This is a genomic window from Massilia sp. AB1 (assembly GCF_018119385.1).
In the GTDB taxonomy this organism is placed as follows: domain Bacteria; phylum Pseudomonadota; class Gammaproteobacteria; order Burkholderiales; family Burkholderiaceae_D; genus Telluria.
The window spans coordinates 112,225-168,259 of the sequence record NZ_JAGKSG010000006.1; the positions used below are offsets into that span (position 1 = coordinate 112,225).

Here is a 56,035-nt window from a genome sequence, read left to right on the forward strand (position 1 = left end):
CGCCGTCCAGGTTGCCGAGATAGACATCGGTGTCGCTCAAGCCGAAGTCGCCGGAGGCGTAGCACATCGGCGCACTGCCGTCGCAGCAGCCGCCCGACTGGAAAAACATCAGCGGGCCATGGCGGCGGCGCAGTTCGCCGATGAAGGCCAGCGCCGCGGGCGTGGCGCAGACGCGGTCGATCGAGGTGCTCATGCTTGCTCCTATGTCCAGGTCGCGCCGGCGCCATGCCGGCGCGGGTTCACGCCTCAGAAGAAGCCCAGTGCGTTGGGGCTGTAGCTGACCAGCAGGTTCTTGGTCTGCTGGTAGTGGTCGAGCATCATCTTGTGGTTCTCGCGCCCGATGCCCGACTGCTTGTAGCCCCCGAAGGCCGCGTGCGCCGGGTACAGGTGGTAGCAGTTGGTCCACACCCGGCCGGCCTGGATCGCGCGGCCGACGCGGAAGGCGCGCGCCGTATCGCGCGTCCACAGCCCGGCGCCGAGCCCGTACAGGGTGTCGTTGGCGATGCGCAGCGCGTCCTCCTCGTCCTTGAAGGTGGTGACCGAGACCACCGGCCCGAAGATCTCTTCCTGGAAGATGCGCATCGCGTTATCGCCCTTGAACACGGTCGGGCGCACGTAGTAGCCGCCTGCCAGTTCGCCCTGCTGCACATGGCGCTCGCCGCCCGCCAGCACCTGGGCGCCTTCCTGGCGGCCGATGTCGAGGTAGGACAGGATCTTCTCCAGCTGTTCCTGCGAGGCCTGGGCGCCGATCATGGTCGCGCTGTCGAGCGGATTGCCCTGCTTGATCGCGGCCACGCGTTCCAGCGCGCGTTCGATGAAGGCCTCGTAGATCGATTCCTGCACCAGCACGCGCGAGGGGCAGGTGCAGACCTCGCCCTGGTTCAGCGCGAACATGGCAAAGCCTTCCAGGCACTTGTCGAAGAAGGCATCGTCGGCGTCCATGATGTCTTCGAAGAAGATGTTGGGCGACTTGCCGCCCAGCTCGAGGGTGACGGGAATCAGGTTCTGCGCTGCGTATTGCATGATCAGGCGGCCGGTGCCGGTCTCGCCGGTGAAGGCGATCTTGGCGATACGCTTGCTGGAGGCCAGCGGCTTGCCGGCTTCCAGGCCGAAACCGTTGACGACATTGATGACACCCGCCGGCAGCAGGTCGCCGATCAGCTCCATCAGCACCATGATCGAGGCCGGGGTCTGCTCGGCGGGTTTGAGCACCACGCAGTTGCCGGCCGCCAGGGCGGGCGCCAGCTTCCAGACCGCCATCAGGATGGGGAAGTTCCAGGGGATGATCTGGCCGACCACGCCCAGCGGCTCGTGGAAGTGGTAGGCGTAGGTCTCGTGGTCGATCGGGGCGATCGAGCCCTCCTGGGCGCGGATGGCGCCCGCGAAGTAGCGGAAGTGGTCGATCGCCAGCGGGATGTCGGCCGCCGTCGTCTCGCGGATCGGCTTGCCGTTGTCGATGGTCTCGGCGGTGGCCAGCAGGCTGAGGTTTTCCTCCATGCGGTCGGCGATCTTGTTCAGGATGCGCGCGCGCTCGGCCGGCGAGGTCTTGCCCCAGGCGTCCCTGGCGGCATGGGCGGCGTCCAGCGCGGCTTCCACGTCTTCAGCCGTGGAGCGCGCGACTTCGCAGAAGGGCTGGCCGGTGATCGGGGTGATATTGGCGAAGTACTCGCCCTTGCTCGGCGCGACGAAGCGGCCGCCGATGAAATTGTCGTAGCGCTGCTTGAAGGGATTGGCGACGCCCAGCTTGTTGATGTCCGCGAGATTCATGTCATCCTCTATGTCTGTGTTGAGTTGTCCGTCGGTGGAACGGGCTTGTGTTGACCACGACTTCCTTTTCGCAAGGGCCGTGCCAGCCCCGTTTTCGCCGCGCTCCCGCAGGGAGAAGCCCGGCCGGGCGAGCAGGCGCCGAAGAAGGCGCGCCCCTTTCTGGTACATCTGTTGCAATCTGTGACAGCGGCGGGAAGGCTCAGCGGATCAGCACTCCCCAGGGCAGCTGTCCGACGGCGATATCGTCCAGGCGGCGTCCCGTGGCGGTATCGATGACCGAGACGCTGTCCGAGCGCCCGTTGGCAACGTAGAGGCGCGCCCCGTCCGGCGTCAGCGCCATGTTCCATGGCCGCTTGCCGACCGGGATGGTCGCGGTGACGGCGTTGCGCACGGCATCGACCACCATCACGGTGCCGTCCGCGCCGTTCGAGACATAGACCTGCCTGCCGCCGGGGTGCACGGCGACGCCGGCCGTGTTCTTCCCGGCCGGGATCACGGCCAGGCTGCGCCGGGCGGCCATGTCGACCACGTGTACCGCGTTGGCCAGCTCGCAGGCGATATAGGCGCGGCTGCCGTCGGGACTGAAGCCGATGCCGCGCGGGCGCAGGCCGACCGCGACCGAACCCGCCTGGCGGCGCTGCGCGACATCGATCACGTCCACCTGCTCCGCGTCCTCGGCGCTGACGAGCAGCCAGCGCCCGTCGGGGCTGAAGACGGCGTGTTCCGGGTTCTTGCCCGCCACTGGGATCTCGGCCAGGATGCGCCGGCTGGCCGCGTCGATCAGGGCCACGCTGTTGCCCTCCTCGACCGCCACCGCCAGCAAGCGCCCGTCGCTGGACGCGCTGACGCCTTCCGGCGACTTCCCCAGGGCGATGGTAGCGAGCGTGGTGCCGGCAGCGGCGTCCAGCGCCAGCAGCGCGCTGCTGCCGGCGTCGGTGACGTACAGGATGCGGCCTTGCGGATCGGCGGCGATGCCGCGCGGGCGCTTGCCGGCGGCGATTTCGCGCACCACCGTGCCGGTGGCCGTGTCGATCACGCTGAGGGTGGCGGACTTTTCGTTGGGGATGTAGGCAAGCGGCGCGGCAAGGGCGGCAGCGCCGGACAGGATGCCGGCCAGGGCCAGGCAAACTCGAAGAGAAGACATGATCGGCCTTTCGTAGAAGCGTCCGGGAGACGCGGTACGGAGGCAAATGCAAGCGCCGTGCCATTGCGGCGCAAGCCGGTCACGGGCGCACGGCCTTCACCCCATGCTTCTCGAACAGGGCCGCCAGTTCGCCGCTTGCGGTCATCTCGTTGACGGCAGCCTGCAGGCGGCGCGCCAGGTCCTCGTTGTCCTTGCGGACCGCCATCCCGACCGCCCATCCGTTGCGCGGCATGCGCTGGAAAGCCAGCTCCTCGACCGGAAAGGCCGGATCGTCGCGCAGGGCCGTTTCGACCTCGGAGCGCTTGGCCAGCACCGCGTCGAGCGCACCCGCCTTCAGCGCGGCCAGGGCCTCGCCCGCCGTCGGATAGATGCGGACCTGCTCGCGCAGGCGCGCCTCGCCCAGCATCAGCATGCCGGCGATCGAGACCTTCTCGACGCCGATGCGCTTGCCGGCCAGCGAATCGACGCCCTGCAGCTGCGGGATCGCCGCCGCACTGCGCGCCAGGCGCAGGCTCTCCACATAATAGGGTGCGAAGATCCTGACCTGCGGGTTGTCGGCCATCAGCCGGCTGTCGACCGGCACGTGCAGCATGACGTCCGCCGGGCCGTAGCCGAGATAATGGCCCTTCCACACCATGTTGCGCAGGTCGTCCGCGACCTCCTCGTCCGCCGGGAAAGGCATCAGGCTCAGGCGCAGGCCCAGCTTCGCAGCCAGGGCCTGGGCCAGGTCCACGTCAATCCCCGCTCCCTTGTCGGAAAAGGGAGCGAACTCGTTGTAGACCGCCACCTTCAGCGCGCCGCTTTCGCGGATCTTGTCCCAGCCGGCGCGTGCCGGGGCGGCGGCGGCGAATGCCGCGGCGGCGCATGCCAGCAGCGCGCGGCGCCGGCTCATCAAACGCTTGCTCATGCTTGGCCTCTACGGTTGGTGGATCAGTTGGACTCGCGGCGCGATTCGAGGTAGGTCTTGATGGCCCACATCGCTTCCTGGTTGAACACCCCTTCGAAGGGCGGCATGTACACGGCGCCGTTGCGCACCTTCCCGTTGCGCACGGAGGTGAGGTAATAGTTGTCCATCTCCTTGTAGCAGGCGGCCTTCTTGGCGGCGTTCTTCATGCCGGTGCAGTCGCGGTCCAGCTGGCGCAGGTCCGGCGCGATGCCGCCCGATACCGCTTCCAGGCCGTGGCAGCGGGCGCAGTTCTGGTTATAGGCCGATGCGCCGACCTTGAGCGCGTGAGGATTGGCGCGGTAGGGATTCTCGTCGCGCCACTGCTTGCCCAGGTCGGGCAAGCCCTTGGTGTCGACGGCTTGCGGCGTGACCGGGCCGTGCGCCTGCACGAAGGCGGGGGTGCTGGCGGCGGCGAGTGCGAGTGTGGCGGCGAAAACGCGGATGGGGTGCTTCATGCTTGTCTCCTGCTGGTTATCGAGTTGGGTAATCGAACAGGAGCAATTGGTGTGCCATGGGCCGGCCCGGCGATGAGGATGCCAAGCTGTTGCAGCTTGGAACAGTTGTGCCAGCCGGCGGTGCGACGTTCAGGGACAGGCGGCGCGCAAGCTAGTTGGCCACGCCGCGCGAACCGCCAGGCTGGACCATCAACAGCGCGTCGTGTTCACGCCGGCGGCAGGCCGATGCGAAAGCGGATGCCGCCGCGCGGTCTTGCCGGAAGCGCTCGAACTGGCCAGGTGTCAGTGCGTAGTATTCCTCGTACTCGGCAAAATCGTTACGGACCGGCACGGAAAGGAAATAGCGTCCCGATGCCTCTTCCACGCCCAGCGAAAAGCGTTCTGCCCTGTTCACGATCAAGTCCTTGAATTTCATCGTTTCTTCCTTTGGCGGACGGCAGACCGCACGCCTTATGCATGCTCAATAATGTGGGCCGGGACGCCCTCTCCGGCTGAAGATTATTGCATAATTGCAACTTCAATGGCGCAGCTTTGCCCGACTACCTCATGAGGAGCCTCCATGCGTTTTCCCTTGTCCGCACGCCCAGTACTGCTCTCCGCCGCCCTGCTCGCCCTCACCGCCTGCGAGACGGGGCCGGCGCACCGCCTCGGCGATGCGAACGTGCCGCTGATGAAGCCGGGCTACGGCCTGGTGGCGACGATGGTGGTGCAGGCCAACCGCCTGCACAGCAACGACCAGCCGACCGCCATGTCGACGGCCGGGAGCACGATCGTCTACTTCGACACGGTGCGGGGTTCGGCCGGGTCGCCGTTCTGGGTGCTTCGGGGCGGCGGGGCGTTCGCAGGCTATGTGAACGTGGAGCAGCCGGCCAGGACCGACCGCGGCTACCCGGCCTTCCTCAAGCCGGTCAAGCCGGGCAAGTACTACCTGAGATCCTTAACGGTGGGTACGCCGGGTAACGAGCAGGTCGTGGGGCCGAAGGACGACACCGTGATCGAGGTGGTGGAAGGCGAAGTGACCTATGCGGGCCGCGTGCAGATGCAGACCTGGTGGACGGAAAAAGGCAACGGCTATGCGCCGGTGAGGAGGACCCTCGAGGTGCTCGACGAGTACGCGCAAGACATGGCGGCCTTCCAGGTGCGCGAGCCGCGGCTCGCCACGATGACGGTCAGGAATGGGGTGGCGCGCCAGCCTGCACATGCCGGATCCGGCGCGCTCCGCACAGACTAGAACACCAGATTGACGCTGCGCGGGCAGTGATCGCTGGTCTCGATACGCTGTCCCGGCGTCTGCACTACCGCCGTTTTGCGCGAGCCGAGCCCCTCGGGCTGGAGCGCCGCGAGCGGGCCGCTGAGCACGATATGGTCCAGGCCCGAGAAGCCGCGGCAATTCGCGTCGACGCCCGTCAAGGGCACCTGCTTGAGGGACCGGGTGCCATCGTCCAGCTCCTGCCACAGGTAGCGCGTCGCCACCTTGCCGTCCGCATCCTGCTTCGGCACGCCGGCCGGATTGCTTCCGTCCGCGCGCACCTGCTCGGGGCGGATCGCGGCGGCGGCCTCTTCGTCGATGCGGCGGTTGAAGTCGCCCAGCAGGACGAACTCGGGGCTGCGCTGCGCGACCTTGTCGAGCCAGCGCTCCAGCGGCGCCACCTGGCGGTTCAGGACCTGGCAGGCGCCGGCGCGATCGTCGAGCAGGCGCGCCTGATAGATAGGTGTCGGCACGATGTTGGCGCAGCTGGACTTCAGGTGCACATTCAGGAAGCTGATACGGCGCCCCGGCAGTTGCAGCTCGAGCGCCAGGCCCGGGCGCACCTTGCGCGCTTCCGGATCAGCGGGATTGTCGCTCACCGCCAGGCCTGTCTCCACGCTGCAGCGCCCGGGCTCCTGGCCCAGGCTGCGGTCCCAGGCGAAGGCCACGGTCTGGAAGCCCTCGTGCGGCGCGTCGCACACGCTGAAGCGCCCGGCGTGGCGGCCGAGCAGCTGCTTGATGACCTCGGCCGAGCGCACTTCCTGGAAGGCGATCACGCGCACCTGCTGCGTCGCGATCAGGTTGTTGATCGTCGCCTGCAGGCCGGCCAGCTTGGCGGCGTAGTCGCTGCTGGCCAGCGGCGCCGAGGCGCCACGGCCCTGGTAGGCGGAGCATGGGGGCATCATGGCCAGCTGCGCGGGCCCTCCCGCCAGGCGCTCGGTGTCGGCGGCGCATTGTTTCGCTGCGCGCACGGCTTCTTCGCTGGCGGACGCCTGTCCCCGCTCGCGCCGGGGACGTGTATCGCACCAGGAGACGGCCTGGCAGACGGCGGCGTGGCGGTCGAAGTCCTGCTGCGAACCAGCCCAGGCCATGTTAAAGGAGGCAACCCCGATCTGCGTCGGCGGCTGCGGGACGGGTTGGGCGGCACAGCCGGCCAGCGTGGCGAGGATCGCTGCCGGAAGCGCGAACGACAGCGGTCTAAAGGAAAACTTCGAGGTTGACATCGGGGCTCTCATTGGTTGGACGCATGCTGGCCATACGATTGGCCGAAATGACAAGCATTATGACGCCATTCCCCTGATCCAGACCAGTACTACACGTGTCGCCGGCGAAGGATCTGGCCCACTCCGCGACTTATAGGAAAGGCCAGGAAAGGATGCGCTTCGCGTGCAGCACCACACGCCCGAGCAGATAAGCGGCAGCCAGGCTAAGCGCCAGCATGCCGCGCACATCGCCCGTGAACGCCAGCCACACCCCGCCGACGGTGGCGCCGGCCACCAGGACCATCAGCCACAACTCGATACTAAGGAAGAAAACGATAGCTTCGCGCCAGACGCGCAGCATCAACGCGAGCGCTTCCTTGACTGTCTTGATTCCGTAAAACATGGTGATGTTCGCAAAATAGCAAATGTGAAGCCAGAAATGACAATCGCCGGCTTGAGCCGGCGATTGTCTTGATTCTGGAGGCGAGGACGGGAGTCGAACCCGTCTAGACGGCTTTGCAGGGCGTATTATACTCAACAATTTCAAACACTTAGGCGAGAACCACAATTTTCGCCTCTTGAGTTCGTTCACCTTGGTCTTCATCAAGCAAGGAACTGAGGCTCTAGCAATAGGCATCTGGCGCAAGATCCGCAAACAGGAAAGACCCACCGCGCGAGCTTGCGTTACGAATTCGAAACCGAATCTGTGCTTGGCATGTTAGCGTCCGGCATAGTACCGCGCCAGCTCCGCAATTTCCGCATCGTTCAGGTTGCGGACGGCATTGCGCATCTGGCCATTGATGTCGTTGGCCCGGCGTCCGTCGCGGAAGGCGAGCATCTGGTCGCTCAGATAGGCCTCGGACAGCCCTTCGAGCACCGGCGTCGCCGGCCTCACCGCATGCGGGCTGTGACAGGACGAGCAGGCGCCGACGCTGCGCATCGGATCGCCGTTGCGCACCAGCCGCGGCGTTCCGCTGGCCGAGGGCGCGATGTCGGCGATGCGTTCGCGCTCGAGCGAGGCGTAATAGGCGGACAGGTCGCGCATGTCCTGGTCGTCCAGCTCGGCCACCAGGGGTTGCATGATGGCGCTCGGCCGGTGGCCGGAAAGGAAATCGCGCAGCTGCTTGTACGTGGCGGAGGCCGGCTGCCCGGCCAGGTGGGGCGTGCCGGCCGGACTGGTGCCGCGCGCGCCGTGGCACATGGTGCAGGCCATCGCCAAGGTCGCGCCCCTACCAACCGACGCCTCGCCCACCTCCATCATGTGCGCGTTGACGATGACGCTGCTCGGGTACTTTTGTTGTTCCGCCGGCAGTCCGGCCGCCCGGAAAGGCGCCGGCGCTCCGACGGCGCTGCAGATCGCCTCCCACATGCTCTGCATGACATTGCGCTCGTGGGCCTTCGGCAGCCAGACGAGTCCGATGAAGGCGGCCACCAAGGCGATCACGAGGATCGCGCCCACGCTCCCGGCAAACCAGCGGTTGCGCAGGGAAAAGATTCTTTCGTCGCTCATGGCTGGCTCCCTACCGGCACGGCCGGCACCGAGGTCTGCTTGAGCGCCATCAGCTGGCTGATCGGGTAGCCGTAGTTCACGATCGACAGGCCGATCATCAGCGCCAGCCACAGCGCGTAGCCGTTCAGCGCGGCCGGTAGCCGCCCTTCGTTGTGCGCCACCTGGCTGAAGCGAAATTCGGGCAGCTCGATGCGCCCGCTGCGGTGGCCGCCCAGCAGCACCAGCAGGAACAGCAGACCGGACACGACAAGGATCAGGCCGCCGAAGAAGGTGATGATCACCGTAATGGCCTGGGGCGCGATCTCGGGATTGCTGTAGTCGAAGTAGGCCATGCGGCGCGGCATGCCGAGCACGCCGACCACGTGCCAGGGGAAGGTCAGCACGATCATTCCGACGAACCACAGCCACAGCTGGGTGCGCATGAGGCGGCCGCTGGCGAGTTGTTTGCCGGTCAGGTGGGGCCACAAGTCGTAGGCCAGCGCAAAGTACATGATGACGATGGCGCCGCCGAAGATCAGGTGGAAGTGCCCCGTGATCCACTGCGTGTTGTGCACGGCGAAGTCGAGCTGGTAGCTCATGTTGATCAGGCCGCCCGCCCCGCCGAAGCCCAGCAGGATGAAGGAGAAGGCCACCGCCAGCATCATCGGGTTCTTCCAGGGCAGCGCCTTCACCCAGCCGAAGGCACCGCGCCCGCCGCGCAGGCGTCCCGCGATCTCGACCGAGGCGGTGATGGTAAAGATGGTCAGGAAGGTCGGGATCGAGACCATGCCCGTGAAGACCGCATGCAGGAACTTCATGCCCGAGCCCACCTGCGGGTCCTGGAACAGGTGGTGTACGCCGATCGGCATCGAAAACACCAGGAACAGCACGAAAGAGATGCGCGCCATCTTGTCGCTGTAAAGGCGCCCGCCGATGGCGCGCGGCACCAGCGTATAGAAGGCGATGTAGGCAGGCATTAGCCAGAAATACACGATCGCATGCAGGGTCCAGGAAAAGAACACGCGGGCCAGGCCGGCATCGATGGTGTTCTTGAAGCCAAGCGCGACCGGCAGGATCATGAACAGGATCTCGATCGCCGCCCCCAGCGAAGTCCAGGCCCACAGGTAGGCGCCGGCCAGGTTGGCGAACATCGGCAGCGGCACGGCGGCGCCGGGATTCGCCTTTTTCCAGACATACAGGTTGAACGACATCAGCGCCACCCAGATCCACGAGCCGACCACGACCAGCACCACGCCGATGTAGTAGAACGCATTGCCGATCAGGGGCGGGTAGAAGGTGTACAGCACCGTGGCCAGGCCCATCGAGACCGGCACCATGGCGGTCACCGTGCCCAGCACGACCAGGAAGAATCCGATCCAGGCCCAGCGTTTGCCGACCAGGGTCTGCTTGAGCGCCAGTTCGACGATGGCGTAACCGAAACCCATCGCCACCAGGGTCGGGAACACGTAGCCCATCGCCGAGCCATGGGCCGTGACCGCGCGGTAGTACAGCTCGGGATTCCCGATCCAGTCGCGCAGCGGGCTGCGGATGTACATCTGCCATTCGCCCAGCAGCAGCGCCACGAAGAAGGCGATGAAGGCGATCCAGAAGTGCGCCAGCACGAGGCGCCTGGTGTCATTGTCCAACACAGCTCAGCCTCCTTCCGTTCGCGGCCAGGCGCATGAATTCGGCCTTCTCGACGATCTTCACCTTCGCCCACATGGCGGCGTGGCCCACCCCGCAGTATTCGTGGCAGGGCATGACGTGCTCGCCGGTCTGTTCGAACTTCGTGCGGAAATTGGAGATATAGCCGGGCAGGAGCATGACGTTGACGTTGCTCTTGCTGATCGAGAAGCCGTGCACCACGTCGGCCGCCGTGCCGCGGATGTGGACCGGCGTGTCCTTCGGCACCAGCAGGCAGGAGGGGGTGAACGAATACTGGTTGGCCAGCACGCGCACCATGACCGTGCCGTCGGGCTCGACGCTGGAGCCCAGGTTGCTCTCGATGAATTCGCCCGAGATGTGCAGGGTGCCGGGATCGATGGTCTCGGTGCGCACCGGCGGCATGGCGGCCCAGTGCAGGCTCATGTAGGCCATCATCCCGACCAGGAACAGGACGATGGCGCCGACCAGGATGGCCCAGCGCGACTCGGCGCCATGGGCGACCGCTGCGCCGGGCGAGGCGTCGTGGGCCATCTCAGTCCCCTCCCCGCGCCAGGTAGACCAGCACATAGAAGGCCACCCACATCGCCATCACGATGGCGACCGCCAGGCCGGCCACGGCAAAGGCGCCGCGCGGCCCCTGTGCGACCACGGCGTCGACGCGCTGCTGGTCGAAGCTGGCATCGCTTTCCCTCGGTTCCAGGATCATGGACTCTCCTCGATGGACTCATTCAACCGTTGCCGAGCGCAGCTCGTTGACTTCACGTTCGCTCACCGGCGCGCCGCGGTTGCCCCAGGCGGTGCGGATATAGGTCACGACGGCGGCGATCTCCCCGTCCGACAGTGAATGGAAGAACGGCGGCATTCCGTAGGGCATCGGATTACGGCGGGTGCCCGGCGGATAGCCGCCGTTGAGCACCATGCGGATCGGGTTGACGGCCGAGGTCATCGTGATCGACTGGTTGGCGGCCAGCGGCGGATAGTGGGGCAGCTTTCCGCGACCCTGGGCCCCGTGGCAGCTGGCGCACTGGGCGTCGTAGACGCGCTTGCCCTGCGTGAACTGCTGGGTGAGGTTGGCGCGCGCCGGGGCGTTCGCCGGGTCGCTCTGCATCGGCTGGTCGGCCGGCAGGCTCTTGAGGTAGACCGCCATGGCGCGCACGTCTTCCGTCGTCATGAACTGCAGGCTGTTGAAGGTCACCTCGGCCATCGGGCCGTAGACGGTGCCGCGGTTCGACACGCCTTTCTGCAGCAGGTCGATGATGTCCTGGATCTCCCAGGTGCCCAGCCCTGCCTCCTTGTTCGAGGTGAGCGAGGGCGCATACCAGTTCTGCATCGGGATCAGGCCTCCCTGGAAGGCGCGTTCCTGCGAGGAGCCGCCCAGCGCATTGATCGGGGTATGGCACATCGAGCAGTGGCCCAGCCCCTGCACCAGGTAGGCGCCGCGGTTCCACTCGGCCGACTTGGTCTTGTCGGGGACGTATTCGCCCTCCTGGAAGTACAGCGTGCGCCAGCCGATCAGCAGCGCCCGGTTATTGTAGGGAAAGCGCAGGTCATGCTGGCGAGAGGCCAGGCGCACCGGCGGCACAGAGCGCAGGTAGGCAAAGATGGCGTCGCTGTCGGCGCGGGTGACCTTGGTGTAGCTCGCGAAGGGCATGGCCGGATACAGCAGCTCGCCGTTGCGCGAGCGGCCGGTGCGCATCATCTTGAAGAAATCGTCGGCGGTCCACTTGCCGATCCCGGTCTGCGGGTCGGGCGTGATGTTGGGGGCATAGAGCGTGCCGAAGGGCGTGGGCATCGGCCGGTTGCCCGAGAAGATCTTGCCGCCAGGGACAGTGTGACAGGCGATGCAGTCCCCCGCTTGGGCAAGATACTTGCCGCGTTCGACCAGCGCCTGCTGTGCACTGCCTGCCGGCCGCGCGGCCGGCCGCGCCGTTTGCTGCGCCGGTGCGGGCGCCTGCATGGCCGCCAGCAGGAGCGCGGGCGCCAGCCACCGGGCCGTCCGTGCAGAGAATCGGATCGGGTTCATTTCGGCGCTCCTCCCTGGCTCGCGTGCTGGCTCCCGCAGCGCAGCGGCAGCGCGGCCGGGGCCGTCTTCGCAGGACGGGCATTGGTGACCGGGCGCGAGGCAAGGTAGGCCGCAACGGCAGCCACCTCCGGCTCGCTGAGCGTGGACGAGATCACCTGCATGCAATCTGGGGCAAGCGCGGTGCGCACCCCGTAGCGCCAGGCGCCGAGCTGGGCGCTGACATAGTCGGCGCGCAGTCCGAGCAGGCCAGGAATGCCCGGTTCGCGGCCGGCCAGGTCGGCGCCGTGGCAGGCGATGCAGGCCGGCAGGCGCTTGCCCGGCACACCCTGGGTCACGATGCGCTCGCCGTCACGCAGAAGTTGCGGCGAGGCGTTGACGGGAGGCTGGGCCAGCGGCGGCGGGTTCTGCGCGGCGAAGTGTTCCGCCATCTTGTACAGGTAGCTGTCGGGCAAATAGGCCAGCAGGTAGTTCATTGGCACGTACTTGCGGCGGCCGTCGCGGAAGGCCACCAGCTGATTGTACAGGTAGCCGGTCGGCTTGCCGGCGAGGCGGGGAAAATAGACGTTGTCGACGCCCCGCCCGGCGGCGCCATGGCAGCCGATGCAGGCCGCAACCCGCGCCTCCATCGTGTCTGGAATACGCTCGCCGGCCGGGCCGGCCTGGGGCTGGGCCATGGCAGGTAAGGCAATCACCAAACTGATGACGAGAATCGGGCGCCAATCCATGTGGAGACTCCAGACAGTTTCTACATATGGGCAAGGTTGTTCGAAAAGTACCATCGGTACGGCAGACCTGACGCACGGTTCGTTGACGTGCTAGCCGTGCTGGCTGGGCCAGCATCGTTCCGCCCATGCTGCTTCACCTGGGTTTCAGGAGATGCTTTTCGATCGCTGGCCCGAGCAGACGCTCCACGTCGACCAGGTAAATGTCGGCCCCAGCCCGGGAGATGCGGCCGGTCAGATAGGGAAACCGGCAGGCCAGCGCATCGGACGGGGGCGCGATTTCCGCGCACTCGACGTCGAGCCCACCCTCGATCCGGTCGACCACGAGGGCAAACTTCCTGCGATAGACCATGGCGACCAGGGCCGGCGCCCCCGCCATGGGGCATTGCCGAGACTCGGGCCTGCGGTAGTCGACCAGCGGAATCAGGCTTCCCTCGTGCAACATGACGTAACCGGGTTCGTGACGAGTAACGGCGTGCATGGCTGAAATTCCGATCACGCCGCTGATATGGACGGTTTCTGCCGCCAGGTCGGCGCCCAGGGCCGCAAACCTGAGGCAGCGGACCGGCGTATACACGCGCGAGGCTTGCGGAACGGTCACAGCGCGTGCCCCTGTACCACGGTCCCTGACTGCCGCCTGCGCAGCGACAGATACTGTCCGGCCGCGCCGCCGAGGTCCCGGATCAGCAGCAGCATGGCCAGGGCCTGGAACAGTCCGGCGGGCCGCGCCAGCACGGCGGGTGCAAACGGCGCCGCGGCCAGCAGTCCAAGCGCCACCACATGCCAGCGCCACTGCCTCAGCGCACGTTCTCCATCGAGGATGTTCTTCAGCGCCGGCACCCGTTCCCGCGGCAGCGACGCGTCGGATTGCAGGTGATACCAGACCAGGAAAGGCACGATCTTGTACAGCATGCCGTTCACGGCCGACATCCCGAAGCCGGCGATCACGAGGATGCCGATCAGGAGCGGGCGCTGGTCGGCGCCGAGCGGCAGGAAATGGACCAGCGCCGCCAGCGCGAGGCTGCCCATCGCCAGGACCCAGTAATACGTGCCCACGTCCGCCGGCCGCTTGCGCTTGCGGAAGAACAGGAGCGTGGCGCCGGCATAGCGCAGCAGCAGCAGGGCCACGCCGGCCTCCGCCGCCAGGCGCAGCGCGCCCACGCCCGCCAGGGCCGCGGCGCTCCACCCTGCCACCAGCGCCACCAGCGCGGCGGGCAGCCAGGATTCGAGCGAACGCGGATAGGCCGGGGTCCCCTGGAACATCGGGATGACCTGGAAGGACACCGTCGCCGTCAGCGCGACCACCCATCCGACCAGGCCCCAGGAGGCATGGATGTCGGTCAGCAGCGGGGCGTCGAGCGGCCCCATGCCGCTCAGGTACAGGGCCAGGGAAGCGCCCAGGCCGATGGTGACGGCCAGCCCCGCCGAGGCCAGGCGCACGCCGCGCACCAGCGGCCTGGCGACCGGGGCGATCTTGTGCGAGATCGCGGTGCCGACCGCGGCCAGGACCACGAAGCCGGCCAGGCCAAGCACCCCTGCCGCCGCCTGGTAGGCAGCGGGCCCCAGGCCCAGGCCCAGCGCGCCGGCCAGCAGCAGCGTGCCCAGTGCCAGCGCGCCCCAGGACAAGGCGGCCACCGGGCGCGCCAGCGGGATGCCGACGCCGGCGACCGTCGGCAGCAGCTGGAACAGCGCCCCGACGATGGTCATGGTCAGGAAACCCAGGGTCAGCAGGTGCGTCATCGCCAGGGTGACGGGCGTCCAGCGCGAGGCGAGCGCCGTTTCGCCCTGCCAGGCCAGCAGCAGGGCCGCCGCCAGGGCGAAGCATGGCGCCGCCAGCAGGAAGGGAAGCGGCACCTGGATCGGCGGCATCGCCGTATAGGTCAGGGATCGTTGCATGGGATTTTCTGGATCAGGAGGTCGAACCGGTGGTCGGCCCGGACGCTCGTCCGGTAGCCGTAGCCATGGCGGTCGAGGATCTTGTACAGCGGGTGCGGCTCGCGGTCGATCAGCACCTGGAGACGCTGCTGCGGCGCCATGGCCGCCAGCGCTTCCAGTATTTGCTCCATCGGCTCGGGCGGCAGCAGGCCGGAGACGTCGAGCGGGATCGTCGCGGTCGAATGGGTGCTCATGATGATTCCTCAGATCGGGGCCGGGTCAAGGTCCTGGCAGGGAGACAGCAGGTCGGCCAGGGTCACGCGGTCGAGTTCGTGCAGGTAGGCGGCGGTGGCGCGCGCCAGCGATGCGCGCAGGCGGCAGTCGGCGTCGAAAGGACATTCCCTCGCCTCGCCGGCGAAGCATTTGACCATATGAAAATTGGGCTCCGTGCGCCGGACCACCTCCCCCATGCGCAGCAGTCGCGGGTCCCGCGCCAGGCGCATGCCGCCGCTGCGGCCGCGCAGCGTGTCGATCAGGCCGCAGGCGCCGAGCTCGTTGACGACCTTGGCCAGGTGGTTGCGCGAGATGCCGTAGCGGCGCGCGATCTCGTCGACCGTCACGATGCGGTCGCGGTGCTGGCCCAGATACAGCAGCAGGCGCAAGGCATGGTCGGTGAATTCCGTCAGGCGCACGGCCGGCTCCTCATGCGCGCACCACGAAGTCGATCACCACGTCGCCCGGCGAGCGGCGGTGGTAGACGACGTTCAGGCGTTCGCCGAAGTGTTCGCCCAGCTCCGCCAGCAGCGGCAGCGGATCGTGGTCGTTACAAAAGCGCATGGTTTCGCCGGGGAGCAGCGCGCGCAGGGCGCCGAAGATCGCGGCATGGCGGAAGCGGCGTGCGATGCCGCGCGCGTCGAACACCCAGGTACGGTTGGAGACGTTCGGTTCAGAGCAATTGTGCGACATGGGAAACTCCTTTCGATGATTTCGATAATCCGGCCGCGGCGCGGCCGGGGTAAGACATCAGGCGGACATCAGGCCCGCACCGGCAGCGCTTCCGCCACCGGCCTGCGCCCGCCGCGCATCAGGCGCAGCACGAACAGCGCCAGGAACACGGTGCCCACGGCGAACACCACGTCGCCCGGGACCCGCAGCCACACCATGTTCTCCATGAAGGGCGAGTGGATCACCTGCGCCGAGCGGGCGTACCACATGCCCTTGCTGATGCTGGCGACCGCCTGGTAGATGCCGGCCGGGACCAGCGACAGGAACACCATCATGGCCAGGCCGATGTTCAGCAGCCAGAACATGGGCCGCAGCAGCGCGTCCGACCAGGCGGCGCGCGCGCTCAGCCCGCGCAGGCAGAACAGCATCAGGCCGATGCCCAGCATGCCGTAGACGCCGAACAGGGCGGCATGACCGTGGGCGGCCGTCATGTTCAGGCCTTGCATGTAGTACAGCGCGATCGGGGTATTGATGGCGAAGCCGAGCAGGCCGGCGCCGACGGTGTTCCAGAAGCCGACCGCGATGAAGCACAGGATCGCCCACTTGTAGTTGCGGACCCAGGCGGCGGCCCGGGTGCGCTGGTAGTTGCGCCAGGCCTCGAGGCCGATCAGCGACAGCGGCACCACTTCCAGCGCCGAGAACATCGAACCGATCGCGATCACCGAGGTCGGGGTGCCGGTAAAGTACAGGTGATGCAGGGTGCCGAGGATGCCCCCGAACAGGAACACGATGGTCTCGAGCACGATGGCGCTGTTGGCCGAGGCCGCGCGGATCAGGCCCAGGCGGGTGAACAGCAGCGCGATCACGGCGGTGGCGAAGACCTCGAAGAAGCCCTCCACCCACAGGTGCACCAGCCACCAGCGCCAGTATTCGACCATCGAGTAATGGGTCCCGCGGCCCCAGGTCAGCGAGGTGGCGTAGAAGCCGCCGATGCACAAGGCAGCCAGGAAGACCATGGCGATCAGGCCGCGGCTCTCGGACGGCTTGCGCAGGGCCGGCCACAGGCCGCGCCCGAGCAGGAAGGCCCAGAACAGCAGGCCGGCGAACAGCAGCACCTGCCACACCCGGCCCATGCTGGTGAATTCCAGGCCCTGGTTGCCGATCCAGAAGGAGAATTCGCTGCCGGCGCCGCGCAAGGTGCCGAGCCAGCCGGTGGCGGTGGAGCCGGCCACGATGAACAGCAGCGCGTAGAACAGCACGTCGACGCCCAGTTTCTGGTACTTCGGCTCATGGCCGGAAATGGCCGGCGCGATGTACAGGCCGGTGGCCAGCCAGGCGGTGGCGATCCACAGCACCGCGAACTGGGTGTGGATGGTGCGGCTCACGGTAAAGGGAAGCACGTCGCCCAGCGGAATGCCGAAGAAGCTGTTGCCCTCCACCGCATAGTGTGCCGTGATGACGCCCATGCCCACCTGGGCCAGGATCAGGCCGACCACCACGAAGAAGTACTTGCGGGTAGCGCGCATCGAGGGCGTGGCCTTCAGGTCGATCAGGGGATCGCTCTTCGGCGCCGGCGGATCTTCCTCGTCCTTGTGCATGCCATGGAAGAAGACCATGGCGGCGATGGCGCCGATCATCAGGATCACGCTCGCGATCGACCAGATGCCGGCGCCGGCGGTCGGGGTGTTCCCGGCCAGCGGCTCGTGCGGCCAGTTGCTGGTGTAGCTCAGGCCCGTCTCGCCCGGGCGGTCGGCGGCCGCGGCCCAGGCCGACCAGAAGAAGAAGCCGGTGAGCGCGGCGCGGTCCTGTTCCGCCGCCAGCGAGTTGGGGCGCATCGCGTACTGCTCGCGCAGGCCGTCCAGGCCGGCCTCGTCGCCGAACAGGCCGGCGTAGTGGCGCGCCACTTCGCGCACGGCCTCGGCGCGCACGGCGGACAGGGAGAGCGTGCCGCTGGCCGCGTCATAGGTATTGCGGCGCAGCTCGGCGCGCACCAGCGCGTCGACATGGCCCTGGCGCGCCGCATCCAGGCGCGCGTAGCCGGCGCCGAATTCGCGCCGCGCCAGCGCATCCTGCAGCGCCTCGGCTTCGCGGTGCAGCCAGTCGGCCGACCAGTCCGGGGCGACATAGCTGCCGTGGCCCCAGACGGTGCCGAGCTGCTGGCCGCCGGCCGCCAGCCAGGCCTGCTGGCCCTGCTGGATCTGGCCGGCAGAATACAGGACGCCTCCCTGCGGATCGGTGACGGTGACCGGTATCGGCGGCGCCTGCAAGTAGATTTCCCTGCCGACCCAGCCGAGTACGGAGAAGGAAATCACGCAGATGACGGCGAGCCATGTCCATAGTTTTCTTGTGGCTTGCATGACTATTCCTTGTGAGTGATGAACGAAAGCGGTGTGCTACCGGCGCTCATCCTAGGGTTCCGCCCAAAATGATGCAAACAAATTGCATGTATTGGATATGCCAGATCAAGAAATCGCGACCTGCTCCCGCCGGCGCCGCTTTTTGCGCCTCCATCCCGTTGTGCCGGCGCCGGGCCCGGCATAAGCTGGCATGCGCATCCACATTGTTCAGCGAGCGACACGCCATGACTTCCTCCCCCGTTTTCGTTGATAGCCCTGCCCCCGATCTGCTGGCCCGCATGAGCCGTCCCGGCCCGCGCTATACCTCCTATCCGACCGCCGACCGCTTCGGCACGGTCTTCGGCGTCGCCGACTACCGCGCGGCGGTGGCGGCGCGGCGCGCCGCGGACCCAAGGCGGCCGCTGTCGCTGTACGTGCACATCCCGTTCTGCCAGTCGCTGTGCTACTACTGCGCCTGCAACAAGATCATTACCAGCGAGCGCGACAAGGCCGCCGTCTATCTCGGCTACCTGCTGCGCGAGATCGACATGCAGGCCGCCCTGTTCGACGGCATGAACCGGGTCGCGCAGCTGCATTTCGGCGGCGGCACTCCGACCTACCTGTCCGGCGAGCAGATGGGCGTCCTCACCAGTCACCTGCGCCGGGCCTTCGAGTTCGCCGGCGACGCCGAAGGCGAATACGGGATCGAGATCGATCCGCGCACGGTCGACGCCGCGCGCATCCACGAGCTGCGCGCCCAGGGCTTCAACCGCCTCAGCCTGGGGGTGCAGGACTTCGATCCGGACGTGCAGCGCGCCGTCAACCGCATCCAGCCGGCGGCGCTGACCCTGGACGCGATCGCGGCCGCGCGCGCGGCGGGCTACCGCTCCATCAGCATCGACCTGATCTACGGCTTGCCTAAGCAGAGCCCGGCATCGATGCGGCGCACCCTGGACCAGGTGGTGCAGGCCGGTCCCGACCGCATCTCGGTTTACTACTACGCCCACCTGCCCGAGCTGTTCAAGTCGCAGCGCCTGATCCGCGAGGAAGACATGCCCTCGGCCCAGACCCGGCTCGAACTGCTGGCGCTGTGCATCGCCCACCTGACCGGCAACGGCTACGTCTACATCGGCATGGACCATTTCGCCCGGCCGGACGACGAGCTGGCCCTGGCCCAGCGCCAGGGCCGGCTGCAGCGCAACTTCCAGGGCTATTCCACCCATGCCGGCGCCGACATGCTGTCCTGCGGCGTCTCGGCCATCAGCGCCGTCGGCGCGGCCTACAGCCAGAACGAGAAGTCGCTGGGACGCTACTACGCGCGGCTCGACCAGGGCGAGCTGCCGGTCGCGCGCGGCCTGAACCTCGGCACGGACGACCTGCTGCGGCGCGACCTGATCCAGCGCCTGATGTGCGACTTCAGCCTCGACGTCGAGGCCTTCGAGCGGCGCCATGGCATCGAGTTCGGCGCCTGCTTCGCGCGCGAAGCGGCGCAGCTCGCGGCCCTGGAGGCCGATGGCCTGCTGGCGCGCACGCCCGGCCGCCTTGACGTCACTCCCAGCGGGCGCTTCCTGGTCCGGAATATCTGCATGGTGTTCGACCGCTACCTGGGCAGCGCCGGCGCCCAGCCGCTGCTGCGCATGCCCTACTCGCGCACCGCCTGAACGGCGCCGCTCAGCCTTCGCGGCCATCGACGCGCGCCCGCAGCAGGTAAGGCCCGTAGGTGATGCAGTACAGCGCGAAGGCCAGGCTCCAGCAGATGCTCGCCGCCACCAGGCCGGCCCGGTACAGGCTGCCAGCACTCAGGGCCGCGGCCAGGCGCGCCAGCACGCCCGCCTGCAGCAGCAGGTACATGGCGGTCTCCGCCCGGCCGGCTTTCAGCATGCGCCCGGTATGCCCGAGCGCGGTGCGGGTGATCATGCCGATGATCAGGCCGCCCATCGCCCCCACGGTCAGCAGGTGCACGGCGGCGCTTTGCGGCGCGAGGCCCACGCAGGCCAGGGCCAGCATCAGGAAACCGAGCGGGATCCAGGCGTAGGAAACATGCAGGATCCACAGCAGCGGCGTACCCAGGGTCGCCAGCGGTTTCCAACCCGCCATGCGCAGCCCCTGGACCACCGCGGTCCCCGCGGCCAGCACGGCCAGCGGCAAGGACAGCGGCATCAGGGCCCAGGCCAGGCCGGTCGCCACGGTGAGCGCCAGGCTGAGCTTCTCCAGCCGGGGCGAGGTGGCCGTGCGCACGCCGCGCAACGCATTGGCGGTGAAGCTGGGGATAACGCGGCCGCCGAGTACGGATTCGATCACGATCACCGCCACGATGGCGGCGTACAGCGGCTGCACGGGCGAGACCGGCAGCCATCCCAGCACGGCGGCATGGAAGACGGCGTTGGCGGCCGCCAGCACTGCCAGCAGCGCCACCATCACCAGGTTGCGGGTATTGCCGGCGCGCCGGATCACCCGGTACAGCGGCCAGGCGGCCAGCGGCAGGAAGATCACGTCGAGCGCGGCCGCCGCCGCCGGCTGAAGGACCGCCATGCCCACGCGGCCGGCCAGCCACAGGGCCGCCAGCGCCGCCAGGTGGCCGCCGCGCGGCGTCCACAGGCCGGTCCAGTTGCGCCCGGCCGTGAACAGGAAGCCGACCACGATGGCGATCACGAAGCCGAACAGCATTTCGTGCATGTGCCAGGCCAGGGTCAGCTGCGGCGCGCCGGACCAGCCCAGCCAGGACGCGGTCCAGGCGGGCACCGCGACGCCGGCGAAGGCGGCGCCCAGCAGGTAGAAGGGTCGGAAGCCGAGGGCGAACAAAGGCTGCCCTTGCAGGCCCCCCGGGCGTGCCGGGGCGGCGGGATCGTCGATGCGTAGCAGTGTCATGGCAGGTTCCTGTGGTGAGAGGCGCCGCTCAGCCCTCGTAGGCGCGCAGGCGCTCGAGGTCGAGGATGGTGATGCTGCGGCCGGCGATGCCGACCAGGCCGCGGCCGGCCATGTCGTGCAGCACCCGCGAAAAGTATTCGGGCGTGATATTCAGGCGCGAGGCGACCATCTTCTTGCTTGCCGAAAGCGTCACCTCGCCGCCCTGGCGCGGATCGTCCTTGAGCAGGTAGCCCACCACGCGCTGGCTGCCCGAGCGCAGGGTATAAGACTCGACGTCGGAAATCAGGCCGTGCAGGCGCCGGCTCATCCCGGCCAGCATGCGGCGTGCGAAGCCCGGGTCGCGCTCGATCCCGGACAGGATCGCCTCTTTCCCGATGTGCAGCAGCATGCAGTCGGCCAGGGCCTCGGCCTGGACGATGTAGTCGCGCTCCATGAACATCAGCGCCTCGCCAAAGCTCTGCCCGGGGCCGATCAGCTCGACCACCTTCTCGTCGCCCTGGGAGGAAACGAAGCACAGCTTGACGCTGCCGTAGATCACGGTATGGAAGCCGTTGCAGGGGTCGCCCCGCTTGAAGATCACCCGCCCGCGCGGCAGGTGCAGCTCGGTGGTCGCCGCGGCCACCATGTCCATGTCCGCGGGAGCCAGGTCCGCGAACAGCGGCAGGCGCTTGAGGAACTGGCGGGGATCGATGCGGGTTCTGAGCATGGCGAGGGTCGGCTGGTGGAGGGCGGGAACGGCGCCGCAAGACGCCTTCCCGATGTCGTCATTACAAGCCAAATCTCATGAAAATCAAATACTTCCGAGAGAGGTTCGGCATAGTTCTTAATGACTAGGGCCGTTTAGTCCGTCATGCCGACTCTCCGCGGCGGCGCGAATCCCTACAATGGAAACCTGACGACCAAAGGAGGCCCGCATGCTGCGCGACCGTTTCGGACGATCCATCGACTACTTGCGGCTGTCGGTGACGGATCGTTGCGATCTCCGATGCACCTATTGCATCCCCACCGGCTTTCGCGGCTTCGAGGAGCCGGAACACTGGCTCAGCTTCGACGAGATGGAGCGCCTGGTGGCCGCGTTCGCACGCCTCGGGACGCGGCGCGTGCGCCTGACCGGGGGCGAGCCGCTGCTGCGCCGCGACGTCGCCGTCCTCGCCGGCCGCCTGGCCGCCCTGCCCGGCATCGAGGACTTGTCGATGTCGACCAACGCCACCCGCCTGGAGCGCCACGCCGGCGCCCTGCGCCTGGCGGGAGTACGCCGCATCAACGTCAGCCTCGACAGCCTCGACCGCGCATGCATGGAAAAGATCACCGGCCGCGACAGCCTGGCGCGCATCATGGACGGACTGATGGCCGGCAAGGCCGCCGGCTTCGAGCCGATCAAGATCAACATGGTGGCGATGCGCGGGGTGAACGACGGCGAGATCGAGGCCATGGCCGAATTCTGCATCGAGCACGGTTTCATGCTGCGCCTGATCGAGGTGATGCCGATGGGCGCCACCGGCCGCAATGCGGCCTACCTCGACCTGCAGGAAGTGCAGACCCGGCTGCGCGAGCGCTTCGGCCTGGTGCCGCAGGCGGCGGAACTGGGCGGCGGTCCGGCGCGCTACCTGGCCACTCCCGACGGCAGGTCCAGCATCGGCTTCATCACGCCGCTGTCCCAGCATTTCTGCGCCACCTGCAACCGGGTGCGCCTGTCGGTCGACGGCACGCTCTACCTGTGTCTGGGCCAGGAAGAGAAGTTCGAATTCCGCCCCCTGCTGCGCGGCGGCGCTTCGGACGCCGAGCTGGAAGCGGCGATCCGCGAGGCCATCGAACTCAAGCCCCACAAGCACGAGTTCAACGCCGCTCCCCAAAAAATCATCCGTTTCATGGCCCAGACCGGAGGCTGACGTGCAGGACATCGAAAAATTCATCCGCGGCTTCGGCCGTTTCCAGCAGCAGTACCTGAGCGAGCCGACCGCCCTCGACATCCTGCGCCAGGGCCAGCATCCGCGCACCCTGGTGATCGGCTGCTGCGACTCGCGCGTCGATCCGGCCCTGCTCACCGGCTGCGACCCGGGCGACATGTTCGTGGTACGCAACATCGCAAACCTGGTGCCGCCCTGCACGCCGGACGCGCCACCCGGCGTCAGTTCGGCCATCGAGTTCGCCGTCTGCGGACTGGAGGTGGCGCGCATCATCGTGCTCGGCCACGCCCGCTGCGGCGGCATCCGCGCGCTGATGTCGGCGCAGAGCGTGACCACCGAGACCGATTTCGTGGCGCGCTGGATGCGCATCGCCGAACCGGTGCGGCGCGACGTGCTGCGCGAACTGCAGCACAAGCACCAGGATGCCCAGTGCCGCGCGGCGGAACTGGCCAGCATCCTGCACTCGCTCGACAACCTGATGAGCTACCCCTGGATCGCGCGCCGTGTCGCCGAGGGCAAGCTGGCCCTGCACGGCTGGTACTTCGACCTGGCCGCCGGCACCCTGCTCGCCTACTCGCCGCGCAAGCAGGAATTCCTCAGCATCCTCGAGCCGATTGTTCCGCCCGCGGCGTGCGCCGCCTGATTCCCGTCTTCCGTTCCTGCCACCGATGGTTTCCGCCCTCCTGAACCGCCAGCGCCTGTCGACCAAGATCGTCGGCGCCCTGATCGGCTTTTTGCTGCTCGCCCTGGTCGCCATCGGCGCCACTCTCTGGCTGTCCTGGCAGCTGGAAGGCGCCGCGGCGGCGATCAACGAAACCGGCAGCCTGCGCCGCCACAGCTACCGGCTTGCCCTGCTGCTGGAACGGGCCGAGAGCCAACCTGTATTGAGTCACGCCGCCGAGGCCAGGCGCCAGATCGCCCGGATCGACGCCACCCTCGCCCTGGTCGAACGGGGCGATCCGCAGCGGCCGCTCGGCCTGCCGCCCGCGCCGGCGATCCGCGGCGCCTTCCTCGAACTCGGCCGGCGCTGGAGCGGCGCGACCCGTCCGCTCGCGCTCGCGGCCTTGGACGGCGACAGCGATGCCCGTCGCGCGGCGGTGGCGCGCTTCGGCGGCCATGTCGAGGACTTCGTGGCCGAGATCGACCGCCTGGTCGGGCTGATCGAGCGCGACAACGAATTGCGCACCTTCTGGCTGCGCGCTTCGCAGCTGATGCTGGTGGCGATGGCGATCGGCGGTACCGTGGCCCTGGTCTACCTGATGTTCAGCCTGATCGTCGATCCGGTCATGCGCCTGCGCGAAGGCATGCGCAGCATGGCCGAGTCGGACTTCGGGGTACGGCTGGAGGTCGCGAGCCGCGACGAGTTCGGGCAGCTGGCGGAAGGCTTCAACGAAATGGCGGACCGCCTGCAGCAGCTGTACGGCAGCCTGGAAGACAAGGTGCGCCTCAAGACCGCCAACCTGGAAGACAAGAACCGCGAGCTCGCCCTGCTGTACGACTGCGCCGCCTACCTCCAGCAGCGCCACGAACTGGACACCATGTGCGACGGCTTCCTGCGCCGCATCGCCGCCTACTTCGGCGCCGGGGGCGGCAGCGTGCGCCTGATCGACGCTGGCAAGGGCAATGTCCACCTGGTCGTGCACGAGGGCCTGTCGGCGGGAATGGCGGAGTCCGAACGCTGCATGAAGATCGGCGACTGCCTGTGCGGCGAGGCGGCGGCCAGGAAAGTCTCCGTCGTGCACCGGCTCGACCAGATGCCCGGCGGCGAAGCCCTGCAATGCGCACGTGAAGGTTTCGCCACCGTGTCGGTGTCGCAGATCGTCGCCCAGGACCAGCATCTCGGCCTGCTCAGCCTGCATTTCCGCGAGGGGCGCGTCCTCACGCCGCGCGAACAGGCCCTGCTCGAGACCGTGGCCAAGCTGCTCGGCGTGGCGATCCAGAACATGCGCCTGGCGGCGCGCGAGCGCGAAATGGCCATTTCCGAGGAGCGCAACCTGGTCGCGCGCGGCCTGCACGACAGCATCGCCCAGGGCCTGAACTTCCTCAACCTGCAAGTGCAGATGCTGGACGAATCGCTGCGCGCCGGCAAGACCGGCGAGGCCTCGGCCATCGTTCCCGCCCTGCGCGCCGGGGTTGCGGAAAGCTATGCCGACGTGCGCGAACTGCTGCTCAATTTCCGCAGCCGGCTCGAGGAGGACGATCTCAACGCGGCGCTGCGCAAGACCGCGAACAAGTTCGGCGACCAGACCGGGATCACCACGGCCTTCGCCGTGAACGGCGCCGGCGGGCCGCCGATTCCGCGCGAAGCCCAGCTCCAGATCCTGTTCATCGCGCAGGAGGCGCTGTCGAACATCCGCAAGCACGCGCGCGCCGGGCGGGTAGAGATCGGGGTCGAGGACGGAGAAGACTATTTGCTCTCGATCGGCGATAATGGCGTCGGTTTCGATGCCGATGGCGGCGAAGACCGCGACGATGCCCATGTCGGCCTGCACATCATGCGCGAACGCGCGGGGCGCATCGGCGCCTCCCTCGAGGTGCGGTCGCGGCCCGGCGCCGGCACCACGGTGCGGCTGCGGCTGGGGCAGGCCCAGCGCCGCGCGGCGTGAATTATGCAATCTGGAGACCTGAATGAGTAGTGACCGCGATACCATCAGCGTGCTGCTGATCGACGACCATACCCTGTTCCGCAGCGGGGTGCGCTCGCTCCTGCAGCGCAACGAACGCTTCGCCGTGGTCGGCGAGGCTGCCGACGGCGTCGAGGGCGTCAAGCGCGCGCTGCAGCTGCGGCCGGACGTCATCCTGCTCGACCTGAACATGCCCGGCATGTCCGGGGTCGAGACCCTGCAGCTCCTGCTCCAGGACCGCCCGGACGCCGCGGTACTGATGCTGACCGTGTCGGAAGAAGCGGAAGACCTGGCCGCCGCGCTCCAGGCGGGCGCGCGCGGCTACCTGATCAAGAACATCGACGCCGACTACCTGATCCGGGCGGTGGAGCGCGCCGCCGCCGGAGAATCGGTGCTGGCCGAGTCGATGGCCGGCAAGCTGTTCGCCCACGTCCAGCGCGGCGGCGCCAAGGCGCCGGCGCCGGTGTCGGAACTGGACAAGCTGACCCCCCGCGAACGCGAGATCCTGGCCTGCCTGGCGCGCGGCGAGAGCAACAAGCTGATCGCGCGCGTGCTCGACCTGGCCGAGAGCACGGTCAAGATCCACGTGCAGAACATCCTCAAGAAGCTCGGCCTGACGAGCCGCGTGCAGGCCGCCGTGTTCGCGGTCGAGAACGGTCTGGGCGCCGCTCAGGACAAGTAGGCCCGCAGCGCTTCGCGCGCGCCCTCGAATTCCCTGGCCAGGGCCGCGAGCTCCGCGCGCGCGCCCTCGACGTTGTCGGCCTTCCCCAGCAACTCCAGGTTCAGGCAGGGCACGCGCATGCGCCCCGCCCCGACGCAATCGATGCTGGACAGCAGGTAGTGGGCGGTGGCTGCCAGCAGTGGTCCGTCCGCCGCATCGATCGCCTGCCCGGCCCGCGCCAGCAGAGGCGGCACGCCATCCAGGAAGGCCGCAATGACTTCCTCCAGCACACCATCGTTCCCGCCGGCCGCGCCACGCAGCTCCCGCAGGCGGGCCGGGTCGACCGCCTCCGGTGCGCGGCGGCGCACGGCCACGGCGCCGATGCCGGCCGCCAGCGCCCGGCGCAGTTCCTCCAGCACCACCGGCTTGGGCAGGTAGGCGTCCATGCCCGCTTCCAGGCAGCGTTCGCGGTCCCCGGGCAGCGCATTGGCGGTCATCGCGATGATCCAGGGCGCGCTGGCGCCGCGGAAGCGCCGGCGCAGGCGGCGCGTCGCTTCGATGCCATCCATCTCGGGCATCTGCATGTCCATCAGGATCACGCCATAGTCCTGGCGCTCCATGGCCTCGAGCGCTTCCACGCCGTTGGCCACGATGTCGGCGCGGTGGCCCAGGTGGCGCAGCAGCTGCTTGACGACCTTCTGGTTGACCGTGTTGTCCTCGGCCACCAGGATGTCGATGCCGGCCGCCGGCGCCGGCAGCTCCGGCACGGGGGCCGGACGTGCCCCGCCCATGGCGTGCAGCAGCGCCTCGAACAGCGCCGCCGGCTTGACCGGCTTGTTGAGGGCGGCGGCGAACAGGCCGTCCACGGCGCCGGCGCGGGCGCGCTGTCCTAGGCTGGTCAGGAGCAGGAGCGGCAAGGGCGGCAGGCCCGCACCCTGCCCTTCGGCACGGCGGATCTCGGCGGCCAGCTGCTCGCCGTTCATCTCCGGCATGTGCATGTCGAGGATGGCGGCGTCGAAGGCCTGGCCATGCCTGACCAGGTCGAGCGCCTCGGCCGCCGACGCCGCCGCCACCGCCTCCATGCCCCACAGCAGGGCCTGGCGCACCAGGATGCGGCGGTTGGTGGCATTGTCGTCGACGATCAGCAGGCGCCGCCCCGCCAGTTGCCCCGAGCGGTCCTGCAGCAGGTCCCGGGCCAGCCCGGCTCCGACCGCCTCCGCCTCGAAGGCCAGGGTGAAGCGCGAACCGGCGCCCAGGCGGCTCTCGACCGAGAGGGCGCCGCCCATGATCGCGGCCAGGCGCCGGCTGATCGCCAGTCCCAGGCCGGTGCCCCCGTACTCGCGCGTGGTCGATGGATCGACCTGGGTGAAGGATTCGAAGATGTCGTCCAGGCGGTGCGCGGGGATGCCGATGCCGCTGTCGCGCACCGTGATGCGCAGCGCGTGGCGCTGGCCCTCCAGCGGCGCGGCCGCGACCTCGACCACCACCTCGCCCTGGCGGGTGAATTTCACCGCATTCGACAGCAGGTTGACCAGCACCTGGCGCAGGCGCGCGGCGTCGGCCAGGATCGTGGCGGGCGCCTCCGGCTCAATGACGCAGGCCAGTTCGATGTCCTTGCCGCCCACGGCGGGCGCCAGCAGGTCGAGCGCATCCTCCACGCAGCGGCGCAGGTCGACCGGATGGCGTTCGATGTCGAGCCGGCCCGCTTCCATCTTGGAGTAGTCGAGCAGGTCGTTGATGATCGCCAGCAGGGCTTCGCCGCTGTGGCGGATGGTCTCGGTGTAGTCGCGCTGCTCCTCGTCCAGCCCGGTGTTGAGCAGCAGGCTGGTCATGCCGATCACCGCGTTCAGCGGCGTCCTGATCTCATGGCTCATATTGGCCAGGAACATGCTCTTGGCCTGCATCGCGGCTTCGGCCTTTTCCTTGGCGGCTTCCAGTGCGCGCTCGTAGGCCTGGCGCTCCGAGATGTCCTGCAGGATCGCGGTCATCAGCCAGCCCCTGGCGGTATGCGAGCGCGAGATCGAGGCCTCGGCCGGGAACTCGCTGCCGTCCTTGCGCACCGCGTAGATCGCGCCGCGCTCGCCCATGTTGCGGGCCTGCTGCTCGCCGCTCCGGAATCCCGCCATGTGACGGCCGTGGCCGGCGCGGAAGCGCGGCGGGATCAGGACCGCGAGCTCCTGCCCGATCACTTCCGCCGCGCGCCAGCCGAAGATGCGCTCGGCGCCCTGGTTGAAGAACACGATGCGCTGCGCCTCGTCGGTGCAGACGATGGCGTTGTCGGCGATTTCCAGGATCCCGGCGAGCTGCTCGGGACTGAGGGTGTTCTTCATAACAAGATTACTAGTGGAAACAAGCGTGATCCTACACCTCCTGCCTGGGCCGGTGAAGACCTTGCACGGCCGCCCATCGTCATTTCGGCATATTGCGCAACACTCGGGCGGCTGCCGAGAATGGCGGCAGCGGCGCGGCGAGCGCGCCTTCCCTTTTCTGCGAGCGACACCATGCTGAGCGTACACGAAGCACTCGACCTTCTTCTCTCCAGGGCCACGCCGGTGGCCGGGACCGATACCGTCGGCACCATCGCCGCCTGCGGCCGCGTGCTGGCCGCCACCCAGTACGCGGCGCTCGACCTGCCGCCGGCCGACAACGCGGCGATGGACGGCTACGCCGTGCGCAGCGCCGGCTGCGGGCCGGACGCGGCGCTCCCGGTCAGCCAGCGCATCACCGCCGGCGCCAGGCCGGAACCGCTCGCGCCGGGCAGCGCGGCGCGCATCTTCACCGGCGCCGCGATGCCGCCCGGGGCCGATGCGGTGGTCATGCAGGAACACTGCCGTCCCGGCCCGGACGGCGCGGTGACCCTGCTGCACCTTCCGGCGCCGGGCGAACACCTGCGCCGCGCCGGGGAGGACGTCCGCGCCGGCAGCGTGCTGCTCAAGGCGGGCACCGTCCTGCGCCCGCAGGAGCTGGCCTATGCGGCGTCCTGCGGCCTGGACCGGCTGCCGGTGGCGCGCCGCATCCGGGTGGCGATGCTGTTCACGGGGGACGAACTGGCCACGCCCGGCCAGCCGCTGGCGCCGGGACAGATCTATAACGCCAACCGCTACGCCCTCGGCGCCCTGCTCGCCCGGCTCGGCTGCGAGACCAGCGACTACGGCATCGTGCCGGACCGGCTGGACGCCACCCGCGCGGCGCTGCGCGACGCCGCGGCCGGCCACGACCTGATCCTGAGCTCGGGCGGCGCCTCGGTCGGCGAGGAAGACCACGTGCGCGCGGCGGTCGCCGCCGAAGGCAGCGTCGCCATGTGGAAGATCGCCATGAAGCCCGGCAAGCCGCTGGCTTTCGGGTCCGCCGGGGGCGCCCATTTCCTCGGCCTGCCGGGCAACCCGGTGGCCGCCTTCATCGGTTTCCTGATGTTCGCGCGTCCCTTCATCCTGCGCCTGCAGGGTGCGCGCGAGGTGCGGCCGGCGCCGCTGATGCTGCGCGCCGATTTCCAGGTCGACCGTCCCGACCAGCGCCTGGAATTCCTGCGCGCCCGCGTCAACGCCGCCGGCGCGCTCGAACTGCTGCCGCACCAGGGCTCGGCCATCCTCGGCTCCGCTGTCGGCGCCGACGGCCTGGTGCTGCGCGCGCCCGGCCAGTCCATCGCGCGCGGCGACGCCGTCCCCTACCTGCCCTTCTCCTCCCTGCTCGCCTGAAGCTCCTAGCCCTTTCTGACTAGGCGTGCGCGCCGGCCTAGCCCATCCGGCGGGCCGTGCCTAGGCCGATTCCCTTGCTGCGCTTCACCCTCCGGCGAATGGCCGGGCTGAGGCGCGCCCCGTAGGCTTGAGGTATCGCGACCTACGACAAGGAGAATCACATGGGAACCGACAGGAGGCCGTTTTCGGTCCTCGCCAGCAGCACCTTCGCCTTCACGATCTGCTTCGCCATCTGGATGATGTTCGCGGTGCTGGGCATCCCGATCAAGACCCAGCTGGGCCTGAACGAGACCCAGTTCGGCCTGCTGGTCGCCACGCCGGTCCTGACTGGCGCCCTGACCCGGGTGCCGCTCGGGATCTGGACCGACCGCTTCGGCGGACGCATCGTCTTCTTCAGCCTGATGCTGGCCTGCGTACTGCCGATCTGGCTGATCGGCTACGCCACCCAGTACTGGCACTTCCTGGTGCTCGGCCTGTTCGTGGGCCTGGCCGGCGGCTCCTTCTCGGTCGGCACACCCTATGTGGCGCGCTGGTACAAGCAGGAGCGCCGCGGCTTCGCCATGGGCGTGTTCGGCGCCGGCAATTCGGGATCGGCCCTGACCAAGTTCGTGGCGCCCGCGATCATCGCGGCCTGGGGCTGGCAAGCCCTGCCCCAGGCCTACGCCGCCCTGATGCTCGGCACCGCCGTGCTGTTCTGGCTGTTTTCCTACTCCAATCCCTCGCACCGCAGCGCCGGCGGCGCCACCTTCAGCCAGCAGCTGGCCGTGCTCAAGGATCCGCGCGTGTGGCGCTACTGCCAGTACTACTCGGTGGTCTTCGGCGGCTACGTCGCGCTGGCCCTGTGGATGACCAAGTACTACGTCGGCGAATACGGCTTCGACCTCAAGCACGCCGCCCTGCTGGCCGCCTGCTTCTCGCTGCCCGGCGGCGTGCTGCGCGCGCTCGGTGGCTGGATCTCGGACAAGTACGGCGCCTACAAGGTCACCTGGTGGGTGATGTGGGTGTGCTGGGTGTGCTTCTTCATCCTCTCGTATCCGCAGACCACGATGAGGGTGCAGACCGTCGACGGCGGCATGGACCTGGCGCTCGGCCTGGGCCCGGTCGCCTTCACCGTCCTGCTGTTCGTGGTCGGCGTGGCCATGGCGGTCGGCAAGGCTTCGGTCTTCAAGTTCATCGCCGACGACTTCAGCGACAACATCGGTGCCGTGTCCGGCGTGGTCGGCCTGGCCGGCGGCCTGGGCGGCTTCATCCTGCCGATCATGTTCGGCGCCGTCGTCGACTTCACCGGCATCCGTTCCAGCTCCTTCATGCTGCTGTACGGCACCGTCTGCGTCTCGCTGATCTGGATGCATTACTCGTTCAAGCCACAAGGCCTCGCCACTCCCGCCGGCGCGGCGCCGCTCAAGCGCGCGGCCTGAGGCGCTTCCCCCTAACCTGACTGGAGAAACAACGTGAGCCGCTATCTCATCTCGACCTGGGAACCCGAGGTTCCCGCCTTCTGGCAAAGCCGGGGCAAGTCCACGGCCAACCGCAACCTGTGGATCTCGATCCCCGCCCTGATGCTGGCCTTCGCGGTCTGGATGGTGTGGAGCGTGGTGGTCGTCAATCTGCCCAACATCGGCTTTACCTACAGTACCAACCAGCTGTTCTGGCTGGCCGCCGTGCCCGGGCTGTCGGGCGCCACCCTGCGCATCTTCTATTCCTTCATGGTGCCGGTGTTCGGCGGCCGCAAATGGACCGCCATCTCCACCGCCTCGCTCCTGATTCCGGCGATCGGGATCGGCTTCGCGGTGCAGGACCCCTCCACCGGCTACCCGACCATGCTCCTGCTTGCCCTGCTGTGCGGCTTCGGCGGCGGTAACTTCGCGTCCTCGATGGCCAATATCAGCTTCTTCTTCCCCAAGTCGCAGAAAGGCTATGCCCTGGGCATGAACGCCGGCCTGGGCAACCTGGGCGTGTCGGCGGTGCAGTTCGTAGTGCCGCTGGTGATCACCGCCGCGGTGTTCGGCGGCGAGCCCCAGGCCTGGATCAAAGGCGAAGAGACGAAGCAGATGTGGCTGCAGAACGCGGGCTTCATCTGGGCGCCCTTCATCGCCCTGACCGCGGTCGCCGCCTGGTTCGGCATGAACGACCTGGCCTCGGCCAAGGCCTCCTTCGCCGAGCAGGCCGTGATCTTCAAGCGCAAGCACAACTGGCTGATGTGCTGGCTGTACGTGGGCACCTTCGGCTCCTTCATCGGCTACTCGGCCGCCTTCCCGCTGCTGACCAAGACCCTGTTCCCGGACGTGAACCCGCTGCAGTACGCCTTCCTCGGCCCGCTGGTCGGCGCCCTGGCGCGCGTGGCCGGCGGCTGGATCTCGGACCGCCTGGGCGGCGCCGTCGTCACCCTGTGGACCTTCGTCGCCATGATCGCCGCGGTGCTGGGCGTGCTGCACTTCCTGCCGGCCGCCGGCACCGCTGGCAGCTTCTGGGGCTTCTTCTGGATGTTCATGGCGCTGTTTGCCTGCACCGGCGTGGGCAATGCCTCGACCTTCCGCATGATCCCGGTGATCTTCCTGACCCTGCACCAGCGCGCCTGCGCCGGCAAGCCGGCCGCGATCCAGGCCCAGGCCGTCGCCAACGCCAACAAGGAAGCGGCCGCGGTGCTGGGCTTCACCTCCGCGGTGGCGGCCTACGGCGCCTTCTTCATCCCGAAGAGCTACGGCACCTCGATCGCCCTCACCGGCGGCCCGGGCGCGGCCCTGTGGTGCTTCATCGGCTTCTACGCCACCTGCATCGCCATCACCTGGTGGTGCTATGCGCGCAAGGGCGCCGAGATGCCCTGCTAGTTCCAAATGACTAGTCGGCCTAGTCCCAATGCGGGACCGGGACCGACTTCCTGCGAATACTCAACCGGAAGCCCGGATCCTACACTGGCTCCAGCTGCACGCACCGTAATTCTGAATGCGCCCCGCCCCCTGGCGGGCGCACCGATGGAGAAATCATGAGCCACTTTTTGGACCGCCTGAAGTTCTTCGGCACCCCCAAGCAAACCTTTTCGAACGGCCACGGCGCCGTCGTCCAGGAGGACCGTACCTGGGAAAACGCTTACCGCCAGCGCTGGCAGCACGACAAGATCGTGCGTTCGACTCACGGCGTCAACTGCACCGGCTCGTGCAGCTGGAAGGTCTACGTCAAGAACGGCCTGATCACCTGGGAAACCCAGCAGACCGACTACCCGCGCACCCGCCCCGACCTGCCCAACCATGAGCCGCGCGGCTGCCCGCGCGGCGCCAGCTATTCCTGGTACGTGTATTCGGCCCAGCGCGTCAAGCACCCGATGGTGCGCGGCCGCCTGATGCAGATGTGGCGCGAGGCGCGCATCACCCGCGATCCGGTCGGGGCCTGGGAATACATCAGCCAGGACCCGGAACGCGCCCGCAGCTATAAATCGGTGCGTGGCCAGGGCGGCTTCGTGCGCGCCAGCTGGGACGAGGTCAACGAGATCATCGCCGCCGCCAACGCCTTCACCATCAAGAAGTACGGCCCGGACCGCATCATCGGCTTCTCGCCGATCCCGGCCATGTCGATGGTCAGCTACGCCGCCGGCACCCGCTACCTGAGCCTGATCGGCGGCGTCGCCATGAGCTTCTACGACTGGTACTGCGACCTGCCGCCGTCCAGCCCGCAGGTCTGGGGCGAACAGACCGACGTGCCGGAGTCGGCCGACTGGTACAACTCGACCTACCTGATGGTGTGGGGCTCGAACGTGCCGATGACCCGCACTCCCGACGCCCACTTCTACACCGAGGTGCGCTACAAGGGCACCAAGACCGTTGCCGTGTCCTCGGACTTCGGCGAGATGGCCAAGTTCGGCGACATCTGGCTGGCGCCCAAGCAGGGCACCGACGCCGCGCTGGCGATGGCCATGGGCCATGTGATCATGAAGGAGTACCACGCCAGCGGCAAGTCGGCCTATTTCAACGCCTACGCCAAGCAGTACACCGACTTCCCGATGCTGGTCCTGCTCAAGGAGCGCGACGGCACCCTGGTGCCCGACTACTTCCTGCGCGCCTCCCACCTGGCGAACAGCCTGGACGAGTCCAACAATCCGGAATGGAAGACCCTGGTGCTCGACCAGGCAAGCGGCCGCATCGTCGCGCCGAGCGGCTCGATCGGCTTCCGCTGGGGCGAATCCGGCAAGTGGAACCTGGAGCAGAAGGAAGGCACGAGCGGCGCCGCCATCGACCCGCAGTTGTCCCTGATCGAAGCCAACGACGGCGTGGTCCCGGTCGGCTTCCCCTACTTCGGCGGCAAGGACGCCGACGACCTCCTGCTGCGCAACGTGCCGGTAAAGAGAATCACCCTGGCCGACGGCAGCGAAGCCCTGGTCACCACCGTGTTCGACCTCTCGATGGCCAACTACGGCGTCGACCGCGGCATCTGCCCGAACGCGGCGAAGAGCTACGAGGACGACGTTCCCTATACCCCGGCCTGGCAGGTCAAGCACACCGGCGTCAAGGCCGCCGACGTGATCACCGTGGCGCGCGAGTTCGCCGACAACGCCGACCGCACCAAGGGCAAGTCGATGGTCATCGTCGGCGCCGCGCTGAACCACTGGTACCACATGGACATGACCTACCGCGGCATCATCAACATGCTGATGATGTGCGGCTGCATCGGCCAGAGCGGCGGCGGCTGGGCCCACTACGTGGGCCAGGAAAAGCTGCGTCCCCAGACTGGCTGGACCCCGCTCGCCTTCGCGCTCGACTGGAACCGCCCGTCGCGCCAGATGAACTCGACCTCCTTCTTCTACGCGCATACCAGCCAGTGGCGCCACGAGAAGCTGCACACCGACGAGATCCTCTGCCCCACCGCCGACGGCGAACTGGGCGAAATGTCCCTGATCGACTTCAACGCCAAGGCCGAGCGCATGGGCTGGCTGCCTTCGGCGCCCCAGCTCGAGACCAATCCGCTCGAGGTGGTGCGCGCGGCCGAAGCCGCGGGCCAGGACCCGGTCAAGTACGCCGTCGAGCAGATCAAGGCCGGCAAGCTGAACTTCTCCTGCGACGACCCGGACAACCCCGTCAACTTCCCGCGCAATATGTTCGTGTGGCGTTCCAACATCCTGGGGAGCTCGGGCAAGGGCCACGAATACTTCCTGAAGTACCTGCTGGGCACCCAGAACGCCCTGATGAGCGACGAGGACGAGTGCATCAAGCCGCGCGACATCAAGGTGCGCCCGGCCGCCGAGGGCAAGCTCGACCTGCTGGTGGTGCTGGATTTCCGCATGTCCACCACCTGCCTGTACGGCGACATCGTGCTGCCGACCGCCACCTGGTACGAGAAGGACGACCTCAACACCTCCGACATGCACCCCTTCATCCACCCGCTGTCGGAAGCCGTGCAGCCGCTGTGGCAGTCGAAATCGGACTGGGAGATCTACAAGGGCATCGCCGCCAAGTTCTCGGAAATCGGCGGCGCCTACCTGGGCACGGGCAAGGACCTGGTGCTGACCCCGCTGATGCACGACACCCCGGGCGAACTGGGCCAGCCTTTCGATCCCAAGGACTGGCGCGCCGGCGAGTGCGAGCCGATCCCGGGCAAGACCATGCCGGCCATGACCGTCGTCGAGCGCAACTTCGCCGACGTCTACAAGAAATACACCTCGGTCGGCCCGCTGCTCGAGAAAGTGGGCAACGGCGGCAAGGGCATCGGCTGGAAGACCGGGCACGAAGTCGAGATCCTGCGCGGCATCAACCGCACCGTGCTCGAGGAAGGCGTGTCCAAGGGCCAGCCGCGCCTGGACACGGCGATCGACGCCGCCGAGATGATCCTGTCGCTGGCGCCCGAGACCAACGGCCACGTGGCCGTCAAGGCCTGGGATGCCCTGTCGAAGATCACGGGCCGCGACCACACCCACCTGGCGATCCCGCGCGAGCACGACAGCGTGCGTTTCCGCGACGTCCAGGCCCAGCCGCGCAAGATCATCTCCTCGCCCACCTGGTCGGGCCTGGAGAGCGAGGAAGTCAGCTACAACGCCTGCTACACCAATGTGCATGAACTGATCCCATGGCGCACCCTCACCGGCCGCCAGCAGTTCTACCAGGACCACGCCTGGATGCGCGACTTCGGCGAGGGCCTGTGCGTGTACAAGGCCGCGATCAACACCAAGACCACCGAGGCGATGCTGAACGCCCGCCCGAACGGCAACAAGGAGATCGCGCTGAACTGGATCACCCCGCACCAGAAATGGGGCATCCACTCGACCTATTCGGACAACCTGCGCATGCTGACCCTGTCGCGCGGCGGCCCCCACGTGTGGCTGTCCGAGATCGACGCCAAAGCGGCCGGGATCGAGGACAACGACTGGATCGAGGTGTTCAACGTGAACGGCACCCTGACCGCCCGCGCCGTGGTCAGCCAGCGCGTACCGGAAGGCATGACCCTGATGTACCACGCCCAGGAAAAGATCGTGAACGTGCCGGGCGCCGAGACCTCGAAGAAACGCGGCGGCATCCACAACTCGGTGACCCGCGCCGTGACCAAGCCGACCCACATGATCGGCGGCTACGCCCAGCTGTCCTACGGCTTCAACTACTACGGGACGGTGGGTTCGAACCGCGACGAGTTCGTCCTGGTGCGCAAGATGCGCGACATCGACTGGATGGAAGGCGCACGCGACGAGTCGCGCCCGAACGGCGATGTGAAGACCGGCCAGGGTCCGCTGCGCGCGGTGAACGCGGCGAGGAAGCCGGCCAAGGCGGCCGAGACCGAGCCCGCCATCGCCCTCGCGCCGTCGCCCAAGGGCGCATGAGAATCAATCAGGAGTCAATATGAAGATCAGAGCACAAATCGGCATGGTGTTAAATCTGGACAAGTGCATCGGTTGCCACACCTGTTCGGTGACCTGCAAGAACGTCTGGACCAGCCGCGACGGCGTCGAGTACGCGTGGTTCAACAACGTCGAGACCAAGCCGGGCATCGGCTATCCGAAGGAATGGGAAAACCAGGACAAGTGGAACGGCGGCTGGAAGCGCCTCCCGTCGGGCAAGATCGAGCCGCGCCAGGGCTCGCGCCTGAAGATCCTGGCGAACATCTTCGCCAACCCCAACCTGCCGGCGATCGACGAGTACTACGAGCCCTTCACCTACGACTACGAGCGCCTGCAGAACGCGCCGCTGTCGGAAACCCCGCCGACCGCGCGCCCGATCTCGGTCCTGACCGGCAAGAAGATGGACAAGATCGAGTGGGGCCCGAACTGGGAGGACGACCTGGGCGGCGAATTCGCCAAGCGCAGCAAGGACAAGCTGTTCGACAACGTGCAGAAGGAGATGTACTCGACCTTCGAGAACACCTTCATGATGTACCTGCCGCGCCTGTGCGAGCATTGCCTGAACCCGGCCTGTGTGGCGTCCTGCCCTTCCGGCTCGGTGTACAAGCGCGAGGACGACGGCATCGTGCTGATCGACCAGGACAAGTGCCGTGGCTGGCGCATGTGCATCTCCGGCTGCCCCTACAAGAAGATCTACTACAACTGGTCCTCGGGCAAGGCCGAGAAGTGCACCTTCTGCTACCCGCGCATCGAGGCCGGCCAGCCGACCGTGTGCTCGGAGACCTGCGTGGGCCGCATCCGCTACCTGGGCGTGCTGCTCTACGATGCCGACAAGATCGAGGCCGCGGCCTCGGTGGCGGACGAGCAGGACCTGTACGAGGCCCAGCTCGGCCTGTTCCTCGATCCGCACGATCCGAAGGTGATCGAGGAGGCGCGGCGCCAGGGCATCCCCGACGCCTGGCTGGAATCGGCAAAGCGCTCGCCGGTGTACAAGATGGCGGTCGAATGGAAGATCGCCTTCCCGCTGCATCCGGAATACCGCACCCTGCCGATGGTCTGGTACATCCCGCCGCTGTCGCCGATCCAGGCCGCCGCGGAAAGCGGCAAGATGGGCATGAACGGCATCCTGCCGGACACGCGCAGCCTGCGCATTCCGGTGCGCTACCTGGCCAACCTGCTCACGGCGGGCAAGGAAGCGCCGGTGGTCCATGCGCTCGACCGCATGCTGGCGATGCGCGCCTACATGCGCGCCAAGTCGGTCGATGGCGCCGGCGACCTGAAGGTGCTGGAACAAGTGGGCTTGAGCCAGGCGGTGGTCGAGGACATGTACCACATCATGGCCATCGCCAACTACGAGGACCGCTTCGTGATCCCGAGCAGCCACAAGGAGATGGCCGAGGACAGCTTCAACGAGAAGGGCTCCTGCGGTTTCTCGTTCGGCAACGGCTGCTCGGACGGCGTCAGCGACGCCTCCCTGTTCGGCAAGAAGAAGCAGGGCTCGGTGATCTTCGTCTCGATGCCCAAGTCGCGCAAGAAAAAAGAAGCCGAGCAGGCGTAAGCCCGGCCACCGTCTAAGGAACCACTATGCAACACTTTCAAATCCTGTCGGCCCTGCTGCTCTACCCCGAACCCGAGCTGGTGGCCGCGCTGCCCGAGCTGGAGGCCGGCCTCGAACACAGCCCGCGCATGCTGGCCGTGCTGCGCCCGGTGTTCGAGCACCTGGCGCGCGAAGACCTGATCACCCTGCAGCAGGTCTATGTCCAGACGTTCGACCGCACGCCCTCGCACTCGCTGCACCTGTTCGAGCACATCCATGGCGAATCGCGCGACCGCGGCCAGGCCATGGTCGACCTGATGGAGGAATACAAGAAGCACGGCCTGGCCATGACGGACGACGAGCTGCCCGACTACGTGCCGCTGTTCCTGGAATTCCTGTCGCAGCTGCCGACCGAGGACGCTGCCGGCCGCCTGCTGGGCGACGCGGTGCACGTGCTGGCCCACATCGGCCGCAAGCTGTCCGCCAACGATAGCGTCTACGCCTGCGTGTTCGAGGTGCTGGAGGGACTCAGCCCGGTCGCGGCCGAGGCGCTCAGCGAGCCGCCGGTCAAGGACATGGACGAGGCTCTGGAAACCTTCGGCCCGGGCGTGGACGGCGTTGAGCCGCTGCTCAAGCCCCAGGCCGGCGGCCTGCAGCCGATCAACTTCTACCCGAAAGGCACGCACCGCGCGGCCGCCGCCCAGCACTAGGAGACCACCATGAACTACCTGCACCACTTCACCTTCGGGATCTATCCCTACATCGCGCTGGCGATCTTCCTGCTGGGGAGCCTGATCCGCTTCGACCGCGAGCAGTACACCTGGAAGTCGGAATCGAGCCAGGTGCTGCACCGCGGCAGCCTGCGCCTGGGCAGCACCCTGTTCCACATCGGCATCATCGGCCTGTTCTTCGGCCACGCCGTGGGGCTGCTGACCCCGGTCTGGGTCTGGGATACCCTGGGCGTGCCGCACGGCGCCAAGCAGCTGTTCGCGATGATCGCGGGCGGCATCATGGGTGGCCTGTGCCTGATCGGCATCCTGCTGCTGCTGGCGCGCCGCTTCGCCAGCGACCGCCTGCGCAAGGTCACCAGCGTCAAGGACAAGGTCGTATTGCTGTGGATCCTGGCCACCCTGCTGCTGGGGTTGTACTCCATCGTGGTCTCGGCCGACCACCTCGACGGCCACACCATGGTCCAGCTGATGCAGTGGGCCCAGCACGTCGTGACCTTCCGCGGCGACGCCCCGGATTTCATCCTCGATGCGCCGCTGGTGTTCAAACTGCACCTGTTCATGGGCATGTCGCTGTTCGTGATCTTCCCGTTCACCCGCCTGGTGCACGTGTGGAGCGGCTTCGGCGCCGTCGCCTACCTGGGCCGCGCCTTCCAGCTGGTCCGTCCGCGTTAATCGAGCAAGGAGACTATCATGGGACTGTCCGTCAACGGCGTCGACATCGACGACAGCGCGATCGCGCAGGAACTGCCGCATCACCAGGGCAGCGCCAACCCGCTCAAGGAAACGGTGCACGAAGTCGTGCTGCGCACCGTGCTGCTGCAGGAAGCCCGCCGGCTGGGGCTAACCGGTAGCGACGAGGATACCCTCATCGAGGCGCTGTTCGAGCGCGAGGTGCGGGTGCCGCCGGCCGACGAAGCCGCCTGCGCGCGCTTCTACAGCCAGCATCCTCAGCGCTTCACCAGCGGCGAGATGCTGGAAGCGCGCCACATCCTGTTCCAGGTCACGCCGAGCGTGCCGCTGGAGCTGGTGCGCGACACCGCGGAAGGCGTGCTGGAGGCCCTCAAGGCCGAACCGGGACGCTTCGAGGAACTGGCGCGCCAGTACTCGAACTGCAGCTCGGGCGCGGTCGGCGGCCAGCTGGGCCAGCTCTCGCGCGGCCAGTGCGTTCCGGAGTTCGACAAGGTACTGTTCCGCCTCGGCGAAGGCGAACTGGCCCAGCGCCTGGTCGAGACCCGCTTTGGCCTGCACATCGTGCAGGTGCTGCGCCGCGTCGAAGGCAGGCTGCTGCCGTTCGCCGCCGTGCACGCGCAGATCGCCGACTACCTGAGCACGGCGGCCTGGCAGCGCGGCATCCACCAGTACATGCAGCTGCTGGTGGGCCGCGCCGAGATCGGCGGCGTCACGCTGGACGGCGCTTCCACCCCGCTGGTGCAGTAGGCGTCCCATGGCGCATTCCCACATGATGCTTCCGGTTCCGCCCGTGGCGCCGCATTCCGTGCTCGACGACCTGCAGGCGCTCGTGGCCGGCACCATGCTGGTGTCGCTGGGCGTCGGGCTGATGGGCAAGGCCGGCCTGGTGACCGGCGGCGTGGCTGGCCTGTGCCTTCTGCTGCACTACGCGACCGGAATCGGCTTCGGCAAGATCTTCTTCGCCCTCAGCCTGCCCTTCTATGCCTTTGCGCTGCGCAAGCTGGGCTGGCGCTTCACGCTCAAGACGCTGGGGGCCGTCCTGCTGTTCTCCTTCGCCAGCGAGCTGCTGCCGCGCGCCCTGGAGCTGGAGCGCGTGCATCCGCTGTACGCGGCCCTGATGGGCGGGGTCCTGGCCGGGGTCGGCCTGTTGATGCTGTTCCGCCACCAGGCCAGCCTGGGCGGCTTCAACATCCTGTGCCTCTACCTGCAGGAGCGCTTCGGCTGGCGCGCCGGCCTGGTGCAGCTGGCGCTGGACGCCATGATCCTGCTGGCGTCGCTGGCCGTGATTCCGCTGCGCGCCTGGCTGCTGTCGCTGGCCGGCACCGCGGTCCTCAACCTGTCCCTGGCGATCAACCACCGCCCCGGGCGCTATCTCGCGCGCTGACGCGCCGCTTCTCCATCATGCAGATCACAGATTTTTCCGATTTCCTCGCCGCCGCCCGCTCGCAGGACGAGCCGCAGCGGCTGCTGTTCGTGTTCGCCGTGGCCGAGCTGCCGCAGACCCATTCCCCCGGCCAGAAGAAGCGCTTCGAGACCGGGCGCGGCGGCGCCCTGGCGCCGGTCATGTGCGTCGACAAGGCGCCTGCGGAGCTGGACAGCTTCGCCGCGCTGGCGGCCGAATCCCGCCGCACCGGCCAACCCTGGGACATGGTGTTCGTGGCCGCGCTGCCCGGACGCGACAACAGGACCCCGGAACAAAACGACGTCGAGCGCGCGCTGCGGATGATGGTCGACGCGGTCCACCGCGGCGCCATCGAGCGCTTCCTTGCCTTCGACCCCGAGGGCCGGACCGTGCATTTCCACTAGCCGCGCCCTTCTTGAACCAGTTCATGGCGCTTCCCCGGGCGCCGGGGCTATGCTCCGGCCAGGGTGAATGCCGTTCCCCCTTTTAGACGGAGATCCATGCCTTCCATCTTTACCGATTCCGCCACCGCCCCGGCGGCCAGGCCGGCCTTCGACCTGGTCTGCCCCGCCGGCAGCCTGCCGGCCCTCAAAGCCGCGGTCGACAACGGCGCCGACTGCGTCTACCTCGGCTTTCGCGACGCTACCAATGCGCGCAACTTCGCCGGCCTGAATTTCAGCGAACGCGCGATCGCCGACGGCATCGACTACGCGCACCGGCGCGGCCGCCAGGTCTTCCTGGCCCTGAACACCTATGCCCAGCCGGGCGCCCTGGAGATATGGCGCGGCGCGGTCGACCACGCCGCGGACCTAGGCATCGACGCCGTGATCCTGGCCGACCCGGGCCTGATGGAGTATGCCGCGCGCACCTATCCCAAGCTGCGCCTGCACCTGTCGGTCCAGGGCTCGGCCACCAATGCCGAGGCCATCAATTTCTATCACCGCCACTTCGGCATCGCCCGCGCCGTGCTGCCGCGCGTCCTGTCGCTGGCCCAGGTCGAGCAGGTGATCGGCAACACCCCGGTCGAGATCGAGGTGTTCGGCTTCGGCAGCCTGTGCGTGATGGTCGAGGGACGCTGCCAGCTGTCTTCCTACGCCACCGGCGAGTCGCCCAACACCCACGGGGTGTGCTCGCCCGCCAAGGCGGTGCGCTGGCAGCCCACGCCCAGGGGACTCGAAGCGCGCCTGAACGAGGTGCTGATCGACCGCTATGCGGAAGGCGAGCATGCCGGTTATCCGACCCTGTGCAAGGGCCGCTTCGACGTCGGCGACGAAACCTATTACGCGGTCGAGGAGCCGACCAGCCTGAACACCCTCGAGATCCTGCCCAAGCTGGTCGCCCTGGGCGCGCGCGCCGTCAAGATCGAAGGCCGCCAGCGCAGCCCCGCCTATGTTGCCCAGGTCACGCGCGTGTGGCGCGAAGCGATCGACTGCTGCCTGTCGGAACACCAGCGCTACTCGGTCAAGCCGGCCTGGATGAACGAGCTGGACAAGGTCGCAGAGGGTCAGCAGCACACGCTCGGCGCCTATCACCGCCCTTGGAAATGAACATGAACTGCCTGGAGCAACCGACTTGAAACTCGCCCTCGCCCCCATCCAGTACTACTGGCCGCGCGACAAAGTCTTCGCCTTCTACGAGGAGATGGCCGCGGCTCCCGTCGACATCGTCTACCTCGGCGAAGCCGTGTGCTCGCGCCGCCACGAACTGCGCCTGCCCGACTGGCTGGCGCTGGCCGACCGCCTCGAGCAGGCCGGCAAGCAGGTGGTGCTCTCGACCCAGGTGCTGATCGAATCGGGCTCCGACCTGGGCACCCTGCGCCGCATCGCGTCCAACGGCCGCCACCTGGTCGAGGCCAACGACATGGGCGCGGTCCAGTGCATGAGCGGGCGGCCCTTCGTCGCCGGTCCCCACCTCAACCTGTACAACGCCCCGTCCCTGGCGATCGTCGCACGCGAAGGGGCGGTGCGCTGGGTAATGCCGCTGGAAATGTCGCGCACCTGCCTGGAGCAGGTGCTGGCCCGGCGCCCGGCAGGGCTGGAGACCGAGGTCTTCGCCTACGGCCGCCTGCCGCTCGCCTTCTCGGCGCGCTGCTTCACGGCGCGCCACCGCAACCTGCCCAAGGACGACTGCCGCTTCAGCTGCATCGACCACCCCGACGGACTGCTGATGGAGACCCGCGAGAAGCAGCCCTTCCTGGTGCTGAACGGCATCCAGACCCAGTCGGCCCTGGTCTACAACCTGGCGGCGGAGATCCCGGCCATGCGCGCCGCCGGCGTCGACGCGCTGCGCCTCAGTCCCCAGTCCGCCCACATGGCCGAGATCGTGGCCCTGATGCGCGCCGCCGTGGACGGCGCCCTGGCGCCTGCCGATGCCGCCGTCCGCATGACGCCGCTGATGCCGGCCGCCGCCTGTGACGGCTTCTGGCACGGCCGGCCCGGACTTGTCAAACAGGCCGCCTGAAGGCGACCGCCTACGAAAGGACAGCTCATGCACACCCAAGCGCAACACCTGCCGGCCCCGCTCGGCCGCCTGCTCTCCCTGCTTCCCGCCTACCCGGGCTCGCGCCTGTTCGCCTGCGCCCTGAACCTGGCGGTGGTGCGCCACCTGCCCGACGACGTGCGCGCCACCCTCGCCGGCAAGCGCCTGCGCCTGCGCACCAGCGACGCCGGCATCGCCGTCGACTTCAGCTGGGACGGGCGCGCCTTCCGTCCCGTCAAGCCGGGCGCGGACGCCGACCTCACCATCAGCGCCAGCGCCCACGACTTTTCCCTGCTGGCGCGGCGCAAGGAAGACCCGGATACCCTGTTCTTCAGCCGGCGCCTGGTAATGGAAGGCGACACCGAGCTGGGGCTGCTGGTCAAGAACACCCTGGACGCGGTGGACGCGCCCCTGTTCGACCCGGCCGCGCTGGCGCCGCGCAGGGTGCTCGGGCAGCTGTTCCCGCCGCGCCGCGCCGGCCGCCCATCCACCCGACATTGAAGGAGGACCTTATGGCCAAGGCCCGCAGCAGTTTCCCCCTGGTGTATTCATGTTCCGGCTGCTCCAGCGCGGCCCAGATGGCGAACCACCTCGCCCTCGAGCTGGACCGCCTCGGCGTGGCGGAGATGTCCTGCGTCGCCGGCGTCGGCGGCGACGTGCCCTCGCTGGTCAAGCTGGCAAAATCCGGACGCCCCGTCGTCGTGGTCGACGGCTGCCCGCTGGTGTGCGCCAAGAATTGCCTGGCGCGCCACGACGTGGCGCCCACCCTGCACTGGCAACTGGGCGAACACGGCGTGCGCAAGCGCTATCACGCCGGCTTCGAGCCGGAGCAGGCGCAAACGCTGGTGGCCGTCGTGGCCAAGGACGTCGCCGCCCTGGCGCCTGCCGCGGCCACGCCACCCGCGGCGGATGGCGTCGTCCTTGCTTGAACTGATTCAAGGCGCCCGCCGCGCGAGGAGCGGATACTGGACGGCGCCCTCCCCCAACCGGATCCACCCGATCCACCGACTAGAGAACCATGAACGCAAACGACCAGATGTTCGCCGCAACGATGCCGGCACAAGAGGTATCCGTCGACGTGCTGCGCGAAAAGTACGCGAAAGGAAACGAGACCACCATCGCCGAGGTGCGCGCCCGCGTCGCGCGCGCCCTCGCCGCCTACGAGGCCGAAGGACTGCGCGCCGAGATGGAGCAGCGCTTCCTGTGGGCGCAGGAGCACGGCTTCGTGCCCGCCGGGCGCATCAACTCCGCCGCCGGGCTGGGCATCAAGGCCACCCTGATGAACTGTTTCGTGCAGCCGGTGGGCGATTCGATCACCGGCGCGCACGACGGCTTGCCGGGCATTTATACCGCGGTCGCCGAGGCGGCCGAAACCATGCGCCGAGGCGGCGGGGTCGGCTACGACTTCAGCCCGATCCGCCCGGCCGGCAGCGCGGTGCGGGGCACCCGCTCGCGCGCCTCGGGACCGGTGTCCTACATGGAAGTGTTCGACGCCTCCTGCCGCACGGTGGAATCGGCGGGCGCGCGGCGCGGCGCCCAGATGGGCGTGCTGCGCATCGACCACCCGGACATCGAACGCTTCATCGCCGCCAAGGACGGCGGGGCCTTCAGCAATTTCAACCTGTCGGTCGGCGTCACCGACCACTTCATGCACGCCGTGCTGGGCGACGGCGAGGTCGAGCTGTGGCACCAGGCCGAGCCGGGCGAAGAACTGCTGGCCGCCGGCGCGGCGCAGCGCGAGGACGGCATGTGGGTCTACCGCCGCATCGGTGCGCGCGCCCTGTGGGACAAGGTGATGCGCTCGACCTACGACCATGCCGAGCCCGGCGTGCTGTTCATCGACCGCATGAATGCGGAGAACAACCTCTACTACGCCGAGCGCCTGTGCGCCACCAATCCCTGCGGCGAACAGCCCTTGCCCCCCTATGGCTGCTGCGACCTCGGCTCCGTGAACCTCACCCGCTGCGTGCGCGAACCCTTTACGCCCGGCGCGTACTTCGATTTCGCCACCATGCGCGAAGTCGCGGGCATCGGGGTGCGCATGCTCGACCTGGCGCTGGACGCCACCCAGTGGCCGCTGCCGCAGCAGGAACAGGAAGGACGCAGCAAGCGCCGCGTCGGCCTCGGTTTCATGGGACTCGGCAGCGCCCTGGTGATGCTCGGGGTGCGCTACGACAGCGAAGAAGGCCGCCAGTTGGCCGCCCGCATCGCCGAGGAACTGCGCGACGCGGCCTACGCCGCCTCGGTCGCGCTGGCGCACGAAAAAGGGGCTTTCCCGCTGTTCGACGCCGACGCCTACCTGGCGGGCCAGTTCGTGCGCCGCCTGCCGGAGGATCTGCGCGCGGCGATCGCGCGACACGGCATCCGCAATTCGCATCTGCTGTCGGTGGCGCCGACCGGCACCATTTCGCTGGCCTTCGCCGACAATGCCTCGAACGGCATCGAGCCGGCGTTCTCCTGGGTCTACCAGCGCAAGAAGCGCATGCCGGACGACAGCCTGCGCAGCTACGAGGTGGCCGACCACGCCTGGCGCCTGTACCGCCAGCTCGGCCACGACGTAAGCGACGACGCCGCGCTGCCGCCCCAGTTCGTCACCGCGCTCGCGATGTCGGCCCACGACCACCTGCGCATGATGGAAGCGGTCCAGCCCTACGTCGATACGGCGATCTCGAAGACCGTCAACGTCCCCGCCGACTATCCCTACGATCAGTTCAAGGACCTGTACACCGACGCCTGGCGCGCTGGCCTCAAGGGCCTGGCGACCTACCGTCCCAACAGCGTCACCGGCAGCGTGCTGAGCGTGGCGCCCGAGCCAGCGGCCCTTCCCGCCGCCGGCGACATCGATCCGCTGCGCAAGCGCTTCGACAGCCGCCCGCTCGGCGAGCTCGAGTCGGTGACTTCCAAGGTCGAGTACACGACCCAGGAAGGCAAGAAGGCGGTCTACCTGACCATCAGCTTCATCCGCGCCGATGGGTTGCTGGACGGACGCGAGGTCGCGATCGAACGCCCCTTCGAATTCTTCATGCCGGCCAACCAGCGCAGCGACGGCCAGCAGTGGATCACCTCGACCATGCGCCTGCTGTCGCTGGCCGCGCGCGCCGGCAGCTCGATCGCCAAGGCGCTGGCCGACATGCGCGAGGTGGTCTGGGAAAAGGGACCGGTGCGCTGCGGCTTCCTGACCCGCGAGGACGGCGTCCAGGTGCCGGTCTACCACGACTCGGAAGTCGCGGCGATCGCCTTCATGTTGCAGCGTGTCCTGATCCGGCGCGGCTTCCTCGACGCCTGGGGCAACCAGGTGCCGGTGCAGCAGCTCGACCGCCAGCTGGCGCTGCGCGGCCAGGGGCCTGTCCAGCACCAGCCGGAGCCCCAGCCCGTGCCGGGACCCGGCGCCGGCAGCGCCGCAAAATGCCCCGAATGCGGCGCCAGGGCGCTGCACAAGGTCGACGGCTGCGCGCGTTGCGCCGAATGCCACTACATCGGCAGCTGCGGCTGACGCCTCCCTGCGCCGCTTGCCGAAACCTGAAACTGGTTCAAGGAAGGCGGCGCGCCGTCCGGCTACGATGAACCCATCGCTCCTCCTCACTTCTCAAGGAAACAACATGGAACACAGCCTGCAACTCTCCGCGACGCTCGACCACCCGGGCGTGGAAAAAATGTTTCAGACCCTGCGCGCGGTCCCGGGCGTGCGCGCGGTCGAAGCCACGGCCGGCAGCAGCCGGGTCTATGTGCAGTTCGACGACAGCCTGACCTCGGCGCAGGAAATCCGCACCAGCGTCAGCCGCTCGGGCTTCCCGCTGCTTGCGGGCGCGCCGCACGCAGGCGGCGGGTGCTGCGGTTCCTGCGGCGGGCACTAGGCCTTACAGGACCGAATAGAATTGCCCCGGCTGCGCCCTTGCGGGTGCGGCCTTTGCCGTTGCCGGAGTGCCGAAGGCGATAAAGCACACCGCTTCCTCATCGCCCGCCAGGCCCAGCATTGCGCGCATCGCGGCGTGGTTCATCGCGCCTCCACTGGCGAGGCCGCTGCCGAAGCCCAGGCACTGCGCGGCGAGCAGCATGTTCTGAATCGCGCAGCCCAGCGACACCAGCTTTTCCGCAAGCGGAACCGCTCCGGCGGCAGCATCATCGGCCAGCACCGCCGCCATCAGGCAGGGAGCGTGGAAAGCGCGCTGGCGGGCGGCGGCGAGGGCCTCGTCGCCGCAATCGGGGTCGCGCTCGGCCAGCGCCGCGGCGAACACGGCGCCGAGCTCGGCGCGCTTGTGGTCCGGAATGAGGATGAAACGCCATGGCAGCAGGCGCCCATGGTCGGGGGCGCAGGCCGCCGCCTCCAGGATACGGTGCAGGCCGTCCTGGTCCGGCCCGGGCGCCGCCAGGCGCCGCGGCGGCGTGTTGCGGCGCGCCGCCAGGTGCGCAAGCAGCGCGTGGGAGGTGCGAGTGTCTTGCATGGGTTCTTCCTTTGCTTGGCGGCGCCGTCGCCGCCCTCCGAGTATAGACAGCGCGATCGGCGCCGTCCGCCCTCCCTACGATCTAGTACCGAATGCCTAGTCTTTCTAGTCCGTCATGCCGACTGCGGCCACCGCTTGCCGTCTTTACAATGGCGCCAGCATCGACTACTGGACCGCACCATGCATATTCAACTTCGCTTCTTCGCCGGCTTGCGCGAAGCCCTGGGCACCTCGGGCGAGCGCATCCAGGTGCCGCAGCACGTCGCCACCGCCGGCGACGTGCTGGACCTGCTGCGCCGGCGCGGGGGTCCATGGGACGCCGCGCTCGGGCCGGAGCGTGCCTACCGGATCGCGGTCGACCAGCGCATGGGCGGCCTCGCCAGCCCCATCCACGACGGCGCCGAGATGGCGGTATTCCCTCCGGTGACGGGAGGCTAGCGATGCCGGTACGTCTCCAGCACGAGGACTTCGACCTGAACGCCGAACTGGCGCGGCTGCGCGCCGGCCGTCCGGAAATCGGCGCCGTGGTCGCCTTCGTCGGCACGGTCAGGGACATGGGCGCCGGGGGTCCCGTCGCGCTGATGGAGCTCGAACATTATCCAGGCATGACGGAAGCGGCACTGGACGAGATCTCGGCGCAGGCCATGCTGCGCTGGCCGGTCTCGGAGGTGCTGGTCGTGCACCGCATCGGCGCGCTGAAAGCCTGCGAGCAGATCGTGCTGGCGGCCGTGGCGGCCCCGCACCGTGGCGACGCCTTCGCGGCCTGCGAATTCGTCATGGACTACCTGAAGACCCGCGCCCCCTTCTGGAAAAAGGAATGGGGCGCCGCCGGCGCGCGCTGGGTCGAGGCGCGCGAGCACGACGAAGCGGCGCTTGCGCGCTGGGAGCCCGCCGTCCCTGAGCGCAGCCAATGAATCCGGCGCCCGTGAACCCTCCTTCCTCCGTGCTCACCCTGCATGCGCGCGCCGAGGCCGACCTGCGCCATCTCCTGCCGCGCGTCGGCCCGGCGCTGGCGGCGATACTCGTCGTGTATACGGTATGGGACTTCCTGCTGGATCCGGCGCACGTCCTGCAGTCCGGCTTGACGCGGGCGGCGTTCGCCGTGCTGGCTGCGCTCGCGTTCTGGCCGGTCGTCCCCACCTGCTCGGCGCACCTGCGGGCGGCATGGGCGCACTGGATGCTGTCCAGCGGTGTGATCCTGGCCAGCGCCCAGCTCGACGGCGGCCTGGTGCAGGGCGTGGGGGGCATCGTGCTCGGCCTGTTCCTGGTGCCCTTCATCGCGAACGGCAGCGCCCACTTCGCCAAGGTCGTCGCGCCCCCGGCCCTGCTGTTCGTAGCGTGCAGTGTCCTGGCCTGCAGCTTGCCGGAACTGCTGCGCGGCATCCTGCTGTACGCCTCGGCGCTGGCGGTGGCTTTCGTGCAGATGCACATCGCGGTCGCGCTGCGCCGCTACGCGCAGGCGGTCGAGTCCAGGCTGGTCCGTGAGGCCAGCCACGATCCGCTCACCGGCATCCATAACCGCGCCTGGCTGAGCCAGGCGGCCGCGCAGGCGTTCTCGTCGGCACGGCGCTACCGGACGGAGCTGGTCTTCGCCATGCTTGACATCGACCATTTCAAGCGCGTCAACGACAGCTACGGGCACCAGGCCGGCGACGAGGTCCTGAAGGCCGTGGCGCGCACCATGCAGGGCACCCTGCGCGAAACCGATCATGCCGGCAGGTTCGGCGGCGAGGAATTCTGCTGCATCTTCCCCCAGGCGTCCGACGCCAGCGCGAGCCTTTGCGCCGAACGCATCCGGCAAGCCATCGCCGCGCTCGAAGTCCCGGCCGAGGGCGGCACTGTGCGCGTCACCATCAGTATCGGCCTGGCCCGCATGCAGGACACGCACGCCACGTGGGAAGAGGTGCTGAAACAGGCCGACGAGGCGCTCTACGCCGCCAAGCAGTCGGGCCGGAACTGCGTCAGGATCGCCGGCGAGCGCGCCGGCGAGCGCGCCGGCACGAAGCCGGCGGCATTCCGGGAGGATTCCACCCTGGTTTGACCTAGGTCAAGGACGGTGCGCGGACCGCTCCTCTATCGTGCAGTGACGTCAACGATTGCTCAGTATCATGCTTTCCATTTCTTTCCGCCGTATCGCTTGCGGCATCCTTTTCTCGCTGATCCATGCCGCGGCCGCCGCCCTTCCTCTGCCCTGGCTGGAGAATGGACAGGAGCAGGCGCGCCTGGCGCTGCGCCTGCTGCGGGACGCCGCCTCGCACGGCCTCGACCCGGCGCGCTATGACGCCGACGCATTGACGCGCCGGCTGGGCGCACTGGAAATGCGCGAGGACTCCGCCGGCGCGACGGCGTTCGAGCGCGACCTTGGCGCCGCAATGGGCCGCTACCTGGCGGACCTGCATGCCGGCCGCACCGCCTCGCCTTATCGTCCCGCGCCGGGCGCCGCGGCCGGTTTCGACCCCGCCTTGCAGCTGCGCCTGGCGCTGGACGCCAAACGCCTGGCGCAGGCGGTCGACCAGGCCGCACCGGCGATCCCCTTGTACGCCAGGGTCAGGACGGCGCTGGCGCAGTACCGGGAACTGGCGCGGCTGTATCCGGAATGGCCATCGCTGCCGCCCGCCGGCCAGGCGGGGGTCGCGGCCGGAAGCGCCTACCCCGGCAGTGCGCTGCTGCGCGAACGCCTGCAGCTGCTGGGAGACCTCGGCGAGGACGACGCTCCCGCCGGCGAGCAGATCTACACGGCCGAGCTGGCGGCCGCGGTCCGGCGTTTCCAGTCGCGCCACGGACTCGTCGAGGACGGCGTGCTGGGCCCGGGCACCCTTGCCGCCCTGTCGGTGCCGCTCACCCACCGCGTCGCCCAGCTCGCGCTGACCCTGGAGCGCCTGCGCTGGATGCCGCCGCCGCCGGACGGCAGGCTGGTGGCGGTCAACCTGCCGGCCTATCGCCTGTGGGCCTTCGACCTCGGCAGCCGTTCCTGGACGGCCCCGCTCGAAATGCGGGTCATCGTCGGCAAGGCGGCCAGGACGCCGACCCCGCTGTTCATCGGTCAGATGCGCTATCTCGAGTTCAACCCTTACTGGAATGTGCCGCGCAGCATAGAGCTCGGCGAAATCATCCCCAAGCTGGCGCGCAATCCGGCCTATCTCGAACAGCACGACATGGAGCTGGTGGGAGCCGGCGGCCAGGTACTGCCGTCCACGGGCGGCGAAGCGCTCGCGCGCCTGCGCGCCGGCACGGCCCGGACCCGGCAGCGCCCGGGGCCGTCGAACGTGCTCGGGGAAGTCAAGTTCGCCATGCCCAACCCGATGAACATCTATCTGCATTCGACCTCCTCGAAGGAGCTGTTCGCCCGCACGCGCCGCGACCTGAGCCACGGCTGCATCCGCGTGGAGCGTCCGGCGGAACTGGCGCAATTCGTGCTCGCCGACCCGGAACAGTGGAGCGCGGAGCGCGTCGCCGACGCGATGCGCCCGGGACCGAGCCGCACGGTCAGGCTGCGCGCGCCGGTGCCGGTGGTCCTGTTCTACGCGACCGCGCTTGCAGACCGCGACGGGCGCGCCTTGTTCGCCGACGACATCTATGGACTGGACCAGCCGCTGATCCGGGCCCTGCGCGCCGATTGAAGACCGCACGGCTTGACCCGCACGGCAAGCGATGCGATCCTAAATTTGATCCACATCAATTACAGCGCGGCGGCGCGCAAAGTACAGTCCAGACATCACTTTCACGACAGAAAGGAAGTCCATGTACAAGACAATTTTGGTTCACGTCGACGAAACCGCCCGCTCGGCGCAACGCACCGAGGTGGCGGCGGCCATGGCGCTGGCCAGCGATGCCCGCCTGATCGGCGTCGCCACGACCGGGGTTCCCGCCTACCTGTTTCCCACCGACGGCATGGTGGCCGCGGGGCCCGTCGACATCGCGCCGCTCGAAGAGGCGCGCGGCCAGGCCGAGCGCTCGCTCGAGCTGTTCGAGGCCGCGGCGCGGCGCGCCGGCGTGGCCTCGGTCGAACGGCGCTGCGTGGACGAGGACGCGGGCATCGCCATCAGCCTGCAGTCGCGCTACAGCGACCTGGTCGTCATCAGCCAGGCCTCCCTGGATGAGTTCCTGCCGCGCCAGCGCAGCGACTTTCCCGACTACGTGGTGCTGAACGCGGTCGGGCCGGTGCTGGTCCTCCCTAGCGCCTGGAGCGGCGCCGTGCCCGGCACGCGGGTGGTGGTGGCGTGGAACGGCAGCAAGGAAGCGGCGAGGGCGATCGCAAGCGCCCTTCCCCTCCTGCGGCAGGCGCGCCAGGTTGACCTGGTCGTGTTCGATCCCGGCAGCACGCGCGGGGCGCACGGGCAGGAACCGGGCGCGGATATGGCCACCTACCTGGCCCAGCATGGCGTGCAGGTCGAAGTCACAGTCACCGGGGCCGGGCGCGACGAGGACCGCGCGCTGCTCGCGTTCGCAGCCGCCAAGGAGGCGGACCTGATCGTCATGGGCGCGTACGGACGCTCGCGCTTCAGCGAGATCATGCTCGGCGGGATGACGCGCTCGCTCTTGGCGACCTCGACCATTCCGCTCTGGATGGCGCATTAGGACGGATGGATCACCGGGCATGGCGCGTGGCCGGACCTGAGCGATGCACATCACCCAGCACCCTACCCATACGCTCGACCTGCGCGTGCGCGAGCTCGCGCAGCTGTTCAATTCGCTCGATCCCGCCCCCTTCCTGAACCGCGACCTCGATCATCTGTGCGAAGCCTTCATCGAGAGCTGGGCGCTGCCGCTGCCGCTCGACAGCCACCTGCGGCTGGCGATCCGCGTCGAGAATCCGGAACTGCCCCGGGATGCGGGGGAGATGGTCGCGGATGCGGTGCATAACTATTACACCTACAAGATCGGCCTGGTGCGCGGCGAGCTCGGGCAACTGCTGCGCCAGGGGCGGACCAGCCTCGCGATCGGCCTGGGCTTCGTCGCGTCCTGCCTGGTGCTGGCCGAGCTGATTACCGGCCTGGCTCCCGGCCATGGCGGGAAGATCGCGCGCGAAAGCCTCACCATCATCGGCTGGGTGGCGATGTGGCGCCCGGTGCAGATCTTCCTCTACGACTGGTGGCCGCTGAAGCGGCGCATCAGGACCTATGAAAACCTGCGCTTCGCGCAGGTGAGTGTCGTCGCGGGCAAGGCGCAGAGCGCCGGCTGAACATACCGGCATTTGCACAGGAGCTGTGCTTGTGGACCTTCTGTCGCCCCGGACAGGGGATCGCCCCGAACATCCCGGCAGGCCGAAGCTGGCGATGATGGGTCATGACCGGTCGATACACCGTTTTGCGGGGCTGACTTAGCAGTTCTTTGACGCTAGTCAAACACAACAAGATCAAGACTGGTAATCCTGACGACTCATCTCTTCCAGGGCCGATGATCATGTTCCTAGAGCGAGTTTGCGTGGCAACAGACGGCTCCGACCTCGCGGTACAGGCCGCCCAGATGGCCGCCCTGCTCGCCCGCTCGGGCGCGGGACGGATGTTCGCCGTGTCGGTTGCGCAGCCGCATTTCTCCATGCCGGAGCGGTCCGCTGCCATGCCCGACGCGCAGGCGGAGTTTCTGCGCGCGCACGAGGCCGCCCAGTCCCACCTCGACACGGTGTTGCGCATCGCGCAAGCCGCCGGGGTCAGCTGCGAGACGGCGGCGCCGCTCTCGTCGACGCCGGGTCCGGAGATTGTCCGGATCGCGGAAGAACAGGGCTGCGACCTGATCGTGATGGGTACCCATGGGCCCAACGACGCGAACCGGCTGTTTGCCGGCAGCGTCGCCCAGTACGTGCTCGCGAACTCGACGGTTCCGGTGATGCTGCTGCGCGTGCCGCGCGAGGCCTCGCAGCCCGAGTTCGGCGACCGGCCGGCCAGCTAGGCTGGGACGCCCGCCCTAGCGCGCCATGAGCAGCGGCACTGTGCTGTTCTGAAGCAAGGTCCTGCTCACTCCTCCCAGGAAGAGTTCGCGGAACTGGGTGTGGCCGTAGCACCCCATGACCACCAGGTCGTAGCCGTCCTGGGTCGCCAGCGTGAGCAGATTGTGCCCGCAATCGATGTTGCGTCCGATCGTCAGCATCTGCGCCTGGACGCCGTGGCGGCCGAGGAAGGCGGTGATGCCGGCGTCGTCGTCGTCCTCGACCAGGCTGCTCTCGTCAGGAAGGCGGAAGGACACGACGGTGACGCGGACGGCGCGCTGCAGCACCGGCAGTGCGGCGCGCAGCGCGGCGGAGGCTTCCTTGCTGCCATTCCAGGCGACCAGGACATGGTCGCCAGGCTGGCGCGCCACGGGTGCGCAGGGCACGACCAGCACCGGGCGCGCGCTGGTGAACAGCACGTATTCGGGGATGCGGCCGATCGTATCGGTCAGCGCTTCGGCCAGGTCGTCCTGGTTGACGACCACGAGGTCGCTGAAGCGACCCACGTGGGCCAGCGCATCGCTGGCCAGGTCGCACACCAGGCGGCTTTCCGACGACACCCCGGCCTCGGCGGCAATCGTCGTGAACTGCTCGAGCGCGCGGGACGCCGTGTCGTGCAGGGGCTGGAAATAGCTCGCCTCGAGGCTGTCGGGAGCAGCATGATACCCGTGCGGGAATACGTCGCGCGACACGCCGGTGGCGGCAAGGCCGATCAGGTGCGCGCCATGCGCCTTGGCCAGCTGCGCAGCGATCCGTATGCGTGCGGGCGCATGGCGTGACAAGTCGGCATGCACCAATATGGTCTTGTAGCTCATCGTTCCTGCTCCCCATGTTGATGATGTTCGGAATCAAGACAGTCTCCCCGCTTCGCTCGGCGGCGTGTTTGACCGAGATCAAATCGACTTGCTCCCCATGAATTGACCATCAGTCGACTTTCGTCTCGGCGCTCAGGTCGACCATTACAACGGCTAGTGGGCCAACAGGACGGGTAGCCACATGTCCTTCAGCACCGTCGCGGTGACGCCGCCGAGGATCTGTTCGCGCAGGTGCGCATGGCCATAGGCGCCGATGACGAGCAGCCCCGGCCCTGCGGCGAGGGCCGCGTTCAGCAGAACCTCGCCGGTACGGCCCGCGCCCGGCTGTTGCAGGAATGTCGCGACGACGCCGTGCCGCCGTAGGAAGGCGACGCAGCGGTCCGCTGCGCCCCGCTCCTGGCCCTCGTCGCCTTCCCCGAGGGACATGACCGTCACCTGCCGGGCGGCGCGCAGGAGGGGCATGGCGCCGTCGAGCGCGCGGCAGACCTGCGCGCTGCCGTCCCAGCCCACCAGCGCATCCATGCCGGGCCACGCAGTACCCGCGCCGGGAATCGCCAGGACGGACCGTGCGCCATGCAGCAGCACATGTGCAGCCAGGTCGCCCGGTGCAGATCTCCCCGTTTCGGCCATGTCCTGTCCTACCACGACCAGGTCGCATTAACGTGCCCGCAGCGCCAGGACGCACCCGACCTCGTCCTCGGCGAGGCTGTGCTCGAACGACGCGACGCCTTCCGCCTCGGCCAGCGCTGCGAAGCGCGCCAGAGCCTCGCGCGCCTCGTGCCTGAGCTGGTCGCAGCGCGCCTGCGCGGCCGGTCCAGCCTGCGCGAGCACGTCGGGCGGAAGGAATCCGGACAGGGTAGCGGCACGGAGGCAAGCCGTCCAGCCGCGCCGCTGCCTTAACATAACTTTCGGAGCAAATTTTGATTGCGGTCAAATAAATCCTTGTAATGCTTCGCTAGGCTGATCCAATCCAGCCATCGGAAGGAGACTTCATGAGCATTCGCAACCTCGGGCACTTGTTCCACCCACGCTCGGTGGCCGTGATCGGCGCCTCCGAACGGCCCGGCAGCGTGGGCGCGACGGTGTGGCGGAACGTCCTCGCAGGCGGTTTCGGAGGACCGCTGTGGCCCGTCAACCGGCGCCATGCCCAGGTCGGCGGCCATCCCGCCTTCGGCAGCGTGCGCGACCTGCCCGGCGTGCCCGACCTTGCCGTGATCTGCACCCCTGCGCCCACGGTGCCCAAACTGATCGGCGAGCTCGGCGCCGCCGGCTGCCGCGCCGCCGTGGTGATCAGCGCTGGCATGGACGCGGACGCCGGCGGCGCCCGCAGCCTGCGCCAGGCGATGCTGGAAGCGGCGCGACCCTGGCTGCTGCGCATCCTGGGTCCGAACTGCGTCGGCCTGCTGGTGCCCGGCATCGGGCTGAACGCCAGTTTCGCGCCGGGCGCGGCCCTGCCCGGCCGGCTGGCCTTCGTGGCGCAGTCAGGGGCGCTGGTCACCGCCGTGCTCGACTGGGCGGCGGCGCGGCGGATCGGCTTTTCCTGCTTCGTCTCCCTGGGAGACGGCAGCGACGTCGATTTCGGCGACCTGCTCGACTACCTCGCCGCCGACCCGGGCACCGACGCCAT

General features: G+C 68.2%; 57 protein-coding genes (2 of these 57 running past the window's edge). 30 read left to right on the forward strand and 27 right to left on the reverse strand.

What is annotated here, in order from left to right; all coding sequences use genetic code 11:
• The 6 genes from J8847_RS05710 to J8847_RS05735 all read right to left on the reverse strand — a co-directional run.
• Positions 1-193, reverse strand: partial view of a DUF779 domain-containing protein gene (locus J8847_RS05710; protein ID WP_211523716.1) — the beginning only. Its footprint begins 194 nt before the window's first position; the window shows 193 of its 387 coding nt (coding positions 1-193); it begins with the start codon at positions 191-193; the stop codon falls past the left edge of the window.
• Between the two features lie 53 nt (positions 194-246).
• Positions 247-1,767, reverse strand: a complete 1,521-nt coding sequence (gene adh / locus J8847_RS05715) for an aldehyde dehydrogenase (protein ID WP_211523717.1) — start codon at positions 1,765-1,767, stop codon at positions 247-249.
• A 199-nt stretch (positions 1,768-1,966) separates the two neighbouring features.
• Positions 1,967-2,911, reverse strand: coding sequence for a beta-propeller fold lactonase family protein (locus J8847_RS05720; RefSeq protein WP_211523718.1), 945 nt, complete (start codon positions 2,909-2,911; stop codon positions 1,967-1,969).
• A gap of 79 nt (positions 2,912-2,990) precedes the next feature.
• The gene (locus J8847_RS05725) at positions 2,991-3,818 is read right to left on the reverse strand and encodes an ABC transporter substrate-binding protein (protein WP_229512545.1); all 828 of its coding nucleotides are present in this window, start codon (positions 3,816-3,818) and stop codon (positions 2,991-2,993) included.
• 23 nt (positions 3,819-3,841) lie between these two features.
• The gene (gene pedF / locus J8847_RS05730; protein ID WP_211523719.1) at positions 3,842-4,312 is read right to left on the reverse strand and encodes a cytochrome c-550 PedF; all 471 of its coding nucleotides are present in this window, start codon (positions 4,310-4,312) and stop codon (positions 3,842-3,844) included.
• 151 nt (positions 4,313-4,463) lie between these two features.
• Positions 4,464-4,727, reverse strand: a complete 264-nt coding sequence (locus J8847_RS05735; RefSeq protein WP_211523720.1) for a hypothetical protein — start codon at positions 4,725-4,727, stop codon at positions 4,464-4,466.
• 144 nt (positions 4,728-4,871) lie between these two features.
• On the opposite strand from J8847_RS05735, the gene J8847_RS05740 reads away from it, so the two are divergent.
• Positions 4,872-5,543 (forward strand): hypothetical protein, encoded by a 672-nt coding sequence (locus tag J8847_RS05740; RefSeq protein ID WP_211523721.1) that lies wholly within the window; start codon positions 4,872-4,874, stop codon positions 5,541-5,543.
• On the opposite strand, the gene J8847_RS05745 is transcribed toward J8847_RS05740, so the two are convergent.
• The 14 genes from J8847_RS05745 to J8847_RS05810 all read right to left on the reverse strand — a co-directional run bounded on the left by J8847_RS05745 (position 5,540) and on the right by J8847_RS05810 (position 17,839).
• Positions 5,540-6,784, reverse strand: coding sequence for a hypothetical protein (locus J8847_RS05745; protein ID WP_211523722.1), 1,245 nt, complete (start codon positions 6,782-6,784; stop codon positions 5,540-5,542). The genes J8847_RS05740 and J8847_RS05745 overlap by 4 nt on opposite strands.
• A 130-nt stretch (positions 6,785-6,914) precedes the next feature.
• Positions 6,915-7,166 (reverse strand): hypothetical protein, encoded by a 252-nt coding sequence (locus tag J8847_RS05750; protein WP_211523723.1) that lies wholly within the window; start codon positions 7,164-7,166, stop codon positions 6,915-6,917.
• Between the two features lie 315 nt (positions 7,167-7,481).
• Positions 7,482-8,273, reverse strand: coding sequence for a c-type cytochrome (locus J8847_RS05755; RefSeq protein WP_211523724.1), 792 nt, complete (start codon positions 8,271-8,273; stop codon positions 7,482-7,484).
• Positions 8,270-9,874 (reverse strand): cbb3-type cytochrome c oxidase subunit I, encoded by a 1,605-nt coding sequence (locus J8847_RS05760; protein WP_373999840.1) that lies wholly within the window; start codon positions 9,872-9,874, stop codon positions 8,270-8,272. The genes J8847_RS05755 and J8847_RS05760 overlap by 4 nt, the downstream gene beginning before the upstream one ends.
• Before the next feature lie 13 nt (positions 9,875-9,887).
• A complete protein-coding gene (locus tag J8847_RS05765) occupies positions 9,888-10,448 on the reverse strand; it encodes a cytochrome C oxidase subunit II (RefSeq protein ID WP_211523726.1) in 561 nt (186 codons plus the stop codon).
• 1 nt (position 10,449) lies between these two features.
• A complete protein-coding gene (locus tag J8847_RS05770) occupies positions 10,450-10,623 on the reverse strand; it encodes a hypothetical protein (RefSeq protein WP_211523727.1) in 174 nt (57 codons plus the stop codon).
• Positions 10,624-10,641: 18 nt separating this feature from the next.
• Positions 10,642-11,940, reverse strand: a complete 1,299-nt coding sequence (locus J8847_RS05775) for a c-type cytochrome (RefSeq protein ID WP_211523728.1) — start codon at positions 11,938-11,940, stop codon at positions 10,642-10,644.
• Positions 11,937-12,614, reverse strand: coding sequence for a c-type cytochrome (locus tag J8847_RS05780; protein ID WP_229512547.1), 678 nt, complete (start codon positions 12,612-12,614; stop codon positions 11,937-11,939). Before J8847_RS05780 ends, J8847_RS05775 begins: the two co-directional genes overlap by 4 nt.
• A 184-nt stretch (positions 12,615-12,798) precedes the next feature.
• Complete coding sequence (locus J8847_RS05785) at positions 12,799-13,263, reverse strand: chemotaxis protein CheW (protein ID WP_211523729.1); 465 nt, start codon at positions 13,261-13,263, stop codon at positions 12,799-12,801.
• Entirely contained in the window at positions 13,260-14,558 is a 1,299-nt protein-coding gene (locus J8847_RS05790) for a permease (RefSeq protein ID WP_211523730.1), read from the reverse strand. The genes J8847_RS05785 and J8847_RS05790 overlap by 4 nt, the downstream gene beginning before the upstream one ends.
• Positions 14,543-14,791, reverse strand: a complete 249-nt coding sequence (locus J8847_RS05795; RefSeq protein ID WP_211523731.1) for a DUF2249 domain-containing protein — start codon at positions 14,789-14,791, stop codon at positions 14,543-14,545. The genes J8847_RS05790 and J8847_RS05795 overlap by 16 nt, the downstream gene beginning before the upstream one ends.
• 9 nt (positions 14,792-14,800) lie before the next feature.
• Positions 14,801-15,229: an Rrf2 family transcriptional regulator gene (locus J8847_RS05800; RefSeq protein ID WP_211523732.1), complete on the reverse strand. Its 429-nt coding sequence runs from the start codon at positions 15,227-15,229 to the stop codon at positions 14,801-14,803.
• 10 nt (positions 15,230-15,239) lie between these two features.
• Positions 15,240-15,503 (reverse strand): DUF2249 domain-containing protein, encoded by a 264-nt coding sequence (locus tag J8847_RS05805; RefSeq protein WP_211523733.1) that lies wholly within the window; start codon positions 15,501-15,503, stop codon positions 15,240-15,242.
• Between the two features lie 68 nt (positions 15,504-15,571).
• Positions 15,572-17,839 (reverse strand): nitric-oxide reductase large subunit, encoded by a 2,268-nt coding sequence (locus J8847_RS05810; RefSeq protein WP_211523734.1) that lies wholly within the window; start codon positions 17,837-17,839, stop codon positions 15,572-15,574.
• Positions 17,840-18,063: 224 nt separating this feature from the next.
• Between J8847_RS05810 and hemN the strand changes: the two genes are divergently transcribed.
• Positions 18,064-19,479, forward strand: coding sequence for an oxygen-independent coproporphyrinogen III oxidase (hemN, locus tag J8847_RS05815; protein WP_211523735.1), 1,416 nt, complete (start codon positions 18,064-18,066; stop codon positions 19,477-19,479).
• Between the two features lie 10 nt (positions 19,480-19,489).
• Here the strand turns inward: hemN and J8847_RS05820 are convergent, their stop codons facing one another.
• Positions 19,490-20,686, reverse strand: coding sequence for an NnrS family protein (locus J8847_RS05820; protein ID WP_211523736.1), 1,197 nt, complete (start codon positions 20,684-20,686; stop codon positions 19,490-19,492).
• A gap of 28 nt (positions 20,687-20,714) precedes the next feature.
• Positions 20,715-21,392, reverse strand: coding sequence for a Crp/Fnr family transcriptional regulator (locus J8847_RS05825; RefSeq protein ID WP_211523737.1), 678 nt, complete (start codon positions 21,390-21,392; stop codon positions 20,715-20,717).
• 208 nt (positions 21,393-21,600) lie between these two features.
• Between J8847_RS05825 and moaA the strand changes: the two genes are divergently transcribed.
• Genes moaA through J8847_RS05845 form a run of 4 tightly spaced genes read left to right on the forward strand, consistent with a single transcriptional unit; the run spans position 21,601 to position 25,899 of the window.
• Positions 21,601-22,575 carry a GTP 3',8-cyclase MoaA gene (moaA, locus tag J8847_RS05830; protein ID WP_211523738.1) on the forward strand — a complete coding sequence of 325 codons (975 nt, stop codon included), beginning with the start codon at positions 21,601-21,603 and terminating at the stop codon, positions 22,573-22,575.
• A gap of 1 nt (position 22,576) precedes the next feature.
• A complete protein-coding gene (locus J8847_RS05835) occupies positions 22,577-23,236 on the forward strand; it encodes a carbonic anhydrase (RefSeq protein WP_211523739.1) in 660 nt (219 codons plus the stop codon).
• A gap of 25 nt (positions 23,237-23,261) precedes the next feature.
• Complete coding sequence (locus J8847_RS05840) at positions 23,262-25,199, forward strand: type IV pili methyl-accepting chemotaxis transducer N-terminal domain-containing protein (RefSeq protein ID WP_211523740.1); 1,938 nt, start codon at positions 23,262-23,264, stop codon at positions 25,197-25,199.
• 22 nt (positions 25,200-25,221) lie between these two features.
• Entirely contained in the window at positions 25,222-25,899 is a 678-nt protein-coding gene (locus J8847_RS05845; RefSeq protein ID WP_211520672.1) for a response regulator transcription factor, read from the forward strand.
• On the opposite strand, the gene J8847_RS05850 is transcribed toward J8847_RS05845, so the two are convergent.
• Entirely contained in the window at positions 25,887-28,208 is a 2,322-nt protein-coding gene (locus tag J8847_RS05850) for a response regulator (protein WP_211523741.1), read from the reverse strand. The two genes, J8847_RS05845 and J8847_RS05850, sit on opposite strands and share 13 nt — an antisense overlap.
• Before the next feature lie 171 nt (positions 28,209-28,379).
• Here J8847_RS05850 and glp point away from each other — a divergent pair, with 171 nt between their 5' ends.
• The 16 genes from glp to J8847_RS05930 all read left to right on the forward strand — a co-directional run bounded on the left by glp (position 28,380) and on the right by J8847_RS05930 (position 47,079).
• Positions 28,380-29,573 carry a gephyrin-like molybdotransferase Glp gene (gene glp / locus J8847_RS05855; protein WP_211523742.1) on the forward strand — a complete coding sequence of 398 codons (1,194 nt, stop codon included), beginning with the start codon at positions 28,380-28,382 and terminating at the stop codon, positions 29,571-29,573.
• Positions 29,574-29,734: 161 nt separating this feature from the next.
• Positions 29,735-30,991 carry a nitrate/nitrite transporter gene (locus J8847_RS05860; RefSeq protein WP_211523743.1) on the forward strand — a complete coding sequence of 419 codons (1,257 nt, stop codon included), beginning with the start codon at positions 29,735-29,737 and terminating at the stop codon, positions 30,989-30,991.
• Between the two features lie 33 nt (positions 30,992-31,024).
• Complete coding sequence (locus J8847_RS05865; protein ID WP_211523744.1) at positions 31,025-32,401, forward strand: NarK family nitrate/nitrite MFS transporter; 1,377 nt, start codon at positions 31,025-31,027, stop codon at positions 32,399-32,401.
• Positions 32,402-32,556: 155 nt separating this feature from the next.
• Entirely contained in the window at positions 32,557-36,369 is a 3,813-nt protein-coding gene (locus J8847_RS05870; protein ID WP_211523745.1) for a nitrate reductase subunit alpha, read from the forward strand.
• 19 nt (positions 36,370-36,388) lie between these two features.
• A complete protein-coding gene (narH, locus tag J8847_RS05875) occupies positions 36,389-37,945 on the forward strand; it encodes a nitrate reductase subunit beta (protein WP_211523746.1) in 1,557 nt (518 codons plus the stop codon).
• Between the two features lie 26 nt (positions 37,946-37,971).
• Entirely contained in the window at positions 37,972-38,634 is a 663-nt protein-coding gene (gene narJ, locus J8847_RS05880; protein WP_211523747.1) for a nitrate reductase molybdenum cofactor assembly chaperone, read from the forward strand.
• 9 nt (positions 38,635-38,643) lie between these two features.
• On the forward strand, positions 38,644-39,327 hold the full coding sequence (narI, locus tag J8847_RS05885) for a respiratory nitrate reductase subunit gamma (RefSeq protein ID WP_211523748.1): 684 nt from the start codon (positions 38,644-38,646) through the stop codon (positions 39,325-39,327).
• Between the two features lie 18 nt (positions 39,328-39,345).
• The gene (locus tag J8847_RS05890; RefSeq protein ID WP_211523749.1) at positions 39,346-40,092 is read left to right on the forward strand and encodes a peptidylprolyl isomerase; all 747 of its coding nucleotides are present in this window, start codon (positions 39,346-39,348) and stop codon (positions 40,090-40,092) included.
• A 22-nt stretch (positions 40,093-40,114) separates the two neighbouring features.
• Entirely contained in the window at positions 40,115-40,729 is a 615-nt protein-coding gene (locus J8847_RS05895) for a YitT family protein (RefSeq protein WP_211523750.1), read from the forward strand.
• Between the two features lie 17 nt (positions 40,730-40,746).
• Positions 40,747-41,151 (forward strand): ribonucleotide reductase subunit alpha, encoded by a 405-nt coding sequence (locus J8847_RS05900; RefSeq protein WP_211523751.1) that lies wholly within the window; start codon positions 40,747-40,749, stop codon positions 41,149-41,151.
• Positions 41,152-41,247: 96 nt separating this feature from the next.
• Positions 41,248-42,294 carry a peptidase U32 family protein gene (locus J8847_RS05905; RefSeq protein ID WP_211523752.1) on the forward strand — a complete coding sequence of 349 codons (1,047 nt, stop codon included), beginning with the start codon at positions 41,248-41,250 and terminating at the stop codon, positions 42,292-42,294.
• 25 nt (positions 42,295-42,319) lie between these two features.
• Complete coding sequence (locus J8847_RS05910; RefSeq protein WP_211523753.1) at positions 42,320-43,207, forward strand: U32 family peptidase; 888 nt, start codon at positions 42,320-42,322, stop codon at positions 43,205-43,207.
• A 27-nt stretch (positions 43,208-43,234) separates the two neighbouring features.
• A complete protein-coding gene (locus J8847_RS05915) occupies positions 43,235-43,726 on the forward strand; it encodes an SCP2 domain-containing protein (RefSeq protein ID WP_211523754.1) in 492 nt (163 codons plus the stop codon).
• An 11-nt stretch (positions 43,727-43,737) separates the two neighbouring features.
• Complete coding sequence (locus J8847_RS05920; RefSeq protein ID WP_211523755.1) at positions 43,738-44,154, forward strand: putative zinc-binding protein; 417 nt, start codon at positions 43,738-43,740, stop codon at positions 44,152-44,154.
• An 89-nt stretch (positions 44,155-44,243) separates the two neighbouring features.
• Positions 44,244-46,718 carry an adenosylcobalamin-dependent ribonucleoside-diphosphate reductase gene (locus J8847_RS05925; protein WP_211523756.1) on the forward strand — a complete coding sequence of 825 codons (2,475 nt, stop codon included), beginning with the start codon at positions 44,244-44,246 and terminating at the stop codon, positions 46,716-46,718.
• A 106-nt stretch (positions 46,719-46,824) separates the two neighbouring features.
• Positions 46,825-47,079: a heavy-metal-associated domain-containing protein gene (locus J8847_RS05930; RefSeq protein ID WP_211523757.1), complete on the forward strand. Its 255-nt coding sequence runs from the start codon at positions 46,825-46,827 to the stop codon at positions 47,077-47,079.
• 3 nt (positions 47,080-47,082) lie between these two features.
• On the opposite strand, the gene J8847_RS05935 is transcribed toward J8847_RS05930, so the two are convergent.
• Positions 47,083-47,667 (reverse strand): nitroreductase family protein, encoded by a 585-nt coding sequence (locus tag J8847_RS05935; RefSeq protein WP_211523758.1) that lies wholly within the window; start codon positions 47,665-47,667, stop codon positions 47,083-47,085.
• Between the two features lie 180 nt (positions 47,668-47,847).
• Between J8847_RS05935 and J8847_RS05940 the strand changes: the two genes are divergently transcribed.
• From J8847_RS05940 to J8847_RS05970, 7 genes are all read left to right on the forward strand, one after another.
• Positions 47,848-48,105: a MoaD/ThiS family protein gene (locus J8847_RS05940; RefSeq protein ID WP_211523759.1), complete on the forward strand. Its 258-nt coding sequence runs from the start codon at positions 47,848-47,850 to the stop codon at positions 48,103-48,105.
• 2 nt (positions 48,106-48,107) lie between these two features.
• A complete protein-coding gene (locus J8847_RS05945) occupies positions 48,108-48,581 on the forward strand; it encodes a molybdenum cofactor biosynthesis protein MoaE (protein ID WP_211523760.1) in 474 nt (157 codons plus the stop codon).
• Positions 48,582-48,592: 11 nt separating this feature from the next.
• The gene (locus J8847_RS24495) at positions 48,593-49,708 is read left to right on the forward strand and encodes a GGDEF domain-containing protein (protein ID WP_211523761.1); all 1,116 of its coding nucleotides are present in this window, start codon (positions 48,593-48,595) and stop codon (positions 49,706-49,708) included.
• 67 nt (positions 49,709-49,775) lie between these two features.
• Positions 49,776-51,287, forward strand: a complete 1,512-nt coding sequence (locus tag J8847_RS05955; RefSeq protein ID WP_211523762.1) for a murein L,D-transpeptidase — start codon at positions 49,776-49,778, stop codon at positions 51,285-51,287.
• A gap of 121 nt (positions 51,288-51,408) precedes the next feature.
• Positions 51,409-52,245: a universal stress protein gene (locus J8847_RS05960; RefSeq protein WP_211523763.1), complete on the forward strand. Its 837-nt coding sequence runs from the start codon at positions 51,409-51,411 to the stop codon at positions 52,243-52,245.
• 43 nt (positions 52,246-52,288) lie between these two features.
• The gene (locus J8847_RS05965) at positions 52,289-52,849 is read left to right on the forward strand and encodes a hypothetical protein (RefSeq protein WP_211523764.1); all 561 of its coding nucleotides are present in this window, start codon (positions 52,289-52,291) and stop codon (positions 52,847-52,849) included.
• A gap of 215 nt (positions 52,850-53,064) precedes the next feature.
• On the forward strand, positions 53,065-53,556 hold the full coding sequence (locus tag J8847_RS05970) for a universal stress protein (protein ID WP_211523765.1): 492 nt from the start codon (positions 53,065-53,067) through the stop codon (positions 53,554-53,556).
• 15 nt (positions 53,557-53,571) lie between these two features.
• On the opposite strand, the gene J8847_RS05975 is transcribed toward J8847_RS05970, so the two are convergent.
• From J8847_RS05975 to J8847_RS05985, 3 genes are all read right to left on the reverse strand, one after another.
• Positions 53,572-54,408, reverse strand: coding sequence for a universal stress protein (locus J8847_RS05975; protein ID WP_211523766.1), 837 nt, complete (start codon positions 54,406-54,408; stop codon positions 53,572-53,574).
• A gap of 153 nt (positions 54,409-54,561) precedes the next feature.
• Complete coding sequence (locus J8847_RS05980; RefSeq protein WP_211523767.1) at positions 54,562-55,038, reverse strand: universal stress protein; 477 nt, start codon at positions 55,036-55,038, stop codon at positions 54,562-54,564.
• A 27-nt stretch (positions 55,039-55,065) separates the two neighbouring features.
• Positions 55,066-55,239 (reverse strand): hypothetical protein, encoded by a 174-nt coding sequence (locus J8847_RS05985; RefSeq protein ID WP_211523768.1) that lies wholly within the window; start codon positions 55,237-55,239, stop codon positions 55,066-55,068.
• A 161-nt stretch (positions 55,240-55,400) separates the two neighbouring features.
• On the opposite strand from J8847_RS05985, the gene J8847_RS05990 reads away from it, so the two are divergent.
• On the forward strand, positions 55,401-56,035 hold part of the coding region annotated (locus tag J8847_RS05990; protein WP_211523769.1) for a CoA-binding protein (this coding region is incomplete at its 3' end). Its footprint extends 122 nt past the window's final position; 635 of 757 annotated nt are visible.

What these genes read in the sequence shown, in the direction of transcription:
- J8847_RS05840 (WP_211523740.1), top strand. Translation starts at nt 23,262, where the DNA reads ATGGTTTCCGCCCTCCTGAACCGCCAGCGCCTGTCGACCAAGATCGTC.
- J8847_RS05980 (WP_211523767.1), bottom strand. Translation starts at nt 55,038, where the DNA reads ATGGCCGAAACGGGGAGATCTGCACCGGGCGACCTGGCTGCACATGTG.
- J8847_RS05795 (WP_211523731.1), bottom strand. Translation starts at nt 14,791, where the DNA reads ATGAGCACCCATTCGACCGCGACGATCCCGCTCGACGTCTCCGGCCTG.
- J8847_RS05825 (WP_211523737.1), bottom strand. Translation starts at nt 21,392, where the DNA reads ATGCTCAGAACCCGCATCGATCCCCGCCAGTTCCTCAAGCGCCTGCCG.
- J8847_RS05955 (WP_211523762.1), top strand. Translation starts at nt 49,776, where the DNA reads ATGCTTTCCATTTCTTTCCGCCGTATCGCTTGCGGCATCCTTTTCTCG.
- J8847_RS05940 (WP_211523759.1), top strand. Translation starts at nt 47,848, where the DNA reads ATGCATATTCAACTTCGCTTCTTCGCCGGCTTGCGCGAAGCCCTGGGC.
- J8847_RS05745 (WP_211523722.1), bottom strand. Translation starts at nt 6,784, where the DNA reads ATGTCAACCTCGAAGTTTTCCTTTAGACCGCTGTCGTTCGCGCTTCCG.
- J8847_RS05870 (WP_211523745.1), top strand. Translation starts at nt 32,557, where the DNA reads ATGAGCCACTTTTTGGACCGCCTGAAGTTCTTCGGCACCCCCAAGCAA.
- J8847_RS05925 (WP_211523756.1), top strand. Translation starts at nt 44,244, where the DNA reads ATGAACGCAAACGACCAGATGTTCGCCGCAACGATGCCGGCACAAGAG.
- pedF (WP_211523719.1), bottom strand. Translation starts at nt 4,312, where the DNA reads ATGAAGCACCCCATCCGCGTTTTCGCCGCCACACTCGCACTCGCCGCC.
- glp (WP_211523742.1), top strand. Translation starts at nt 28,380, where the DNA reads ATGCTGAGCGTACACGAAGCACTCGACCTTCTTCTCTCCAGGGCCACG.
- J8847_RS05975 (WP_211523766.1), bottom strand. Translation starts at nt 54,408, where the DNA reads ATGAGCTACAAGACCATATTGGTGCATGCCGACTTGTCACGCCATGCG.
- J8847_RS05965 (WP_211523764.1), top strand. Translation starts at nt 52,289, where the DNA reads ATGCACATCACCCAGCACCCTACCCATACGCTCGACCTGCGCGTGCGC.
- J8847_RS05900 (WP_211523751.1), top strand. Translation starts at nt 40,747, where the DNA reads ATGCAGATCACAGATTTTTCCGATTTCCTCGCCGCCGCCCGCTCGCAG.
- hemN (WP_211523735.1), top strand. Translation starts at nt 18,064, where the DNA reads ATGACTTCCTCCCCCGTTTTCGTTGATAGCCCTGCCCCCGATCTGCTG.
- J8847_RS05845 (WP_211520672.1), top strand. Translation starts at nt 25,222, where the DNA reads ATGAGTAGTGACCGCGATACCATCAGCGTGCTGCTGATCGACGACCAT.
- J8847_RS05930 (WP_211523757.1), top strand. Translation starts at nt 46,825, where the DNA reads ATGGAACACAGCCTGCAACTCTCCGCGACGCTCGACCACCCGGGCGTG.
- J8847_RS05810 (WP_211523734.1), bottom strand. Translation starts at nt 17,839, where the DNA reads ATGCAAGCCACAAGAAAACTATGGACATGGCTCGCCGTCATCTGCGTG.
- J8847_RS05750 (WP_211523723.1), bottom strand. Translation starts at nt 7,166, where the DNA reads ATGTTTTACGGAATCAAGACAGTCAAGGAAGCGCTCGCGTTGATGCTG.
- J8847_RS05915 (WP_211523754.1), top strand. Translation starts at nt 43,235, where the DNA reads ATGCACACCCAAGCGCAACACCTGCCGGCCCCGCTCGGCCGCCTGCTC.
- J8847_RS05820 (WP_211523736.1), bottom strand. Translation starts at nt 20,686, where the DNA reads ATGACACTGCTACGCATCGACGATCCCGCCGCCCCGGCACGCCCGGGG.
- J8847_RS05905 (WP_211523752.1), top strand. Translation starts at nt 41,248, where the DNA reads ATGCCTTCCATCTTTACCGATTCCGCCACCGCCCCGGCGGCCAGGCCG.
- adh (WP_211523717.1), bottom strand. Translation starts at nt 1,767, where the DNA reads ATGAATCTCGCGGACATCAACAAGCTGGGCGTCGCCAATCCCTTCAAG.
- J8847_RS05780 (WP_229512547.1), bottom strand. Translation starts at nt 12,614, where the DNA reads ATGGCCCAGCCCCAGGCCGGCCCGGCCGGCGAGCGTATTCCAGACACG.
- J8847_RS05805 (WP_211523733.1), bottom strand. Translation starts at nt 15,503, where the DNA reads ATGTCGCACAATTGCTCTGAACCGAACGTCTCCAACCGTACCTGGGTG.
- J8847_RS05850 (WP_211523741.1), bottom strand. Translation starts at nt 28,208, where the DNA reads ATGAAGAACACCCTCAGTCCCGAGCAGCTCGCCGGGATCCTGGAAATC.
- narI (WP_211523748.1), top strand. Translation starts at nt 38,644, where the DNA reads ATGAACTACCTGCACCACTTCACCTTCGGGATCTATCCCTACATCGCG.
- J8847_RS05765 (WP_211523726.1), bottom strand. Translation starts at nt 10,448, where the DNA reads ATGGCCCACGACGCCTCGCCCGGCGCAGCGGTCGCCCATGGCGCCGAG.
- J8847_RS05790 (WP_211523730.1), bottom strand. Translation starts at nt 14,558, where the DNA reads ATGCAACGATCCCTGACCTATACGGCGATGCCGCCGATCCAGGTGCCG.
- J8847_RS05945 (WP_211523760.1), top strand. Translation starts at nt 48,108, where the DNA reads ATGCCGGTACGTCTCCAGCACGAGGACTTCGACCTGAACGCCGAACTG.
- moaA (WP_211523738.1), top strand. Translation starts at nt 21,601, where the DNA reads ATGCTGCGCGACCGTTTCGGACGATCCATCGACTACTTGCGGCTGTCG.
- J8847_RS05860 (WP_211523743.1), top strand. Translation starts at nt 29,735, where the DNA reads ATGGGAACCGACAGGAGGCCGTTTTCGGTCCTCGCCAGCAGCACCTTC.
- J8847_RS05720 (WP_211523718.1), bottom strand. Translation starts at nt 2,911, where the DNA reads ATGTCTTCTCTTCGAGTTTGCCTGGCCCTGGCCGGCATCCTGTCCGGC.
- narH (WP_211523746.1), top strand. Translation starts at nt 36,389, where the DNA reads ATGAAGATCAGAGCACAAATCGGCATGGTGTTAAATCTGGACAAGTGC.
- J8847_RS05890 (WP_211523749.1), top strand. Translation starts at nt 39,346, where the DNA reads ATGGGACTGTCCGTCAACGGCGTCGACATCGACGACAGCGCGATCGCG.
- J8847_RS05960 (WP_211523763.1), top strand. Translation starts at nt 51,409, where the DNA reads ATGTACAAGACAATTTTGGTTCACGTCGACGAAACCGCCCGCTCGGCG.
- J8847_RS05775 (WP_211523728.1), bottom strand. Translation starts at nt 11,940, where the DNA reads ATGAACCCGATCCGATTCTCTGCACGGACGGCCCGGTGGCTGGCGCCC.
- J8847_RS05735 (WP_211523720.1), bottom strand. Translation starts at nt 4,727, where the DNA reads ATGAAATTCAAGGACTTGATCGTGAACAGGGCAGAACGCTTTTCGCTG.
- J8847_RS05895 (WP_211523750.1), top strand. Translation starts at nt 40,115, where the DNA reads ATGATGCTTCCGGTTCCGCCCGTGGCGCCGCATTCCGTGCTCGACGAC.
- J8847_RS05725 (WP_229512545.1), bottom strand. Translation starts at nt 3,818, where the DNA reads ATGAGCAAGCGTTTGATGAGCCGGCGCCGCGCGCTGCTGGCATGCGCC.
- J8847_RS05755 (WP_211523724.1), bottom strand. Translation starts at nt 8,273, where the DNA reads ATGAGCGACGAAAGAATCTTTTCCCTGCGCAACCGCTGGTTTGCCGGG.
- J8847_RS05740 (WP_211523721.1), top strand. Translation starts at nt 4,872, where the DNA reads ATGCGTTTTCCCTTGTCCGCACGCCCAGTACTGCTCTCCGCCGCCCTG.
- J8847_RS05970 (WP_211523765.1), top strand. Translation starts at nt 53,065, where the DNA reads ATGATCATGTTCCTAGAGCGAGTTTGCGTGGCAACAGACGGCTCCGAC.
- narJ (WP_211523747.1), top strand. Translation starts at nt 37,972, where the DNA reads ATGCAACACTTTCAAATCCTGTCGGCCCTGCTGCTCTACCCCGAACCC.
- J8847_RS05770 (WP_211523727.1), bottom strand. Translation starts at nt 10,623, where the DNA reads ATGATCCTGGAACCGAGGGAAAGCGATGCCAGCTTCGACCAGCAGCGC.
- J8847_RS05935 (WP_211523758.1), bottom strand. Translation starts at nt 47,667, where the DNA reads ATGCAAGACACTCGCACCTCCCACGCGCTGCTTGCGCACCTGGCGGCG.
- J8847_RS05920 (WP_211523755.1), top strand. Translation starts at nt 43,738, where the DNA reads ATGGCCAAGGCCCGCAGCAGTTTCCCCCTGGTGTATTCATGTTCCGGC.